The organism is Stenotrophomonas mexicanensis, assembly GCF_032911605.1.
Classification (GTDB): Bacteria; Pseudomonadota; Gammaproteobacteria; order Xanthomonadales; family Xanthomonadaceae; genus Stenotrophomonas; species Stenotrophomonas maltophilia_A.
In genome coordinates this window covers 1-52,191 of record NZ_JAWJTG010000025.1, presented here as the reverse complement: position 1 = coordinate 52,191, position 52,191 = coordinate 1, and the positions used below count along the sequence as shown (strand labels likewise).

62 protein-coding genes, 4 tRNA genes and 1 riboswitch (1 of these 67 only partly in view) are annotated in these 52,191 nt (G+C 66.3%); of the genes, 44 read left to right on the top strand and 22 right to left on the bottom strand.

All coding sequences use genetic code 11. The annotated features are described in order from the left end of the window. The 4 genes in view from R1L06_RS12365 to R1L06_RS12350 are tightly spaced (at most 10 nt apart) and all read left to right on the top strand, a layout consistent with a single transcriptional unit that may run on beyond the window. Window positions 1–1,289, top strand: partial view of an efflux transporter outer membrane subunit gene (locus R1L06_RS12365; RefSeq protein ID WP_317217838.1) — the 3' portion only. It extends 175 nt beyond the left edge of the window; only the last 1,289 of its 1,464 coding nucleotides appear in the window; its start codon lies beyond the left edge, outside the window; its stop codon occupies window positions 1,287–1,289. Then, the gene (locus R1L06_RS12360; RefSeq protein WP_317217837.1) at window positions 1,286–2,425 is read left to right on the top strand and encodes an ABC transporter permease; all 1,140 of its coding nucleotides are present in this window, start codon (window positions 1,286–1,288) and stop codon (window positions 2,423–2,425) included. The genes R1L06_RS12365 and R1L06_RS12360 overlap by 4 nt, the downstream gene beginning before the upstream one ends. A gap of 10 nt (window positions 2,426–2,435) precedes the next feature. Continuing rightward, the gene (locus tag R1L06_RS12355; protein ID WP_004152366.1) at window positions 2,436–3,164 is read left to right on the top strand and encodes an ABC transporter ATP-binding protein; all 729 of its coding nucleotides are present in this window, start codon (window positions 2,436–2,438) and stop codon (window positions 3,162–3,164) included. Beyond that, entirely contained in the window at window positions 3,161–4,075 is a 915-nt protein-coding gene (locus R1L06_RS12350; protein ID WP_317217836.1) for an HlyD family secretion protein, read from the top strand. Before R1L06_RS12355 ends, R1L06_RS12350 begins: the two co-directional genes overlap by 4 nt. A 2-nt stretch (window positions 4,076–4,077) precedes the next feature. Here R1L06_RS12350 and R1L06_RS12345 read toward each other — a convergent pair whose 3' ends face one another. Together R1L06_RS12345 and R1L06_RS12340 are read right to left on the bottom strand one after the other, a co-directional pair. Next, window positions 4,078–4,527 carry a hypothetical protein gene (locus tag R1L06_RS12345; RefSeq protein ID WP_317217835.1) on the bottom strand — a complete coding sequence of 150 codons (450 nt, stop codon included), beginning with the start codon at window positions 4,525–4,527 and terminating at the stop codon, window positions 4,078–4,080. Further along, window positions 4,520–4,921 carry a hypothetical protein gene (locus R1L06_RS12340; RefSeq protein ID WP_107433538.1) on the bottom strand — a complete coding sequence of 134 codons (402 nt, stop codon included), beginning with the start codon at window positions 4,919–4,921 and terminating at the stop codon, window positions 4,520–4,522. The genes R1L06_RS12345 and R1L06_RS12340 overlap by 8 nt, the downstream gene beginning before the upstream one ends. Window positions 4,922–5,051: 130 nt before the next feature. On the opposite strand from R1L06_RS12340, the gene R1L06_RS12335 reads away from it, so the two are divergent. The 3 genes from R1L06_RS12335 (at window position 5,052) to R1L06_RS12325 (ending at window position 5,485) form a co-directional block, all read left to right on the top strand. Then, window positions 5,052–5,127: transfer RNA gene (locus tag R1L06_RS12335), tRNA-Gly, on the top strand. Between the two features lie 142 nt (window positions 5,128–5,269). Continuing rightward, window positions 5,270–5,345: transfer RNA gene (locus R1L06_RS12330), tRNA-Gly, on the top strand. 66 nt (window positions 5,346–5,411) lie between these two features. Then, window positions 5,412–5,485: transfer RNA gene (locus R1L06_RS12325), tRNA-Cys, on the top strand. Between the two features lie 75 nt (window positions 5,486–5,560). On the opposite strand, the gene R1L06_RS12320 is transcribed toward R1L06_RS12325, so the two are convergent. Further along, window positions 5,561–5,965, bottom strand: a complete 405-nt coding sequence (locus R1L06_RS12320) for an NUDIX domain-containing protein (protein WP_317217834.1) — start codon at window positions 5,963–5,965, stop codon at window positions 5,561–5,563. Between the two features lie 107 nt (window positions 5,966–6,072). On the opposite strand from R1L06_RS12320, the gene R1L06_RS12315 reads away from it, so the two are divergent. After that, window positions 6,073–6,594, top strand: a complete 522-nt coding sequence (locus tag R1L06_RS12315) for a GNAT family N-acetyltransferase (RefSeq protein ID WP_285301527.1) — start codon at window positions 6,073–6,075, stop codon at window positions 6,592–6,594. A gap of 10 nt (window positions 6,595–6,604) precedes the next feature. On the opposite strand, the gene R1L06_RS12310 is transcribed toward R1L06_RS12315, so the two are convergent. Then, window positions 6,605–7,246: a flavin reductase family protein gene (locus R1L06_RS12310; RefSeq protein WP_317217833.1), complete on the bottom strand. Its 642-nt coding sequence runs from the start codon at window positions 7,244–7,246 to the stop codon at window positions 6,605–6,607. A gap of 105 nt (window positions 7,247–7,351) precedes the next feature. On the opposite strand from R1L06_RS12310, the gene R1L06_RS12305 reads away from it, so the two are divergent. After that, window positions 7,352–8,056, top strand: a complete 705-nt coding sequence (locus R1L06_RS12305) for an ArsR/SmtB family transcription factor (RefSeq protein ID WP_049420989.1) — start codon at window positions 7,352–7,354, stop codon at window positions 8,054–8,056. A 123-nt stretch (window positions 8,057–8,179) separates the two neighbouring features. Next, window positions 8,180–8,449: a hypothetical protein gene (locus tag R1L06_RS12300; protein ID WP_032128923.1), complete on the top strand. Its 270-nt coding sequence runs from the start codon at window positions 8,180–8,182 to the stop codon at window positions 8,447–8,449. Window positions 8,450–8,464: 15 nt separating this feature from the next. Here the strand turns inward: R1L06_RS12300 and R1L06_RS12295 are convergent, their stop codons facing one another. The 3 genes from R1L06_RS12295 to R1L06_RS12285 form a co-directional block, all read right to left on the bottom strand. Then, complete coding sequence (locus R1L06_RS12295; RefSeq protein ID WP_317217832.1) at window positions 8,465–9,229, bottom strand: thioesterase family protein; 765 nt, start codon at window positions 9,227–9,229, stop codon at window positions 8,465–8,467. A gap of 118 nt (window positions 9,230–9,347) precedes the next feature. After that, window positions 9,348–9,548, bottom strand: coding sequence for a hypothetical protein (locus R1L06_RS12290; RefSeq protein WP_032128925.1), 201 nt, complete (start codon window positions 9,546–9,548; stop codon window positions 9,348–9,350). A gap of 88 nt (window positions 9,549–9,636) precedes the next feature. Then, window positions 9,637–10,710, bottom strand: coding sequence for an alpha/beta hydrolase family protein (locus R1L06_RS12285; protein ID WP_317217831.1), 1,074 nt, complete (start codon window positions 10,708–10,710; stop codon window positions 9,637–9,639). Window positions 10,711–10,971: 261 nt separating this feature from the next. Here R1L06_RS12285 and R1L06_RS12280 point away from each other — a divergent pair, with 261 nt between their 5' ends. Together R1L06_RS12280 and R1L06_RS12275 are read left to right on the top strand one after the other, a co-directional pair. Next, window positions 10,972–11,484, top strand: coding sequence for a P-loop nucleotide/nucleoside kinase family protein (locus R1L06_RS12280; RefSeq protein WP_317217830.1), 513 nt, complete (start codon window positions 10,972–10,974; stop codon window positions 11,482–11,484). Between the two features lie 96 nt (window positions 11,485–11,580). Further along, entirely contained in the window at window positions 11,581–12,414 is an 834-nt protein-coding gene (locus R1L06_RS12275) for an AraC family transcriptional regulator (protein WP_032128928.1), read from the top strand. Window positions 12,415–12,417: 3 nt separating this feature from the next. Here the strand turns inward: R1L06_RS12275 and crcB are convergent, their stop codons facing one another. Together crcB and R1L06_RS12265 are read right to left on the bottom strand one after the other, a co-directional pair. Continuing rightward, window positions 12,418–12,810, bottom strand: coding sequence for a fluoride efflux transporter CrcB (gene crcB, locus R1L06_RS12270; RefSeq protein ID WP_317217829.1), 393 nt, complete (start codon window positions 12,808–12,810; stop codon window positions 12,418–12,420). Window positions 12,811–12,892: 82 nt separating this feature from the next. After that, window positions 12,893–12,956, bottom strand: a riboswitch (Fluoride riboswitch). Window positions 12,957–12,978: 22 nt separating this feature from the next. After that, on the bottom strand, window positions 12,979–13,380 hold the full coding sequence (locus tag R1L06_RS12265; RefSeq protein ID WP_010486043.1) for a transcriptional regulator: 402 nt from the start codon (window positions 13,378–13,380) through the stop codon (window positions 12,979–12,981). A 111-nt stretch (window positions 13,381–13,491) separates the two neighbouring features. Between R1L06_RS12265 and R1L06_RS12260 the strand changes: the two genes are divergently transcribed. Together R1L06_RS12260 and R1L06_RS12255 are read left to right on the top strand one after the other, a co-directional pair. Continuing rightward, window positions 13,492–13,701 carry a helix-turn-helix domain-containing protein gene (locus R1L06_RS12260; RefSeq protein ID WP_182267563.1) on the top strand — a complete coding sequence of 70 codons (210 nt, stop codon included), beginning with the start codon at window positions 13,492–13,494 and terminating at the stop codon, window positions 13,699–13,701. Between the two features lie 353 nt (window positions 13,702–14,054). Next, window positions 14,055–14,291 carry a hypothetical protein gene (locus R1L06_RS12255; protein WP_032128931.1) on the top strand — a complete coding sequence of 79 codons (237 nt, stop codon included), beginning with the start codon at window positions 14,055–14,057 and terminating at the stop codon, window positions 14,289–14,291. Window position 14,292: 1 nt separating this feature from the next. Here the strand turns inward: R1L06_RS12255 and R1L06_RS12250 are convergent, their stop codons facing one another. Together R1L06_RS12250 and R1L06_RS12245 are read right to left on the bottom strand one after the other, a co-directional pair. Beyond that, a complete protein-coding gene (locus R1L06_RS12250) occupies window positions 14,293–15,342 on the bottom strand; it encodes a 4Fe-4S dicluster domain-containing protein (RefSeq protein ID WP_121503772.1) in 1,050 nt (349 codons plus the stop codon). Beyond that, window positions 15,339–15,626 (bottom strand): hypothetical protein, encoded by a 288-nt coding sequence (locus R1L06_RS12245; protein ID WP_010486039.1) that lies wholly within the window; start codon window positions 15,624–15,626, stop codon window positions 15,339–15,341. Before R1L06_RS12245 ends, R1L06_RS12250 begins: the two co-directional genes overlap by 4 nt. A 179-nt stretch (window positions 15,627–15,805) precedes the next feature. On the opposite strand from R1L06_RS12245, the gene R1L06_RS12240 reads away from it, so the two are divergent. Continuing rightward, window positions 15,806–16,246, top strand: coding sequence for a group III truncated hemoglobin (locus R1L06_RS12240; RefSeq protein ID WP_049399954.1), 441 nt, complete (start codon window positions 15,806–15,808; stop codon window positions 16,244–16,246). Window positions 16,247–16,290: 44 nt separating this feature from the next. Continuing rightward, window positions 16,291–17,700: an oxygen-independent coproporphyrinogen III oxidase gene (hemN, locus tag R1L06_RS12235; protein ID WP_317217828.1), complete on the top strand. Its 1,410-nt coding sequence runs from the start codon at window positions 16,291–16,293 to the stop codon at window positions 17,698–17,700. Window positions 17,701–17,723: 23 nt separating this feature from the next. Here the strand turns inward: hemN and R1L06_RS12230 are convergent. Beyond that, a tRNA-Leu gene (locus R1L06_RS12230) sits at window positions 17,724–17,810 on the bottom strand. A gap of 131 nt (window positions 17,811–17,941) precedes the next feature. On the opposite strand from R1L06_RS12230, the gene R1L06_RS12225 reads away from it, so the two are divergent. From R1L06_RS12225 to R1L06_RS12210, 4 genes are all read left to right on the top strand, one after another. Continuing rightward, on the top strand, window positions 17,942–18,376 hold the full coding sequence (locus R1L06_RS12225) for a BLUF domain-containing protein (protein ID WP_032128935.1): 435 nt from the start codon (window positions 17,942–17,944) through the stop codon (window positions 18,374–18,376). A gap of 142 nt (window positions 18,377–18,518) precedes the next feature. Then, window positions 18,519–19,805 carry a nucleotide sugar dehydrogenase gene (locus tag R1L06_RS12220; protein WP_317217827.1) on the top strand — a complete coding sequence of 429 codons (1,287 nt, stop codon included), beginning with the start codon at window positions 18,519–18,521 and terminating at the stop codon, window positions 19,803–19,805. Window positions 19,806–19,860: 55 nt separating this feature from the next. Next, the gene (locus R1L06_RS12215) at window positions 19,861–21,483 is read left to right on the top strand and encodes an FMN-binding glutamate synthase family protein (RefSeq protein ID WP_317217826.1); all 1,623 of its coding nucleotides are present in this window, start codon (window positions 19,861–19,863) and stop codon (window positions 21,481–21,483) included. A gap of 159 nt (window positions 21,484–21,642) precedes the next feature. Then, window positions 21,643–22,104: a GNAT family N-acetyltransferase gene (locus R1L06_RS12210; RefSeq protein WP_317217825.1), complete on the top strand. Its 462-nt coding sequence runs from the start codon at window positions 21,643–21,645 to the stop codon at window positions 22,102–22,104. A gap of 108 nt (window positions 22,105–22,212) precedes the next feature. Here the strand turns inward: R1L06_RS12210 and R1L06_RS12205 are convergent, their stop codons facing one another. Together R1L06_RS12205 and R1L06_RS12200 are read right to left on the bottom strand one after the other, a co-directional pair. Further along, window positions 22,213–23,460 (bottom strand): TIGR03862 family flavoprotein, encoded by a 1,248-nt coding sequence (locus R1L06_RS12205; RefSeq protein ID WP_317217824.1) that lies wholly within the window; start codon window positions 23,458–23,460, stop codon window positions 22,213–22,215. Next, window positions 23,447–23,881 (bottom strand): FKBP-type peptidyl-prolyl cis-trans isomerase, encoded by a 435-nt coding sequence (locus R1L06_RS12200; RefSeq protein ID WP_049421508.1) that lies wholly within the window; start codon window positions 23,879–23,881, stop codon window positions 23,447–23,449. Before R1L06_RS12200 ends, R1L06_RS12205 begins: the two co-directional genes overlap by 14 nt. A gap of 70 nt (window positions 23,882–23,951) precedes the next feature. Here R1L06_RS12200 and R1L06_RS12195 point away from each other — a divergent pair, with 70 nt between their 5' ends. The 4 genes from R1L06_RS12195 to R1L06_RS12180 all read left to right on the top strand — a co-directional run bounded on the left by R1L06_RS12195 (window position 23,952) and on the right by R1L06_RS12180 (window position 27,153). After that, a complete protein-coding gene (locus R1L06_RS12195) occupies window positions 23,952–24,317 on the top strand; it encodes a DUF6164 family protein (RefSeq protein ID WP_032128940.1) in 366 nt (121 codons plus the stop codon). Between the two features lie 284 nt (window positions 24,318–24,601). After that, window positions 24,602–25,369, top strand: coding sequence for a sulfurtransferase (locus R1L06_RS12190; protein ID WP_049421507.1), 768 nt, complete (start codon window positions 24,602–24,604; stop codon window positions 25,367–25,369). A gap of 222 nt (window positions 25,370–25,591) precedes the next feature. Continuing rightward, on the top strand, window positions 25,592–26,587 hold the full coding sequence (locus R1L06_RS12185; protein WP_317217823.1) for an LLM class flavin-dependent oxidoreductase: 996 nt from the start codon (window positions 25,592–25,594) through the stop codon (window positions 26,585–26,587). A gap of 68 nt (window positions 26,588–26,655) precedes the next feature. Next, window positions 26,656–27,153, top strand: a complete 498-nt coding sequence (locus R1L06_RS12180) for a pyridoxamine 5'-phosphate oxidase family protein (protein WP_049400371.1) — start codon at window positions 26,656–26,658, stop codon at window positions 27,151–27,153. A 92-nt stretch (window positions 27,154–27,245) separates the two neighbouring features. Here the strand turns inward: R1L06_RS12180 and R1L06_RS12175 are convergent, their stop codons facing one another. Further along, window positions 27,246–27,905: an exopolysaccharide biosynthesis protein gene (locus tag R1L06_RS12175; protein ID WP_317217822.1), complete on the bottom strand. Its 660-nt coding sequence runs from the start codon at window positions 27,903–27,905 to the stop codon at window positions 27,246–27,248. Next, complete coding sequence (locus R1L06_RS12170; protein ID WP_049462710.1) at window positions 27,889–29,193, bottom strand: hemolysin family protein; 1,305 nt, start codon at window positions 29,191–29,193, stop codon at window positions 27,889–27,891. The genes R1L06_RS12175 and R1L06_RS12170 overlap by 17 nt, the downstream gene beginning before the upstream one ends. Before the next feature lie 292 nt (window positions 29,194–29,485). On the opposite strand from R1L06_RS12170, the gene R1L06_RS12165 reads away from it, so the two are divergent. After that, window positions 29,486–30,112: a DUF47 domain-containing protein gene (locus R1L06_RS12165; RefSeq protein ID WP_004152833.1), complete on the top strand. Its 627-nt coding sequence runs from the start codon at window positions 29,486–29,488 to the stop codon at window positions 30,110–30,112. 13 nt (window positions 30,113–30,125) lie between these two features. Next, window positions 30,126–31,247 carry an inorganic phosphate transporter gene (locus tag R1L06_RS12160; RefSeq protein ID WP_032128946.1) on the top strand — a complete coding sequence of 374 codons (1,122 nt, stop codon included), beginning with the start codon at window positions 30,126–30,128 and terminating at the stop codon, window positions 31,245–31,247. 372 nt (window positions 31,248–31,619) lie between these two features. On the opposite strand, the gene R1L06_RS12155 is transcribed toward R1L06_RS12160, so the two are convergent. The 3 genes from R1L06_RS12155 to parE form a co-directional block, all read right to left on the bottom strand. Beyond that, on the bottom strand, window positions 31,620–33,116 hold the full coding sequence (locus R1L06_RS12155) for a S10 family peptidase (RefSeq protein ID WP_317217821.1): 1,497 nt from the start codon (window positions 33,114–33,116) through the stop codon (window positions 31,620–31,622). Window positions 33,117–33,225: 109 nt separating this feature from the next. Then, the gene (locus tag R1L06_RS12150; protein ID WP_107432345.1) at window positions 33,226–33,804 is read right to left on the bottom strand and encodes a GNAT family N-acetyltransferase; all 579 of its coding nucleotides are present in this window, start codon (window positions 33,802–33,804) and stop codon (window positions 33,226–33,228) included. Between the two features lie 147 nt (window positions 33,805–33,951). After that, window positions 33,952–35,841 carry a DNA topoisomerase IV subunit B gene (gene parE, locus R1L06_RS12145; RefSeq protein ID WP_019338185.1) on the bottom strand — a complete coding sequence of 630 codons (1,890 nt, stop codon included), beginning with the start codon at window positions 35,839–35,841 and terminating at the stop codon, window positions 33,952–33,954. Window positions 35,842–36,013: 172 nt separating this feature from the next. On the opposite strand from parE, the gene R1L06_RS12140 reads away from it, so the two are divergent. The 10 genes from R1L06_RS12140 (at window position 36,014) to truD (ending at window position 43,906) form a co-directional block, all read left to right on the top strand. Then, window positions 36,014–36,247, top strand: a complete 234-nt coding sequence (locus tag R1L06_RS12140; protein WP_317217820.1) for a hypothetical protein — start codon at window positions 36,014–36,016, stop codon at window positions 36,245–36,247. A gap of 400 nt (window positions 36,248–36,647) precedes the next feature. After that, window positions 36,648–38,312: a CTP synthase gene (gene pyrG, locus R1L06_RS12135; RefSeq protein WP_317217819.1), complete on the top strand. Its 1,665-nt coding sequence runs from the start codon at window positions 36,648–36,650 to the stop codon at window positions 38,310–38,312. Between the two features lie 88 nt (window positions 38,313–38,400). Next, on the top strand, window positions 38,401–39,231 hold the full coding sequence (kdsA, locus tag R1L06_RS12130) for a 3-deoxy-8-phosphooctulonate synthase (RefSeq protein WP_014036736.1): 831 nt from the start codon (window positions 38,401–38,403) through the stop codon (window positions 39,229–39,231). After that, window positions 39,228–39,575, top strand: a complete 348-nt coding sequence (locus tag R1L06_RS12125) for a hypothetical protein (RefSeq protein ID WP_317217818.1) — start codon at window positions 39,228–39,230, stop codon at window positions 39,573–39,575. The genes kdsA and R1L06_RS12125 overlap by 4 nt, the downstream gene beginning before the upstream one ends. Continuing rightward, window positions 39,575–39,904: a hypothetical protein gene (locus R1L06_RS12120; protein WP_049400376.1), complete on the top strand. Its 330-nt coding sequence runs from the start codon at window positions 39,575–39,577 to the stop codon at window positions 39,902–39,904. Before R1L06_RS12125 ends, R1L06_RS12120 begins: the two co-directional genes overlap by 1 nt. A 96-nt stretch (window positions 39,905–40,000) precedes the next feature. Continuing rightward, window positions 40,001–41,293, top strand: coding sequence for a phosphopyruvate hydratase (gene eno, locus R1L06_RS12115; protein WP_014036739.1), 1,293 nt, complete (start codon window positions 40,001–40,003; stop codon window positions 41,291–41,293). Between the two features lie 4 nt (window positions 41,294–41,297). After that, the gene (ftsB, locus tag R1L06_RS12110) at window positions 41,298–41,651 is read left to right on the top strand and encodes a cell division protein FtsB (RefSeq protein ID WP_032130117.1); all 354 of its coding nucleotides are present in this window, start codon (window positions 41,298–41,300) and stop codon (window positions 41,649–41,651) included. Next, entirely contained in the window at window positions 41,648–42,346 is a 699-nt protein-coding gene (ispD, locus tag R1L06_RS12105) for a 2-C-methyl-D-erythritol 4-phosphate cytidylyltransferase (protein ID WP_049400377.1), read from the top strand. Before ftsB ends, ispD begins: the two co-directional genes overlap by 4 nt. Before the next feature lie 34 nt (window positions 42,347–42,380). Continuing rightward, window positions 42,381–42,878 carry a 2-C-methyl-D-erythritol 2,4-cyclodiphosphate synthase gene (gene ispF, locus R1L06_RS12100; RefSeq protein WP_005409005.1) on the top strand — a complete coding sequence of 166 codons (498 nt, stop codon included), beginning with the start codon at window positions 42,381–42,383 and terminating at the stop codon, window positions 42,876–42,878. Further along, entirely contained in the window at window positions 42,875–43,906 is a 1,032-nt protein-coding gene (gene truD / locus R1L06_RS12095; protein WP_317217817.1) for a tRNA pseudouridine(13) synthase TruD, read from the top strand. The genes ispF and truD overlap by 4 nt, the downstream gene beginning before the upstream one ends. Window positions 43,907–43,975: 69 nt before the next feature. Here truD and R1L06_RS12090 read toward each other — a convergent pair whose 3' ends face one another. After that, window positions 43,976–44,515: a Smr/MutS family protein gene (locus R1L06_RS12090; protein ID WP_032130120.1), complete on the bottom strand. Its 540-nt coding sequence runs from the start codon at window positions 44,513–44,515 to the stop codon at window positions 43,976–43,978. Between the two features lie 209 nt (window positions 44,516–44,724). Between R1L06_RS12090 and surE the strand changes: the two genes are divergently transcribed. The 5 genes from surE to R1L06_RS12065 all read left to right on the top strand — a co-directional run bounded on the left by surE (window position 44,725) and on the right by R1L06_RS12065 (window position 48,256). Next, window positions 44,725–45,504, top strand: coding sequence for a 5'/3'-nucleotidase SurE (surE, locus tag R1L06_RS12085; protein WP_032130121.1), 780 nt, complete (start codon window positions 44,725–44,727; stop codon window positions 45,502–45,504). Continuing rightward, window positions 45,501–46,178 (top strand): protein-L-isoaspartate(D-aspartate) O-methyltransferase, encoded by a 678-nt coding sequence (locus R1L06_RS12080; protein ID WP_317217816.1) that lies wholly within the window; start codon window positions 45,501–45,503, stop codon window positions 46,176–46,178. Before surE ends, R1L06_RS12080 begins: the two co-directional genes overlap by 4 nt. Window positions 46,179–46,196: 18 nt before the next feature. Beyond that, window positions 46,197–46,811: a YqaA family protein gene (locus R1L06_RS12075; protein ID WP_014036746.1), complete on the top strand. Its 615-nt coding sequence runs from the start codon at window positions 46,197–46,199 to the stop codon at window positions 46,809–46,811. Further along, window positions 46,808–47,593 (top strand): peptidoglycan DD-metalloendopeptidase family protein, encoded by a 786-nt coding sequence (locus R1L06_RS12070; protein ID WP_107432324.1) that lies wholly within the window; start codon window positions 46,808–46,810, stop codon window positions 47,591–47,593. The genes R1L06_RS12075 and R1L06_RS12070 overlap by 4 nt, the downstream gene beginning before the upstream one ends. Before the next feature lie 174 nt (window positions 47,594–47,767). Beyond that, window positions 47,768–48,256, top strand: a complete 489-nt coding sequence (locus tag R1L06_RS12065; protein ID WP_180844452.1) for a YqhG/Tai3 family protein — start codon at window positions 47,768–47,770, stop codon at window positions 48,254–48,256. A 26-nt stretch (window positions 48,257–48,282) separates the two neighbouring features. Here R1L06_RS12065 and R1L06_RS12060 read toward each other — a convergent pair whose 3' ends face one another. Continuing rightward, entirely contained in the window at window positions 48,283–48,657 is a 375-nt protein-coding gene (locus R1L06_RS12060) for an Mth938-like domain-containing protein (RefSeq protein ID WP_317217815.1), read from the bottom strand. 13 nt (window positions 48,658–48,670) lie between these two features. Further along, window positions 48,671–48,976, bottom strand: coding sequence for a ribosome assembly RNA-binding protein YhbY (yhbY, locus tag R1L06_RS12055; protein WP_004152868.1), 306 nt, complete (start codon window positions 48,974–48,976; stop codon window positions 48,671–48,673). 65 nt (window positions 48,977–49,041) lie between these two features. On the opposite strand from yhbY, the gene rlmE reads away from it, so the two are divergent. From rlmE to R1L06_RS12040, 3 genes are all read left to right on the top strand, one after another. Beyond that, window positions 49,042–49,674: a 23S rRNA (uridine(2552)-2'-O)-methyltransferase RlmE gene (gene rlmE / locus R1L06_RS12050; protein ID WP_005409014.1), complete on the top strand. Its 633-nt coding sequence runs from the start codon at window positions 49,042–49,044 to the stop codon at window positions 49,672–49,674. Between the two features lie 69 nt (window positions 49,675–49,743). Next, window positions 49,744–51,678, top strand: a complete 1,935-nt coding sequence (gene ftsH / locus R1L06_RS12045) for an ATP-dependent zinc metalloprotease FtsH (RefSeq protein ID WP_010485966.1) — start codon at window positions 49,744–49,746, stop codon at window positions 51,676–51,678. Between the two features lie 102 nt (window positions 51,679–51,780). Continuing rightward, a complete protein-coding gene (locus tag R1L06_RS12040) occupies window positions 51,781–51,966 on the top strand; it encodes a hypothetical protein (protein WP_121503759.1) in 186 nt (61 codons plus the stop codon). Window positions 51,967–52,191 lie beyond the last annotated feature (225 nt).

Genomic DNA, 52,191 nt, shown 5'->3' with positions numbered 1-52,191 from the left:
CCAGCACCTGGACCCAGGTGCCGCAGGGCCAGGGCGTGGCAGTGGATGCCAGACAGTGGTGGAAAGTGCTGTCCGACCCGGCACTGGATGGCCTGGTCGACCAGGCCATCGCCGGCAATCTGGACCTGCAGCAGGCTACGCTGCGCCTGCAGGCCGTTCGGATCGTCGCCGGCACTTCCGACTCGCGTTTCCTGCCGGAAATCTCGGCCAGCGCCAAGCAGGTGCAGGACGCCGCCGCCGTCGATACCTACTTCCATGCCGGCATCGAAGCGATCTGGGACCTGGGCCTGTTCGGTGCCGCCGAGAGCGCGCAGTTGAGCGCGCAGGCTTCGGCCGGCAATGCCGAGGCGCTGCGCAATGCCGCGCAGGTGGCGGTGATTGCCGACGTGGTGCGCAGCTATCTGGACCTGACCGTTGCACAGGCCCAGCAGGACCTGCTGGCCCGCCAGCAATCGGTGGATGACCGCGGCGAGCACCTGGCCCTGGTCCGCCAGCGCCTGCGCCTGGATGAGCCTGGCGAACTGGATCGCCTGCGTGCACGCCAGGCCGCCACCCACGCCGCCATCGCACAAGCCCGGGAAAACGCCGACAACGCCGCCCGTGCGCTGGCATTGTTGCTGGGCCGTGATGGCCCGGATCCGGCTTGGCGCGCCTATCGCTCGCCGCCGAAGCTGGGCACGTTCTCGCTGCAGCAGGTACCGGCCGATCTGCTGCGCCACCGCCCGCAAATTCTGCTGGCCGAATCTGAAGTGATGCAGGCCGCGGCGAGCAAGGGCTCCGCACGTGCCGCGATGTATCCGCGGGTCAGTCTTGGTGGCTCGATCCTGTACGCCTACAACCTCACCCAGAACGCCCGCTCCAACTCCGATTCCAGTCCGTCGATCGGCCCGTACGTCGATATCCCGCTGTGGGATTGGGGCCAGCGCCGCGCGCGCTTCAATGCCGATGAAAAGCAGCTGGATGCTGCACTGCTCGGTTACCGCAAGGCGGTACTGGAAGGCGTGAGCGAAGTGGAGGGCGCGCTGGGCAGCCTGGCGCGCCAGGACAGCAGCATTCAGTCGCTGCGTGCGGCCAATGATGCCGCCGGCCAGCAGGTCAAGCGCCAAGCGCGGCAGGTGCAGCTGGGCCTGTCCAGCGAGTTCGATGGACTGGATACGCAGCGTGCCGCGCTCGCCTCGCAGGCTGATCTGATCGGTGCGCAGGGCGCACGCGTGCTCGCGTTTGCTTCGCTGTACCGCGCGCTTGGCGGTGCACCGCTGCCGGCTGAGGGTGAGGGCGAACAGCAATGATCGCGCTGGCCCGCAAGACCCTGGCCTATGAGTGGCGCCGGTTTCTGCCGGTAGTGCTGGCGATGTGCTTTGCCGGCGTGCTGCTGATCGTGCAGGCGGCGCTGGTGCTGGGTATCTTCGGTACCGCCGCGATCTACGTGAAGGCATCGTCGGCTGATATCTGGGCCGGTTTCCCCGGCACCCAGAGCGTGAACTACGGCCATGCAATCAGTGCGGATGTGGAAAGCCACCTGCGCATGGATCCGGATGTCACCCGCGTCGAACCCTACGAATGGGTCGATGGCGAATGGCGTTCCAGCGCGCAGGGTACCGGCAACGTGTCGGTGTACCTGTCCGGCATCTCCACCCAAGGCGACGCGATGATGTTCGCGCGCATCCTGCCCGCCGACCTGCGCGCGCAGCTGCGCGAGCCGGGCGCGGTGATCGTCGACAGCGCCGATCTGGATACGCTGGGCGTGGACCTGCAGAACAACCGTGCCTGGATCAACGGCAAGGCAGTGCGTGTGGTTGCCGCACAGCCGGGCCTGCGTGGCCTCGGTGGCGTCAACGTGCTGGCCTCGCTGGATACCGCGCGTGCCATCGCCGGTACCGACCCGCATGAAGGCAGTACCTATTTCGTGGCGGGCCTGCGCTCGCCGGACCTGGCCAGCGGCGTACGTGATCGTCTGGCCGCGTCGATGGGGCAGGCCACGCCTGTCGAGTTCTGGACCGCACCGGAGTTCGCCAGCCGCTCGCAGCAGTACTGGCTGTTCGATACCGGTGCCGGCATCGCAGTGTTGTTCATGGCCGTCATCGTCTGCTTTGTTGGCGCGGTGATCACCAACCAGTCGTTTGCTTCGGTGGTGGCCGGTTCGGTGCGCGAGTACGCCACGCTCAATGCACTTGGTGCCGGGCGCTATGCGCTGGCGCGGGTGGTGTTCGAGCAGGCACTGTTGATCGGCGGCGTGGGCATGTTGTTGGCGGCGGCCTTCAGTACCGTGGTGTTGCTGATCGCGCAGACCCAGCGCGTACCGGTGCAGCTGACGCCGATGGTCATCATCGGCTGCGTGGCCCTGGTCGCGGTGATGGCCATGCTGTCGAGCATCATGGCGGTGCGCAGTGTCGTCCGCTCCGATCCTTCGTTGCTGCTGCGTTGAGGACCGGCTGATGACTTCTACACGCGCCGTCGCCCCGACCCTCCAGGCCGACGCATTGGAAAAAGGTTTCATGTCCGGCGATGTACAGGTGCCGGTGCTGCGCGGCCTGTCGCTGGACATCTATCCCGGAGAGCTGACCCTGGTGTCCGGTCCGTCCGGTTGCGGCAAGAGCACGCTGCTGTCGTTGCTGTCTGGGTTGTCTGCGCCCGATGGCGGCCGCGTGCACGCACTCGGGCAGGATGTGGGCCACATGACGCGCAGTGAAGTGGAGCGCTTCCGCCTGCACCATGTCGGCTTCGTGTTCCAGGGCTTCAATCTGTTCCCGGCACTGACCGCACTGGAACAGGTGCAGCTGCCGCTGGGCTATCGCGGCATGAGCAATCGCGAAAGTGAACCGCTGGCGCGCAAGGCATTGGATGAGGTCGGCCTCAGCCACCGCAGCCACATGCGACCGGCGCAGTTGTCCGGTGGCGAGAAGCAGCGTGTGGCCGTCGCGCGCGCCTTCGCCAAGTCGCCGACGCTGATCTTCGCCGACGAACCGACCAGTGCGCTGGATGCCGAGAATGGCCAGCGCGTGATCGACATCCTGCATCGCTACGCACGTGCGCATGGCGCCACCGTGCTGTGCGTGAGCCACGATCCGCGCCTGATCCGGCATGCCGATCGGGTGATCGCCATGGAAGACGGCATGGTCCGTGATGACCGCCGCCAGAACGAAACTGTAGAGTCCGCCCCATGACCAAGACGTCGCACCTGCTTCCCCTCAGCCTGGCCCTGTCCGTGGCATTGCTGCTCGGCGCCTGTTCCAAAGAGGCGCCCGCCCAAGCATCCGCCGGTAAGGCCAGCACTGCTGCCGCCGACAAGGTTGCGGTCGCGCGCGGCATCATCGACGTCGAGGGCGGTTTGATCGCGCTGGCACCGCCGGTGGATGGCTCGATCACTGCCGCGCCGGTGAAGGAGGGCGCCACGGTGAAGAAGGGACAGCTGCTGCTGTCGCTGGATGGCGCCCTGCTGCAGCAGGAGGTGGCGATGGCCACTGCCGATCTCGCCTTGGCCAATGACCGTCTGAAGGGCAGCCAGGCGCAGCTGCGCGAACTGGAGCGCAATGCGACTCGCCTGTCCACCGGCGCCAGCGAAGGCGTGTTGTCCAACCAGCAGGCCGATGCAGCCAAGCAGCAACTGGCCGGTGTGCGCGCCGATGTCGACGTGGCCGGTGCGCAGGTCGACATGGCCCAGCACAAGCTGGAACACGCCAGACTGAAACTGCAGCAGATGTCGCTGAGCGCGCCGGAAGCCGGCACCGTGGTCGGCCAGGTGCCGGGCCTCGGCGCATTCGTGCAGGCTGGCAAGCCTGCGATCTCGCTGCTGCCGGCCCGCCCGCTGCAGGTGCGTGCAGAACTGAGCTCCGCCTATGCCGATGCCGTGCAGGTGGGCATGAAGGCCACCGTCGTGCCGGACAGCGATGGCGCCGAGAACACCGGCTCACTGCCACCCGCGCGCGTGGTGCGCATCAGTCCGGTGTTCGCGCAGGCACGCTTGCCCGAAGACGCGGGGCGTGGCGTGGCCAAGGTGGTGGAGTGTGTGCTGGAGTTCGACGGCGAGGCCAAGGCGCGCTTCGGCCAGCATGTGCGGGTGGAGTTCCGGAAGTAGGCCTAGCGCTTCAGTGGGGCCGCCTCCGCACGTCCTCGGCGCCTGAGCGCCCGCCATGCACTCACCGCTGACACCACGCACAGCGCCAGCAGCAGTCCCACGTCCAGCAGCAGCAACCAGAGCAGGTGCATGCCGTGCACCGGTGGCTGATGCATGGCCGACAGCATCCACGGTACCGACCACGCCAGCAGCAGAACGAAGGCAATCAACAGGCGCAGCCACAGTCGCTTCAGTTTCCATGGCCGCACGATCAAGGCGGCCACGACCAGTTCAACCGTGCCCAGCAACGCGAACACGATGACAGTGCTGGTCGGGTAGGGCAGCTCGGCGCCTTCCAGGCGGTGCAGCAACCAGTAGTCCGGGGTGAAGCCGGCATTGACCAGCGCAGCGATCAACGCCAGCCAGGTCAGCGCGACTAGCAGCCAGAACAGGCGGATGTAACGTCTAGGCATCGGCGGTGTCCATGGTAGCGGGCAGGCGGCTGCGTGATGCATAGCACACCGATGTGGCGATCGCGGCCAGCGCCAGCAGGCCAGGCCCGACAGTGAAGTACAGCAGGCGCAGCGGGTGGTTGTGCATCAGCGTCCAGGTCGCGAACGTCAGCGGAACCGCCAGCACCAACAGCTTGGCGAACAGCGGCCGCAGCACCGCAATCAGTGGCTGGGCGCCGAGGAACATATGGAACAGATGGAACTGGGCGATGCCAAGGCCGATGTCGCGATGCGAGGTGAAGCCGAAATTGTCGCGATACCAGTTCATTCCCAGCGGAATCAGTGCCCAGTACAGCAGCGCTACTACCAGATGCAGCAGCAGGGCGATCAACAGGGGCTTGCCGCGAAGGAACATGGGCGCACGGGGTTGGGCGGGGCAGCGTACCCCAGTGCGGACGCCCATGACCGCATCGTGTGAAGACTGTTGACGGCGTGAAGGAATTTGGACACAATAGCGCTCCTTCGACGCAGGTCGAACGGAATCTGCGGGAATAGCTCAGTTGGTAGAGCGCAACCTTGCCAAGGTTGAGGTCGCGAGTTCGAGTCTCGTTTCCCGCTCCAGATTCTACAGGGCCCCGGTAGGGGCCTTGTTTTTCTCCCGCCACGGCAAGGCGGGGCACGTTGGGCCACAAGGCTTTACGCGCAGTCAGAAAAGTGAAATCGCTGGTGTGTGTTCCGGATTTCCGGTACCATGGCGGCTTACGCGGGAATAGCTCAGTTGGTAGAGCGCAACCTTGCCAAGGTTGAGGTCGCGAGTTCGAGTCTCGTTTCCCGCTCCATGCTCCGACAGGCCCCATCATGGGGTTTTGTCTTGTCAGGGCTCCGTTCCTGGCGCGAAGTACGTTGGCCTCATGGCAGAGTGGCTATGCACCGGATTGCAAATCCGTTTACAGCGGTTCGATTCCGCTTGAGGCCTCCAATTGAAAAGCCCTGACCTCGGTCAGGGCTTTTTTTTGTTTGCCTGGATACCGGCACGCGCCCGGATCGATACCCGCTACAGCCGGGCCAGCGCCTGCACCGTGGCCTGGGTCAGCGGCTGGGGCAGAGCATTCAGCGCGAACCAGCCCAGCCCGATCTGAACCCCCGGCTCCTGGATGGAGGCCTCGGCACCCGCAGCTGCCCGAGCCTCGAAGATCGGCGCGACCCAGTGCTGCGCAAGCGCAGGCTCGAAATGATCGGCCACGCACAGCAGGCGCAGCAGCGTCACTTCCAACGCCGTCTCCTCGCGAGTTTCGCGGACCACGGCAGCCTCCACCGTTTCCATCCAGTCGACTTTGCCCCCGGGCAGGCCCCAGTGCCCGCGCTCCGGATCGCGTCCGCGCTGGATCAGCAGGATGCGGCCGTCGGCATCACGGACGACGACGCCGCATCCAACGCGGGGAATCTGCAGTTCAGTCATGGCGGAGAGTGAAGAAGGAGCTGTCTTCATTCTCGCATGCACGCCGTATCAGGCGAACCCGCGCTAGGCTGGGCACTTGTGCATCAGCAACCTCACAGGTGTGTCGCATGCTTCTCCGGCAACTCGGCGCTGACGACGCCGATATTCTCTGGCAAGCACGGTTGCAGGCCCTTCGCGAGTCGCCTGCGGCGTTCCTGTCCACGCTGGCCGAGGCGCAGAATGACTCGGCGGACGTGATGCGCGCCCAGCTTGGCGATCCTGGTACGCGCTACTTCGGCACGTTCGTTGACGGCATGCTGGTGGGTTTCCTGCGTTACGTACGCCCGGTGCGGATGGCGCGACGGCATACGGCGGAAGTGCACAGTGTCCATGTGGGTGCTGGCCATCGAGGCCAGGGTATCGCCCGTCAGCTTCTTCTTGCCGCGTTCGCGGCTGCGCGCGCGGAAGGCATCGAATCGCTCACTCTCACGGTGCTGGCGGACAACGCCGCCGCGCGCGCGCTGTATGAATCGCTGGGTTTCACCGAATCCGGCGTCGAGCCACGCGCGGTGAAGCGCGACGGCCGCTATGTGGACATGGTGTCGTACTGGATTTCAGTGACCAGCCACCCACCATCGCCGGCACCTTGAATCACCCGCTCTACGCCGGATCGTGGACCGGCGTCTGCGCGCGGAAGTTGCGCCCGACTGGTTCACCCACGCTCAGGTAGTGGCGGAACAGATAGATCAACGGTTTCCAGTGGGCGACATCGATGTGCTGGGTGCCAGCCACGGTGATCGCTTCGTGCGCATGCACGCAACGGATCCGTCCTTCGACGATCACGAAGCCCTGACCGTCATCCTCGCCGGGCGGGTGCATCGCCATCACGCTGACTTCCACCTGCAGCGGGCACTCGGCAATCGCCTCTGGTGCGACGTGCGTCGAGGCGACCGCACTGAAGCCTCCCAGCGCGTACTTGTCGCGGACGTGCACGTAGCCCATCGCCTGTTTGGCAGTGGGCACCGGATCGCAGCCTGTCGCGCGCGCGATGGCCTCGACCTGTGCGGCCTGCGCGGAGGATGGGAAGTTCAGTACGCACTCGTTGCGCAGCTGCAGGTTGCGATAGCCCTGACCCTGCACGCCGAGGCCCAGCACCACCCGGTTGCCCAGGGCCCAGAACGAAGACAACGGACTGATGTTGCTGCTGCCGTCGTCGTTCAGCGTGGTCATCAGCAACACAGGCGTGCCCGGGTACAGGACCGAAGGGGTGATGCGGCGGCGGGGAATCGGAGCGGTTTTCACGGCAGGCCTTGCACTATCGGGGTGGCCACTGTGCCGTGGCAGCGGGTGCCGACGCTTCGGCCTGCATCGAACTGTCGGCCTGCAACGGCGTGCCACAATGCGGGCATGGTCCACACCTCCGGTTCCCTTGTCAGCGTCGGTGCCCTGGTTGGCGACCAGGCGCGCGCATCCATGCTGCTGCAGTTGATGGATGGGCGTGCGTATACCGCGACGGAGCTGGCACGCGTGGCTGGGGTAACACCGCAGACGGCGAGCACGCATCTGCGCAGGCTGGTCGAGGGCGACCTGCTGGTCGCTGTCGCGCAGGGGCGCCATCGCTATCACCGGCTGGCCTCGCACGAAGTCGCCGACATGCTGGAGGGCATCCTGCGCGTTGCGGACCGCACGCCGTCCTGCACCGCTGAGGCATCACGCAGCATGCCGGCGTTGCGCCAGGCGCGTTCCTGCTACCGGCATCTGGCCGGTGTGCATGCGGTGGCGATCACCGACCGCTTGTTGCAGGCAGGGCACCTGGTCCCGCACCAGGCGCATTGGCGGGTGAGTGTGGAGGGCGCAGCGTTCCTGCAGGAGCTCGGCCAGCCGCTGGCTGAGCTGCTGCGGCTTCCCGTGACGGTCAAGCCTGCGCGCTACTGCCGAGGATGCCTGGACTGCACCGAGCGGCGCCCGCATCTGGCCGGGCTGGTCGGCGAGGCGATGCTGGACAGCTTCGTGAAGAACGATTGGCTTCGGCGGGTTGAGGGTCGACGCGAACTGCGCCTGACGCAGCCGGGGCGCGAAGCGCTGTGGACGCGGTTCGGCCTGGCGACATAAGGGCCCCTCCAGTCTCATTCGCCCACGACATGGCAAGGCGCTATGGTCGAGTTCCAAGTCTTAGGGAGCTGCAATGGCGAGCAAGGACATGAACGATCGCGGCACGCTGGCGGTATGCCGGCAATGAGCAAATCTTCTGTGGAAGTACGTTGGCTGACGTTCCGCCTGATGAACGGCCAGTCGATCGGACCGGATCGGCTGAAGGATGGATGGGTGATTGCTTCGGAGACCCGCCACTGTGGCGTGCGGCGTGAAGCCATCGAAGGCGCGGGCGTGGTCTACGCGCTGTATGCACCGGCCAACCTCGCCTCACCGCGGCGCGCGGAGATGCGCATGCGCGAATTCCTGATGAGCTCCGGCTACACCTTCACCATGGGTACGCTGGGCGGCTGACGCCGCCCTTTGGGGTCACGGGCGTACGGTCAGTGCCTGGCCGAGCATGCCGATCGGACCGCGCGCATCGTGCAGCACGGTGCTGGTCAAGCCGAGACCCTGGTGGCCAAACGACACCGACGTGTCGAAGCCCAGCCACTCGCCTTCGGGCATGCCGAACAGGTGCGCGGTCAGATCGAGGTTGGGGAAGGCGACCTCCTTCGGATCGGCGCGCACGGCCATGCCATTGGACAGATCGAACAGGGTGGCGGCACGGGCCAGCGGACTGACCGGCTCGCCGTCCAGCAGCGCGTGCTTCGCGTGCGCCCAGTAGGTGGCACGGCCGGGCCCCTGATCATGTCGGCGGATCTCCACACTCTTGATGAAACCGCCTGGCCAGACCGTACCCGGGTCCCACGCGGGCATTGATTCCGGCGGCGCAATGCCGGTGATCGGCGTGCCGGCGATGGCCTGCGTATCGTTCGGGCGCATCAGCCATGCACGCACGCGCAGCGCCGGGCGATCGTCATGGCGCAGTGTGGCTTCGACCAGTTCGATGGTGCGACCACCGCGCAGCACCTGTACGTCGGCCTCCATCGCTTCGATCGGAATGGTGCCGAGGATGTCGTAGGACAGGCGCGCGATCAGAAAACCGTGCCCACGCGCTGCGGCGTCACGTTCCAGGTGGTGCGCCAGCAGCCCGATCGCAGGTGCGATGTGTTGTTCGCGGATGTTCCAGGCGCCGCCCGTGTGTTCGGTCGGCAGGTAGCGGGTGTCGCTCAGTCGTTCGAAGAAGGCCATCGTATGCGTTGTGTCAGCAGGGAGGGGAGGCGGCAGATGCTGCGCGGGTCCCTGCATCGTAAGCGTTTGGCAGCGTGGCCGGCTGAGCCGGCTCCCGCAGGAGCCGGCCGGATGCCGGTCAGGAGGACTGGCAATCCATTTCGCGGCACATCTTGTACTGGGCCAGGCATTCTGCGGGTGTCTTGGCCAGTGGGCCTGAAGTTGCGCGCAGACAATATTCGTACTGCTGGCTGCAGAATTCACAGGGGCCTGCGGCGAAGGCCAGCCCGGTCACGGCCATGCCAAGGAACATCACGGTCTTCAAGGTCGTCTTGATCATCACGTCAGTCCTTTGTGTGCCCGTCAATGGGCCCGGCCACCATAGCAGTCCTTATGGCGCGCCCCTGATGCGCTGCGACACGTTGAGCTCAACGCTGGATTGCCTTCAAGGCGTCGACAACCTGTGCTTCAGAGAAGCCACAATGCCCTTCGCCCACCGGCGGCAGCACGCGCGGCAATGGTCGCGCGCCGGCCTGTGCGGCCATCTGCGGATACACCGCCTGCATGTGCGGCACGATGGTGGGATCGTTGTTGTTGAACTGGACCACCAGCGGTCGCTTCAACGCGCCGCTCAGTGCCAGCTTCGCGCGGACATCGGCCTGTGCCGCAGGCACGGGAGCGATGCGCTGCACGCCGGCATTGAACGCGGCGTCGTCACCGAATCCGCTGTACACCACACCAAGGTTGCCGGCCGGCATGCCGCCGCTGCGCGTGGCCAGTTCATGCAGGACCAGCGTGTGCAGGCTGATTGTCCCGGCTAGTGCATCCGGAGCGACCTGCAGTCGCTTGGCGAGCACGTCGGCATGCTGGGGATTCCGTTGCAGCGCGTCGGCGATGCCCTGATAGAGCACTCCCTGCGGCAGCACGGCCGCTTCATGCGAAGCCAGTCCGGTGGCCGGCAGGCCTGCAGCGTTGGGGAAAAAGTAATCGAAGGCGACCAGCGTGGTCAGCAGAGCTGCGGCGATCTGTTCGCCACTGAGATTGGCACCGCACAGCGAGACGCCGCCGGTGTAGTGCTGCGGGAAGCGTTCGAGGGTGCTGATGGTGACAGCGCCTCCCATTGAGAATCCGAGCATCCAGGTATGGCGAACACGCGTGAGTTCAATCAGGGCATGTTGGCGCAGGCCTTCCATGTCGGTGATCGCATCGGCCACCGCCCAGCCCTGGCTCGCATAGGCACTCTGCGCAACCGCGTAGCCCGCGGCAAGCAGTGGCGCGGTGCTGTCATTGGCCGTCATCGGCGTAGTACGCGGCGCGCCCACCGGTTCATAGCCATGGGCCAGCATCACCAGCTCCCCATTCCAGTTCGCCGGCACATCCAGCCGCCAGGGTGCGCCCTGCAGCTCGCCGCTGAGGGTACGCGGCGCTGGCGGCGGTGCAGCCAGCGATGTCATCCAAGGCATCAGGCAGAGGGCAAGCGCGTATCCAGGCAAGGGTCGCATCGTGGTCATTCCATGCGGGAATGGCGCCGAGCATAGATCCCCGCAAAACCTTGCGCGCGCTGCACTGCCGCAGGGGATTGCCCGCCGGCCAGGCTGCGCTCTACGCTGGCGGCATGGTCCTGCACAGCACCGCGTCGATTATCCGCATTCCCCACGGGAAGGCGGGATAGCGCGCGGTCGCCACGGCCATGCAACCCGCCCGGGAAGGCGGGTTGCATGCGGCGCTCTCCCGGGTACTGGAATCCATCAAGGAGAACGCAGATGCATCATCTTTCATCGACCGACAATGCGCCGATCCTGCACCTGGTGTGCGGCAAGATCGGTGCCGGCAAATCCACCCTGTCGCAGCAGCTGGCGGCGCAGCCACGTCACGTGCTGATCAGCGAGGACGCCTGGCTGGCCGCGCTGTATCCCGACCAGATCCATTCCGTTGCCGATTACCTGCAGCGCGCGGCCGCGCTGCGCGGAGCGCTGACGCGGCATGTATGCGCGATCCTGCGGGCCGGCGTTTCGGTCGTGCTCGACGTTCCGTTCAACACGCCGGCCGCCCGTGCATGGGGCCGCGAACTGTTCGAGTCGGCCGGTGTTGCCCACCAGCTGCATTTTCTCGATGTTGCCGACGCCATCTGCAAGGCGCGGCTGCATGCCCGCAACGCGCGCGGTGAGCACCCGTTCCAGCCCAGCGACGAAGCCTTCGAGCAGATCACCCGTCACTTCGTGGCACCTGCGCAGGAGGAGGGCTTCGTGGTGATCCGTCATTCACAGGAGGCTTGAGGGCGCGGAGAGGGCGGCGTTCAGTCGACCATTTCGGTGGTGATTCCGATACGATCTGTCGCATTGAGCTCGCCTCGCTTGACCCGGAGTCCCGTCATGGTCGACCGTCTCGCCATACTGCTTGAACGTTTTGCGGTGACCGCTTCGGTATTCCATGCCGGTGCGCTGTGCGGCATCAACACGCTGGAGGGCGAAGACGAGGCGGGCCAGCTGCACCTGGTGCGGCGCGGGCCGGTGCAGGTCAGCCACGGGCAGCAGACCGTGCAGGTCGAAGTGCCGAGCCTGCTGCTGTATCCGCGGCCGATGCCGCATCGATTCAGCACCGACCCGCAGCAGGGCGCCGACATGGCCTGCGCCAACCTGCATTTCGAGGGTGGCCGGCTCAATCCGATCAGCGCCGCGCTGCCTGATTTCATCTGCCTGCCGCTGGCCGATCTGTATGGCGGCAACGCGGCGCTGGAACTGCTGTTCGAAGAAGCGTTCGAGCAGCGTTGCGGGCGGGCGGCGATGGTCAACCGGCTGTTCGAGGTGGTGATGATCCAGGTGCTGCGCCAGCTGATGGAAGGCGGCGAGATGCGTGGCGGCCTGTTCGCCGGGCTGGGTCATCCGCGGCTGCGGTTGGCGCTGGTGGCGATGCATGAAGCGCCGGCGCAGGCGTGGACGCTGGAAGACCTGGCCGAAGTGGCCGGCATGTCACGCAGCGTGTTCGCCGCCAGCTTCCGCGAGGCGATGGGCACCACGCCGGGCCAGTACCTGCAGGGCTGGCGGGTGGGGTTGGCGCAGCAGGCACTGCGCCAGGGGCGGCCGCTGAAGCGGATTGCCGATGATGTGGGCTATGGCAGCGAAGCGGCGCTGTCGCGCGCGTTCAAGGCGCACACCGGGCAGTCGCCGCGGGAATGGCGGGGGCAGGCCCGTGCCAGTGCGGCCTGAGCGTCAGCCGAGCACCAGCCGGGCCAGCTTCATCCCACCGAACAGGCCGGCCAGGCCCAGTGCCACCGAGCCGCCGGCATACAGAGCCGCCAGCCCATGCTGGCCACGCTGCAGCAGCAGGCCGATCTCCAGCGCATAGGTGGAAAACGTGGTGTAGCCGCCGAGGATGCCGGTGGCCAGCAGCAGGCGCAGCTGCGGCGAGGCGCCATTGCGCATCGCGAAGACCTCGACCACCACGCCCATCAGCAGGGCGCCGCTGACGTTGATCAGGAAGGTCGACCAGGGCCAGGGACTGCCGACGGCCACCCGCGCGCCGATCAGGTTGCAGGCATGGCGCAGGCAGGCACCGATGCCGCCTCCGACGAAGACCAGGAAATAATCGTTCAGTGTTTGCATGGCGTGCCTCGAATGCGGGTTCGCAGGGTCAATGGCGAACGCCGAGGGCAGGCACGACCTGCCGTCGACGAACACCGGGTTCGTCCTGGCAGGAGCCATCAGCCTTCTCAGGCGGTTATCGGGGGAGCCCCATCCCCATCGCGGTCCATGCTACCAGCGGCGGTGCATTCACGTCATCGAGGTCGTCAGCACGCGGGCGACCTTGCTGCGGCTGAAGCCATCCATCAGCAGTTCGAACGCGAGCAGATCCAACGCTGCATGGCGGCGATGGTCGATCTCCAGCCCGTTCTCGGCCACCAGGTGACTGACCAGCTCGTAGGCGTCCTGCCAGACATCCAGATGGGCCTGGCTGGGGATGTAGGCACTGCCAGGCTCACCGACGCCGAGCCCGCTGACCCCGTACAGCAGCTCGCGTGCGTCCAGCTTGGCCGCATCGGCGATGCGGAACAGCTGTTCGGCTTTCACGTGCGAGGCGCTCACGTGGTCGTTGAGCCAGTTGCTGATGGTTGCTGTCGTTGATTTGGCGGCGCGTGCCAGATCGGCCGGGCGTGGGTGCCCGGCCTTCTTCATGGCTGCCGCGAGTCGTTGGCCGAGAGTATTCATCTATGCAAGCCAGCTTAACGCGTGGATTGCGAAGAAGCCTTGTCGCAAGAATCAGTCTGGTTAACAGAAGGACCGACCGTGACCGAATTCTGGAACAAGCGGCAGGTGCGCACCCGGCTGGGATTCCAGACCGATGCCGAACTGGCCCGCTTCTTTGGCATCAGCCGTTCCGCAGTTTCGCAATGGCCGAAAGATTTCCCGATTCCGGCCCTGCGGCAGTACATCCTGCATCAGCGCTATCCGAACCTGTTCCCCACGACAGAAGCGTCGGCGGGCGAATCCATCTGACTTGCGCCGCCTTTTGTCGCATTTAGCACGCTAAGCGCAATTTGCTAAGTATGCTTAGCGAAATAGGCAAGATCGATCGATCTGAGGATCACAATCGGCGCCATCTACTGGAGTCATCGGTCCATGGTTCCCGCGGCCTGTCGGCTTCACCCCATCCGGGGGCCCCGGGGTCCCGTATGTAGTTTCGTGAACGATTAATAATTTCAATCGCTAAAGTCGCCGCATGTAATTGACCTGTCGTGAAATCTATGACTAATTGGAGTCAACCAAGCGTGAAGCCTGGGAGTCTTTCAGTAGCACGCAAGTGAGTCGGTAGACCGTCAACAATGCAGAACAAGTCCAACGGAGGTCGTATGGAATACGGCATGCATGGCTTGGCTGAACGGGTACGCCGCGAACTGGAAGCCAGTTACCACAAACACGGATGCGGTCCGGCGTTCTGGGATACCTACCAGCAGGTGCTGGACCGTCTGGTCCCGCAGGGGACCGAGCGTACCGAAGTCACCAACGAAATGGCGCTGATCATCGAACAGCTGGGCATCGTCCGGCGTGCGCAGCTTGTGCCGCCGCACGCCAGCGGGTCGCGTTGATTCAGAGCAGGCGCCAGGCGCCGCAGGCAAGCAGCGCCAGCAACAAGGACAGCAGCGCCAACGTCCGGGGTCGCCACAGGCGCTTCGGTTGTCCGGCCATTGCCTGGGGACTGCAGTAGCGCACCAGCGCCGGCCCGAAACCGGCCCGGTGCTGCTGTTGTGCGCAGGCCTCCAGGCAGGCACCGCAGGCCAGGCAATCGGCTTGCGGTCCCTGGCGGATGTCCAGTTGCATCGGGCAGGCAATGACGCAGGCCGCGCAATCGGTGCAATCACCCAGACGGTCGGCGCTGAAGGTCGGCATCGGTCCAGCCAGCAGCGGATGCGCGGCGCGGAATACGTAGTCCTGCGCAGTGGTCGGGTCGAGCAGGCCGCGGCCACGGCCCAGCACCCCGCCAAGCCCGGATGGACGTGGCCCGCGCGGCTCACCGCGACGGGCGTCGTACAGCATGCGCGGCGTATGCGGATCGGTCAGCAGTGGCTGCATGCGTGCGAACGGGCACAGCGAACGGCAGACCTGCTCGCGCAGGAAACCGGCGTTTCCCCAGGTGGCAGCGGCATAGAACAGTACCCAGAACGTTTCCCAGCCGCTCCAGCCAGCGTTTGGCGCGGCGGCCAGCAAGCCGGTGATCGGGCTGAACAGGCCGACGAAGGTAATGCCGGTCCACACTGACAGCAGTCCCCAGGCCAGCTGGGTGACCGGGCGTACAGCAGGTGCCGGCAGCATGCGGGCCGCGCTGCGGGCGATCCAGTCGAAGGCGCGCCGCCACAGCGTCTGCGGGCAGGCATGGCCGCACCAGATGCGTCCGGCGAGGTGGGTAAGCAGCGCCAGGCCGACGGCCAGTACCGCCAGCAGGCCGATCAGTACGCCGACGTCGCCGGGCCACAGGGTCCAGCCGAACAGGTCGAATCGCCGCGCGTTGATGTCCAGCAGCAGCGCCTGGCGGCCCTCCCAGCGCAGCCACGGCAGTGCGTAGAACAGCGCCAGCAGGGCGGCGCTGAGCGTGCCGCGCCAGTGCCAGGGACGGGGAGTCCGGGTACATGACGTGCTCATCCCAGCGGCAGCTCGTCGTCGTCATCGCTCGGCATGGGCCGCTGCAGGTACCAGGTGACCGCGCTGGACAGTGCCGTCACCGACCAGAACATGAAGAATCCCGCCGTGTAACCCAGTTCGCGGCTGATTGCGGTGCCCGGGAAACTGATGGCCTGCAGGCGCAATGGATCGACGAAGGCGAAGAACACCACGCTGGCCACGCCGGCGGCGATGAAGCTGGGCCAGAGGATGGCGCCCCACTGCTGGATCAGCCGCTGGCGGCGGTTGGGAGAAGGTCTGTTCATGCTGTCCCGGATCGAAAAGTGGGCGGCGCGTATACTTCGCTAGGGTCGGCGCCGCATCCGCAGGGCATGCTTCCTGCAAGCGTGCCAGCCTAGGCGCAGCGGACTGCGCCGACATTGATCTGGATCAACGGTGGTGATGGCCGGCTGCGGCACACTGCCGGCACGCTTTGGGTACCCCGATGAACGCAACACCGCCGCCTGTCCTCCCCGTCGCCTCGCCCGAGTTGTGCACCGAGCAGGAAGTGACCCGCCTGGTTCACGACTTCTATGCGCGCGTGCGCGAGGAAGAACGGCTGGGGCCGGTGTTCGGCGCGCACGTCCACGATTGGCCCGAGCACCTGGCGCAGCTGGTCGACTTCTGGTCGGCGATGCTGCGCGGCACCCGCCGGTTCAAGGGCTCGCCGATGTCCAAGCACATGGCCATCGAGCTGGACAAGGACCTGTTCGACCGCTGGCTGGTGCTGTTCCGGATCACCACCGCCGAATGCAACAACCCGCCGATGCAGGAGCTGGCCAACGACGTGGCCGCGCGCATCGGTGACACCTTCTGGAAGCGCTACCAGATGCTGCGTTGGCCGCAGGTCGGCCTGCCGGTGCTGGGGATCCCCGGCAAGGATTGATCTGGGTCAAGGCGGCGCGGGCCGCCCGGCGCGATGCTGGCGGCATGGACACGTTCTCTCCCGCCGCCGGTGGCCTGGCCTGGACCTTCGACCCCGATCTTCTGCGCCGGCACGACCGGCCGGGCCCGCGCTACACCTCGTACCCGACCGCGCCGCATTTCCATGATGGCTTCGACGCGCCGGCGCTGCGCCAGGCGATCGCCGACAGCAACCAGCTGGCCCGTGCGCTGTCGCTGTACGTGCATGTGCCGTTCTGTTCCAGCCCCTGCTTCTACTGCGGCTGCAACCGGGTGATCACCCGTGATCGCGGTCGTGGCCACAGCTACGTCTCACGCGTGCTGGCCGAGGCCGACCTGCTGGCGCCGCAGTTCGATGACGGCCGTGAGGTGATCCAGCTGCACCTGGGTGGTGGTACGCCGAACTTCCTCGATGCCGAAGCGATGACCACGCTGGTGGAAGGGTTGCGCCGGCGCTTCGATTTCAGTGATTCGCCGCAGCGCGATTTCTCGATCGAACTCGATCCGCGCTTCATCGACACCCGCGACGTCGCCATGCTGGCGCGGCTGGGGTTCAACCGGGCCAGCCTGGGCGTGCAGGATTTCGATCCGCAGGTGCAGGAATCGATCAACCGCGTGCAGGGCGTGCAGCAGACGCTGGACATCCTGCGCGCCTGCCGCGACAGCGGCATGCGTTCGGTCAACGTCGATCTGATCTATGGGTTGCCGGGACAGAGCCTGGAAGGCTTCGGTCGCACCCTCGAGCTGGTGCTGGCGCTGCGCCCGGACCGCCTGGCGGTCTACGGCTACGCGCATCTGCCGCATCTGTTCCGCGCGCAGAAGCAGGTCGACGAAAGCCGCTTGCCGTCACCGGAAGACAAGCTGGCGCTGCTGGGCCTGGCGGTGGAGAAGCTCTCCGCGGCGGGCTACCAGTACATCGGCATGGATCACTTTGCGTTGCCGGAAGAGGATCTGTCGCGCGCACAACGCGCCGGCCAGCTGCATCGCAACTTCATGGGCTATACCACCCACGCCGATACCGATCTGCTCGGCCTGGGCGTGAGTGCGATCAGCCACATCGGTGCCACCTACAGCCAGAATCCGCGCGACCTGCCGTCGTGGGAGGACGCGGTGGACCAGGGCCAGCTGCCGGTCTGGCGCGGCGTGGCGTTGAGTGCCGACGACCAGTTGCGCGCGGAACTGATCCAGCAGCTGATGTGCCAGGGCGAGGTGGATGGCGTGCTGCTGGGGCAGCGTCACGGCGTGGATTTCGAGCAGTACTTCGCCGAGGACCTGCGTTCGGTACAGCGGCTGCAGGAAGACGGCCTGGCCGAATACCGCGATGGCGTGGTGCGTGCCAGTGAACCCGGGCGACCGCTGCTGCGGTTGCTGGCGATGTGCTTTGACCCGTATCTGCGTGCCGCGCACGAGCAACCACGTTATTCGCGGGCGATCTGAAAGCGGGACGTGCTGCGTGCGTGTGGTGCCCGGAGCCGGAATCGAACCGGCATGGGGTTGCCCCCGGCGGATTTTAAGTCCGATGCGTCTACCAGTTTCGCCATCCGGGCCTGCAGCGCGGCGCCGATTGTAGCCCACCTGCGGTTCCGCAACCGGATTGCATCATGGCCGCGGCGTGCTTAACTGTCGATCGCATTCATGTCATAGTCCCTGCCATCGTTCCCAGGGGGGGAGCCACCTGATGTCGCTGCACGCGATTGCCTATGCCAGTGAGGCCCGCGCCGATCTGCAGACAACCGATCTTGACCGCCTGCTGGCCGACGCCACGGCATTCAATCGTGTGGCCGGTGTCACCGGTGTGCTGATGTTCGACGGAGCGCGCTTCCTGCAGTATCTCGAGGGCCCGGAGGACGGCATCGATTCGGTGTTCCAGCGCATCCTCAATGCGCGCAGCCACGGGCAGCTGAAAGTGTTGTGCCGTGCCCCCGTGGTGCAGCGCGCATTTCCGCGCTGGTCGATGGGCACGCGGCGGATCGAACCGGAGCTGCTGGCACAGATCGTCGACGCCGCGTGGCCCGGCTTCCTGCTTGGCAGCGGTGGATTCGAGCGCCTGCTGCAGGCCTGGACCGGCGCAGACGGCGAACTGGAACCGGCCGCGGTGGCGTTGGGGTCCTGAGCCCGCCTTGGCGGCAGGGCGCCGGGGCCGGTAGGCTGTAGCCTTTCTGGCGCAGGTTTTCCGGAGTGGTGCAGCAGATGAGTGTGTTGGCCGAGGCCATGGCAGCGTATGTGCGATCGCATCCGTTGCGCGGGATGTGCCGATGAGTGCGCCGGTAGCGGCGGCCAGCGCACCCCGGTTTGCGGTGATCGGCCTGGGCTACGTCGGCCTGCCGTTGGCGGTGGCGTTTGGCCGGCAGTGGCCGACGTTGGGTTTCGATATCGATGCCGGTCGCATCGCCGAGCTGCGCAACGGCCAGGACCACACGCTGGAAATGGAATCCGACGAGCTTGCCAGTGCGCAGCTGCTGCAGTACGGCAGCGATCCCGCACTGCTCGATGCCTGCAACGTCTACATCGTCACCGTGCCGACCCCGATCGATGCTTACGAGCAGCCCGACCTGGAGCCCCTGCGTTCGGCGACACGGCTGATTGCCAGTCATCTTCGCGCCGGCGACCTGGTGATCTACGAGTCCACGGTCTACCCCGGTACCACCGAGGAAGTGTGCGTGCCGCTGCTGGAGCAGGGTTCGGGCCTGCGCTTCAACGAAGACTTCTATTGCGGCTACAGCCCGGAACGGGTCAGCCCCGGCGACCGCCAGCGGCGCCTGGCCGACATCCGCAAGATCACTTCCGGCTCGACACCGGAAGTTGCTGCGGTGATTGATGGTCTGTACCAGCGCATCATCGCCGCCGGTACCTTCCCGGCACCGTCGATGCGGGTGGCCGAAGCGGCCAAGGTGGTCGAGAACATCCAGCGCGACGTCAATATTGCGCTGGTCAACGAGCTGGCCCTGATCTTCGACAGGCTGGGCATCGATACCCAGGACGTACTGGACGCCGCCGGCAGCAAGTGGAATTTCCTGCCGTTCCGGCCGGGGCTGGTCGGCGGCCACTGCATCGGCGTGGACCCGTACTATCTGCTGCACAAGTCCGAGAGCGTGGGCTATCACCCGGACCTGATCCACACCGCACGACAGGTCAACAACCGCGTCGGCGAGCACGTGGCGGCGCGGGTGCTGGCGATGCTGGCCGAGCGTGGCCGTGCGCCGGCGGACGCACGCATCCTGGTACTGGGCGTGACCTTCAAGGAGGATTGCCCGGACCTGCGCAACAGCCGCGCGCTGGAACTGGCGCAACGCCTGCGTGATGCCGGTGCGCAGGTGGAGGTCAGCGACCCCTGGGTCGGCCCGGCGGCGCTGACCGGCGAGGGCCTGGATTGGCTGGCCGATCCCGGGGCGGGGTGCTATGACGCGGTGGTGCTGGCAGTGGCCCACGCCCGTTTCAAGGCGATGGATGAATCCGCAATCCGGGCGCTGCTGGTGCCGGGAGGCCTGGTCTACGACGTGAAATCGGCCTGGCCGCGCAACGTGGTTGACGATCGCTTGTAAGCCTTGGCAGCGGGCGGCGCGGTAGACTCGGGGGCAGTTGCAACCGAGGAAAGCCATGCACCGGTATATCGTCTACCTGCTCGCCATCCTGATGTTCCCGATATGCCTGTGGCTGGCCACGATCTGGCCGGCCTGGTATTGGGGCGTCGGCCTGACTGCCGCGATGGTGGCGCTGGGGACCTGGGACCTGCTGCAGAAGCGCAGCACGCTGCGCCGCAACTATCCGGTGATGGCGCACTTCCGCTACGGGCTGGAATCGATCGGCCCGGAGATCCGCCAGTACTTCGTGCAGAGCGACCTGGAAGACGTGCCGTTCTCGCGCCAGCAGCGTGCACTGATCTACCAGCGCGCCAAGAACGAGATGGACACGGTGCCGTTCGGCACCCTGCGCAGCACCTATGCGGTGGATTACGAGTGGATCAACCATTCGCTGGCACCGACCGCCATCGCCAAGCATGACTTCCGTGTGTTGATCGGCCCGAACTGTGCCAAGCCTTATTCGGCCAGCGTGTTCAACATCTCGGCGATGAGCTTCGGTTCGCTGTCGGCCAATGCCATCCGCGCGCTGAACGAAGGCGCACGCCGCGGTGGCTTCTATCACGACACCGGCGAAGGTTCGATCTCGCCCTACCACCGCGAGATGGGCGGCGACCTGGTGTGGGAGATCGGCTCGGGCTACTTCGGTTGCCGTGACGAGAAGGGCGGTTTCAGCGAGGAACGCTTCGTTGCCAATGCCACCCATGATCAGGTCAAGATGATCGAGATCAAGCTGTCGCAGGGCGCCAAGCCCGGCCACGGTGGCGTGCTGCCGGCGCCAAAGGTGACCGCCGAGATCTCGTTGACGCGTGGCGTGCCGATGGGTGTGGACTGCGTGTCACCCTCGCGTCACTCGGCGTTCTCGACGCCGGTCGAGCTGCTGCAGTTCGTTGCACGCCTGCGCGAGCTGTCCGGTGGCAAGCCGGTCGGTTTCAAGCTGGCCATCGGCCACCCGTGGGAGTGGTTCGGCATTGCCAAGGCGATGCAGGAAACCGGGCTGCTGCCGGACTTCATCGTGGTCGACGGCGCCGAGGGTGGCACGGGTGCGGCACCGGCGGAGTTCGTCGACCATGTCGGCGTGCCGATGCACGAAGCGCTGCTGTTGGTGCACAACACCCTGGTCGGCCTGGATCTGCGCGATCGCATCCGCATCGGTGCGGCCGGCAAGATCACCAGCGCGTTCGACATCGCGCGGACCATCGCGCTGGGGGCTGACTGGTGCAATGCCGGCCGAGGCTTCATGTTCGCGCTGGGCTGCATCCAATCACTGAGCTGCCATACCGACAAGTGCCCGACCGGCATCGCGACCCAGGACCCTGCACGCTGGAAGCATCTGGATGCACCGGACAAGGCCACCCGTGTGTACAGCTACCACGAGCACACGCTGCACGCCCTGAAGGAGCTGCTGTGTGCGGCGGGCCTGAACGATCCGGCCGAGCTGGGGCCGGAGCACATCCTGCGCCGCGTCTCACCGGTGGAAATTCGTTCGCTGGCCTCGCTGTACCGCTACCTGGAACCAGGCGAACTGCTGCACAAGGTGCCCGACCATGCGGTGTTCCATGCGTTCTGGGCCGATGCACGCAGCGACTCGTTCCAGCCGCCGCCGAAGATCCAGGCGCTGCGCGCCAGCAAGTCGCGATAACGATTCTGTAGCGTCGAGCCATGCTCGATTGCCTTTCGATCAGGCGTCGAGATTAACGATTCTGTAGAGTCGAGTCTTGCTCGACTGCCTTTCAATCAGACATCGCGATGTTGGAACGAAGAACAGCCGAGCATGGGCTTGGCTCTACAAGGAGATGTCATGCAGTTCAGGACCGGCACCATGGACGACGTGGCCACGTTGTGGGCGCTGCGTACGCGCTGCGTGCGCGAAACCTGCAGCAGCCACTACCCGCCGGAGGTCATCGCGCCCTGGTCTGCCTCGCCGCCACCGTCGCAGTATGCGCGGTTGCTGGGGGAGGGCGGGTGCGTGGTAGCCGAGGACGCGCGGGGTGTCCTGCTCGGGTTCGGCGTGTTTGATACCGATGCCAACGAGGTTGATGCGTTGTTCGTCGATCCGGATCGCGGCGGCAAGGGCATCGGCCAGGCGCTGATGCAGCGCCTGCTGGCGATGGCCGATCGTGATCGTGAGGTAGTGCTGTCGGCCTCGCTCAACGCCGTGCCGTTCTATCAACGGCAGGGCTTTGTCAGCGTGCGCGAAGAGACTTACCCGCATCCCAGCGGCGTGGCGCTGGCCTCGGTGAGCATGCGCCGGCCGTGGTGATGTAGCGTCGAGTTTGCTCGATGTTTTTTGTAGAGTCGAGCCATGCTCGACTGCTCTATCGCCTGAATCAAAAGCAGTCGAGCATGGCTCGACTCTACAACGCAGGTGTCAACGCGCCGCCAGCCACCCGATCACGCCTTCCGCAGCACGCAGGCCACTGGCGTAGCACGCGGTCAGCAGGTAGCCACCTGTCGGCGCCTCCCAGTCCAGCATCTCGCCGGCACAGAACACGCCGGGCACTGCCCGCAGCATCAGGCCATCATCCAGCGCATCCAGGCGCACGCCACCGGCGGTGCTGATCACCTCGGCCATCGGCCGGGGGCGCAGCAGGCGCAGGGGCAGGCGCTTGAGCGTAGCTGCCACGGCAGGCAGGTCGTTGCCCGCTTCCTTGCCCAGCATCTCGAACACCAGTGCGGCTTTCACTGCATCCAGGCCGGCCTGGCGGCGCAGGTGCTCGCCGAAGCTGCGACCCTTGCGCGGGCGTGACAGGTCGGCCAGCAGGCGTGCTTCATCGCGGCCCGGCACCAGGTCCAGCCACAGCATCGCGTGGCCATCGCGGTTGATGGTCTCGCGCAGGTCTGCGGCCAACGCGTAGATCAGGCTGCCTTCGATGCCGTACTCGCTGGCCACGCATTCGCCCTGCAGCGACTGCGGCTGTCCGGCCAGGTCGACCCAGTGCGCGATCACCGGCTTCAACGGTGCGCCGGCATTGCGCTCGGCGAAGAACGGCGTCCAGTCCACGTCGAAACCGCAGTTGGCCGACTGCAGCGGTGCGATGTCCACGCCACGTGCCTGCAGTGGCGAGACCCAGGCGCCGTCGCTGCCCAGCTGCGGCCAGCTGCCGCCGCCCATGGCCAGCACGGTAGCATCGGCATGCACTTCAACGGCGCCGTCTTCGGTTTCAAATCGCAGGGCGCCGTCGTCGCTCCATCCCATCCAGCGGTGGTTGGCGTGCAGGCGCACACCCTGTTCTTTCAGGCGGCGCACCCAGCCGCGCAGCAGTGGGGCTGCCTTGCGGTCGACCGGGAACACGCGGCCGGAGCTGCCCACATAGGTCTCCACGCCAAAGCCGGCAGCCCAGTCGCGCAGCGCCTGCGCGTCGAAGCCGTCCAGCCAGCGTCCCACGGCAGAGGCCTGCTCGCGGTAGCGGCTGTCGAACAGCGGCCGCGGATCGGAATGGGTGAGGTTGAGCCCACCCTTGCCGGCGATCAGGAACTTGCGGCCGGGCGAACCCTTGGCCTCGTACAGGTCCACGTCCATCCCAGCGGCGCGCAGGCGCTCGGCGGCAAACAGGCCGGCCGGGCCGCCGCCGATGACGGCGACCCGTGGAGGCGTTGCGGTATTACGGTTTGACATCGAGCAGCTCAACATCGAACACCAGCGACGAGCCGGCCGGGATCGGGCCAACCCGGCGGTCGCCGTAGCCGTAGTCCGGCGGGATCATCAGCGTGCGCTTGCCGCCGACCTTCATGCCGGCCACGCCCTCATCCCAGCCGCGGATGACCTGGCCGGCGCCGAGCGCAAAGGTGAACGGTTCGCCACGGCTGACCGAGCTGTCGAAGGTCTTGCCGTGCTTGGTTTCGGTGCGGTTGTCGTAGATCCAGCCGGTGTAGTGCACGGTGACCTTGTTGCCGGCAACGGCTTCGGCGCCGGTACCCGGGACGGTATCGATGCGCTCGAAGGTGGTCAGGGTGCCACCCGGCGGCGGGCCGGACGGTTCGGTCGAGCAGCCAACGGCGGCGAGGGACAGCAGCAGGGGAAGCAGCAGGCGGCGCATCGGGCGACTCCGGAAGGGCGCAGGGCGAGGGCGGCAAGGGTAGCGCATCGGCGCCGGGTATCATGGGGGCATGGCAAAACTCCTGCTCAATCTGCGCAATGTCGGCGACGACGAATACGCCGATGTCTGCACGCTGCTCGACCAGCACGGCATCGCCTGGTATCGCACCGAACCCAGCCCCTGGGGCATTTCCAACGGCGGCCTGTGGCTGCGCGAGGACGCCGATCATCCGCGTGCGAAGGCGCTGATGGCCGAGTACCAGGCCGAACGCGGGCCGCGCATCCGTGCCGAGCGCGAGCAGGCGTTGCGGGAGGGGACGGCGGAGACCTTCGGCAGCCTGTTCCGGCGCCGGCCGGTATATGTGGTGCTGGTGCTGCTGGCGATGGCCGGTGCGGCGGCGCTGGTGCTGCTGCCGTTCGTGCTGTTGCGGGGGTAGGGGGCTTCTGGCCGGGTTGCACCCGGCACCCGCCGATGCCAGCGCAACAGCAACAGCAACAGCAGGCAATCCGTGGTGGGCAGGGCGGTGTGGGCAGGCGGGACACGCCGTAAACCCGTCCATGGGGGCTCGATGGCGCCATCCTTGGCGCCAACGGTCCCGCCTGCCCACACCGCCCCGCCTCTGACAGATTCCGGGTATCTGCAGGGTCGGATTCCTCTGCTGCGCAGAGTGCTCTGACCCCTGAATCTGATCCTGGGGCGGTCTGGCGCTAAAATGGCGGGATGATCGCCAATACCGCTGCCTACCATTTCGCCGTCATCGACGCCCCCCAGGCCCTGTGCGACCAGTTGCTGGCGCGTGCCGAGGCGGCGCAGCTGCGCGGCACGATCCTGGTGGCGGGCGAGGGGCTGAACCTGTTCCTGGCGGGTGCGCCGGAGGCGGTCGAAAGTTTCTATGCGGCGCTGCATGCCGATGCGCGCTTTGCCGATATGCGGGTCAAGACCAGCCTGAGCGAGCATCAGCCGTTCGCGCGGCTGAAGGCCAAGGTGAAGGACGAGATCATCAGCTTCCGCCGTGATGACGGCCAGCCGCTGGAGTATCCGCGTGCACCGGCGGTCGATCCGGCTACCGTGCAGCGCTGGTTGCGGCAGGGGCATGATGACGCCGGCAAGCCGGTGGTCATGCTCGATACGCGCAATCTGCAGGAAGTGGAGTACGGCACCTTCAAGGATGCGCTGGTGCTGCCCATCCACAAGTTCACCGACCTGCCCGAGGCATTGGCGCCGCACCGCGAAGCGCTGAAGGACAGCACCGTGGTCAGTTTCTGCACCGGCGGCATCCGCTGCGAGAAGGCCGCGCTGTGGATGGTCAACGACGGCATGGACAACGTGCTGCAGCTCGATGGCGGTATCCTCGGCTACTTCGAGGAGGTGGGCGGCGAAGGTTACGAAGGCCGCTGCTTCGTGTTCGACGAGCGCGTGGCGCTGGATGCCGAGCTGAAGCCGATGGTCGACCAGCCGCTGCCGGAGCCGCGCCCCAGCGCGTTCTGACGCTTCCTTGGTAGAGCCGGCGGCTGGTCGGCTGCGAAGCGATCTACCTGTATGCCGGCCAGCGGCCGGCACTACCAATCGCGCTTGGCGCGGATCAGGGCACCCCGGATCGGTCCGGCGGGCCCTGAACCCGTCCCACGGGAATCAGCATCCCGCCACCGTCACTGGCCGCCGCGCCCGGCCGACCCCATGCATGGGGGATCCTGTGACGGAAAACTGCTGATGATCCCGTTGTCGATCCTTGACCTGGCCCCGGTCTGCGAGGGTAGTGACACCACCGCTGCCTTCGCCAACATGCTGGAACTGGCCCAGTACGCCGATGCGCTGGGCTACCGCCGCTACTGGCTGGCCGAACACCACAACATGCCTGGCATCGCCAGCGCGGCCACCGCCGTGCTGATCGGTCACGTGGCAGGTGGCACAAAGCGCATCCGCGTCGGTGCCGGCGGCATCATGCTGCCCAACCACGCGCCGCTGCAGGTGGCTGAGCAGTTCGGCACGCTGGCCTCGCTGTATCCGGATCGTATCGACCTCGGCCTGGGCCGTGCCCCGGGCACCGACCAGCCAACCGCGCGTGCATTGCGCCGCTACTTCGACAGCGCCGACCAGTTCCCGCAGGACGTGCGCGAGCTGCTGCATTACTTCGAACCGGTACAGCCCGGGCAGGCGGTGCAGGCGGTTCCGGGTGGTGGCCTGCGGGTGCCGACCTGGATCCTCGGTTCCAGCCTGTTCGGTGCGCGCATGGCCGCGTCGATGGGCCTGCCATACGCGTTCGCCTCGCACTTCGCACCGGACGTGATGGACGAAGCGCTGGCGGTGTACCGCCGCGAGTTCCGCCCATCGGCCACGCTGAAGCAGCCACATGCGATGTTGGCGTTGAACGTTGTCGCCAGCGACAGCGAGGCCGAATCTCGGCGCCTGTTCACCAGCCAGCAGCAGAGTTTCGTGAACCTGCGTCGAGGTCGGCCAGGCAAGATTCCGGCACCCATCGACGACATCGAGTCCTTCTGGGAGCCGCATGAAAAGCTGGGCGTGGAGCGGGCACTGGCCTGCACCGTGCTGGGGGATCCGCAGCAGGTGGCGGAAGGCATCGCCGCGTTTGTCGAGCGCCACAAGCCGGACGAACTGATGCTCACCGCCAACCTGTATGACCACCGTGCGCGCCTGCGCTCGTTCGAACTGGCGATGCAGGCCTGGCACGCCCGCCACGCGGGCTGAACAATTGCGTCACGGCCCATTGCGGCCGAACCGCGTCTGATGGGGGCTCATATCGAAGGAGCCCCCACATGGCCGACACCCGCGCCGAACACATTGCCCAACTGGCAGAACTGATCAAGGACGTGGAGGTGGCGATGTTTACCACCACCGGCGTCGACGGCCGCCTCTACAGCCGGCCGCTGGCCACCCAGCAGGTCACCTTCGACGGTGATCTGTGGTTCGTCATCACTGCCGACAGCCCGAAGGTGGCCGAGATTGCGCTCGACCCGCGCGTCAACGTGGCCTATGCCTCGCCATCGAAGAACACCTATGTGTCGGTGGCCGGGCGCGCGCGCGTGGTTGATGATCGCGCGAAGATCGAGGAACTGTGGTCGCCAGCGATGAAGCTGTTCTTCCCGGGCGGCAAGGACGACCCGAACCTGCGCCTGATCCAGGTGCGCGCCGACTCGGCCGAGTACTGGGATGGACCGGGCACGCTGCTGGGCACAGCGCTGAGTTTCGTGTTGTCGGCAGTGCAGGACGAACCGGCGGCGTTGGCCGACAACGGATTCATCGACCTTCGGTGATGGCCGATGTCCAGTATTGGTAGTGCCGGGCGCTGGCCGGCAAACCTGGAAACGTGGCAGCCGGCCAGCGCCCGGCTCTACCGGATTCCGGCTCAGAACCAGCGCTGGAACAGCTCCACCGTATAGCCCACCAGCTGCCCCGAACTGAAACCGAAGAAGGCGATCGCCGCCAGCGCCGCGATCCAGTTGAACAGCATCAGCGCGCCATCGCGTTCAAGCAGCGCCAGCGAGAACAGCAGCAGCTGGAAGCCGAACAGGAAGTTGGTGAAGGGAATCGGTAACGACAGCAGCAGGCCCAGCAACACCAGCAGCAGGCCGCTGAAGGAATGCGCCGGCAGCGGTGTCAGCAGCTGCGGCAGGCGCGGTTTCAGCATCTTGTCCAATCGCCGCAGCGGGCGGTCGATGCGGTCCAGGAAACGGTGCATGGTGCCGCGCTTGGGCCCGCGGCGGGCGATGAAGCCGGGCAGCCACGGCCGGCGCAGGCAGAACAGCATCTGCAGGCCGATCAGGATCACCAGCGGGCCGCTGACCGCGCCGCCCATGCCCGGGATCGGGATGAACGACGGCAGGATCGCCACGAACAGGAACACGCCGAACGCGCTCTGCTGCAGGTTGCACAGGATCTGGCCGAGCGGCATGTGCTCGGCCGGGTCGCCAGAGGCGAACATCTCCAGCAGGGTGCGGATGCCCTCGTTACGGTAGGCCGGGCGCTCAACGCCCGGACCCTGGCCGGCCTCAGGCGGTGAGCTCATCGGCCTGCTCGTCGGACAGCGTGCGCAGCAGCAGCTTGTCCACCCGCGCACCATCCAGGTCGACCACCTCGAAGCGCCAGCCGGCCCAGTCAAAGTACTCGCCCGCGTGCGGGATGCGGCCGAAGTAGTGGATGCACATGCCGGCCAGCGTGTAGTAATCGCCATCCTCGGCATCGGGCAGATCGTTGCTGCCGATCAGCTCGCGCAGGTCCTCGATCGGCAGCGAGCCGTCCACCAGCAGCGAACCGTCTTCGCGGGTCACCACCAGCGCATCTTCGTCGGCGTTCTCCACCGCCTGCAGGCGGCCGACCACCGCGCCCATCAGGTCGCTGATGGTCACCAGACCCTGGATTTCGCCGTACTCGTCCACCACCAGCGCCATCGACTGCTGTTCCTCGCGGAAGATCTCCAGCAGCTTCATCGCGTGGGTGGATTCAGACACGTACAGCGGCTCGCGCAGGGTCTGGAACAGCGCGTTGTCACCGCGCGCCATGCGTGTGGCCAACGATTTCAGTTCCAGCACGCCGACCACGTCCATGTCGTTGTCGCGCAGCACCGGGTAGCGCGAGAACTCGTGCTCGGCCATGATTTCCAGGTTGCGCTCCAGCCCAGCCTGGGTATCCAGCCAGGCGATGCGGTTGCGCGGGGTCATCAGGCTGTCGGCGGTGCGGTCGCCCAGGCGCATGACGCGGTTCATCATGTCGCGCTCGTGGGCGTCGATCACACCGGCCTCGTGGCTCTCGGCCACCAGCATGCGGATCTCTTCTTCAGTCACCGAGGCGACTTCATCCTTGCCCAGGCCGAACAGGCGCAGTACCAGCTGGGTGGTCTTGGACAGCAGCCAGACGAAGGGCAGGGCCAGCTTGGCCAGCCAGCTCATCGGCATCGCCACCAGGCCGGCAATGGCCTCCGAGCGGGTCAGTGCCAGGCGCTTGGGCACCAGTTCGCCGAAGATCAGCGTGATGAAGGTGATCAGGCTGACCGCCAGCGTGGTACCGACGTTGCCGGCGTAGGCAAAGCCCGGCATCAGGCCCTGGATCCAGCCGGCGAAGGCTTCACCCAGTGCTTCACCACCGAGGTAGCCGGTCAGCACGCCGATCACGGTGATGCCGATCTGCACAGTGGACAGGAAGCTCTCCGGCTTCTCCGACAGCTCCAGCGCCTTGGCGGCACGCTTGGAGGTGGCGGCCATCTGCTTCAGGCGGCTCTTGCGCGAGGTCATGACCGACATCTCGGACATGGCGAAGAAGCCGTTCAGCAGAACAAGCGCGAAGACAATCAGGATCATTTCAAACACGGGCGTCGTCCCCGGTTGGTGGCAGGGAGGGCGGGTGCTTGCGATGGCGGCTGGCGCTCAGGAACAGGGTCCGGCGCGGCGCAGGGGGGTAAGGGTCGTCGTCCATAAGGTGCGCCCGAAGGCGCGCTGGCATCTTAGCAAAGGGGCGTGGCAGGGTGGCAACCGCCTGTTCAGGTTGGGGCTTCCAGAGCCCCGGAAGGGGGCAGGGATACCCGAGATGGTCATCTAGCCGTCATAATTCCGTCTGGTGCCGTCCTTCCCGCGACGGCTGACAGGTTTCTCAATGTTCTCTCTGCAGACCATTTTCGGTTCCGGCAAACAGTTCTACACCCTGCTCGATGAGGCTGCCGTCGCGGCTTCCGACGCCGCCAAGGCGCTGCATTCCATGCTGCGCGAGGCCGACCGCCAGCCCGCGCTGGACGCCTTCAAGCTGGCCCGCCTGCGCGAGCGCGCGGCCTCGGACAAGATCAGCCAGGCACTGGTGGACAGCTTCATGACCCCGATCGAGCGCGAAGACATCGAAGCGCTGGGCTCGGCGCTGTACAAGATTCCGAAGCAGATCGAGAAGTTCGCCGATCGCTATTCGCTGGCCACGACCCACCTGGAGCACATCGACTTCGCGCCGCGCGCGGCGATGCTGGAACAGGCTGCCGGCGTGGTGGTGGAGATGGTGGCCGACCTGCGCCACATGAACCTGGACCGGATGACCGCTCTCAACGAGAAGCTGCGTTCGCTGGAGAACGAGGCCGACCGCCTGATGCTCGAGCTGTACCGCGACATCTACTCGGGCCGCCTGGACAACCTGCAGATGTTCCTGCTGAAGGAATTCTTCGAGATCCTGGAAAAGGCCATCGACCGCTGCCGCGAGGCCGGCGTGGTGGCGTACCAGATCGTGTTGAAGAACAGCTGACGGACGCCGCCGCATGTTGACCCTTGTCCTGGTGGTGATCCTGGCCGCGCTCGTCTTCGAGTTCATCAACGGCTTCCACGACACCGCCAACTCCATTGCCACCGTGGTGGCGACCAAGGTGCTCTCGCCCGGCTGGGCGGTGATGCTGGCCGCCTTCATGAACCTCATCGGTGCACTGACCGGTACCGCGGTGGCGCTGACCATCGCTTCGGGCCTGCTCAACACCAACGTGGTCGATGTCACCCCGCAGGTGATCCTGTGCGCCCTGCTGGGCGGCATCATCTGGAACCTGATCACCTGGTGGAAGGGCCTGCCGTCCTCGTCCTCGCACGCCCTGATCGGTGGCCTCTGCGGCGCCGGCCTGGCCGCTGCCCACAACAACTGGGACGCGCTGATCTGGTCCGAGCGCCTGGGCAGCTGGGCGCAGAACAAGGGCCTGCTGTGGAAGGTGTTCGTGCCGATGATCACCTCGCCGATCGCCGGCTTCCTGCTCGGCATCGTGGTGATGGTGCTGCTGTGGGGCCTGATCGCCGGGCTGGCCAAGATCGGTGGTGCCATCGGTCGTCTGGCCCGCCCGCGCATCGTCAACGCCTTCTTCGGCAAGGCGCAGATCGCCTCGGCGGCCTACATGGGCTTCGCCCACGGCCACAACGACGCGCAGAAGACCATGGGCATCATCGCCATGACCCTGATCGGTGCCGAGGCCACCGGTGCGCTGGATGACCTGCCGTCGTGGCTGGCCTTCATGCACCCGGACGCCAGCGCCGGTGACGGCATCGCGATGTGGATCGTGCTGACCTGTGCGGTGGTGATGGCGGCCGGTACCGCCTCGGGCGGCTGGAAGATCATCAAGACCCTGGGTCACAAGATGGTCAAGCTGCACCCGATCCACGGCTTCGCCGCGGAGACCAGCTCGGCCACCATTCTGACCCTGGCCGCCCACTTCGGCATGCCGGTCTCGACCACGCACAGCATCTCCACCGCGATCATGGGCGTCGGCTTCGCCAAGAACCCGCGCTCGCTGAAGTTCGGCGTGATCGAACGCATCGTCTGGGCCTGGATTCTGACCATCCCGGCTGCCGGCGGCTGCGCGTACCTGATCCTGAAGCTGTTCGAACTGTTCGGCTGGACCTGATCGCCGCGCCAAGGTGCACACGAAAAAGCCCGCCGGATACCGGCGGGTTTTTTTCATGGGCAGAGAATTCTTCCGGACACATCGTGTCGACCAAGGTCGACACCTACCAGAGCAGAAACAGGGATCCGCCCTCGTGCCGACCAACGGTCGGCACCCACCAACAGCGCACGGAAACTGTCGAAGGCGGGGTGGGATGGGCAGGCGGGGGCGCAGAGCGCCATGGATGGCGCTCTACGAGGCACGCAGGAGCAGTTTTTGCCGTCCCCCGCCTGCCCATCCCACCCCGCCAACCCACGGAATGCCAGCTCTTGCTGTTGCAGTGGCAGTTGATCCCCAGCGGGTGCCGGGCCGCAGGCCCGGCCACCACCACCCTCAGTTACGCTGGAACAACGCCTGCACATCCCTGCGGAACGCCGCCTGGCTGTCCGCCCGGCTGTAGAACATGTGCCCGCCCGGATAACTGCGCACCTGCACCCGGTCCGGATTGCTGCCCATCGCCGGCATCTGGTCCACCGTCAGGATCGACCCCATGAACGGGCACGACAGATCATTCCAGCCATGCACGATCAGCACCTGCAGATGCGGATCGATCGCCACCGCCTGCCGCAGCTGGGTCACCGCGCCCTGGCGCAGCTCGCCGTTGCGGTCCCACAGCCGGTTCACGTCGTAGTTCAGCGCCTGGTAGCGTGCATCCACCTTCCAGCCGACCACGCGCGTCACGAAGTCGACCATCGCAGTGGTGGTCGGCGCAATGATGCTGTCCAGCAGCGGATCGTTGGCGCGCTGTTCCGGATCATTCGGGAACGGATCGAACGCGGTCACGTTGGAGTCGTAGCGGCTGCCCAGCGTGCCCTTGTCGCGGAACACCTCACGCAGATAGGCCTGCGTCTCCAGTCGGCCACCGGCGCGGCGCACGAACTGCGCATCCAGCCCGGTCAGCTCGGTCACCCGGCGCAGCATCGCCTCGGTCGCCTGCGGATCGCTGCGGCCCTTCATCAGCGCAGTGGCGTAGTCGCCGCGGGTGTATTCCACCACGTCGCGCATCGCCGCATCGGTCAGTTTGCCCTGGCGCTCCAAGTGCGCTGCAGCGATCGACGGCAGCGTCTGCATCCACGCCATCGGCGAGACATCGGCGTTGTCTTCCAGGGTCGGGCTCAGGTACGGCGACACCAGCACCAGGCCGTTCATCGCCACGCCCAGGCGGGTCTGCAGGAAGTGGGTGATGCGCGGGCCGCGGTAGCCGCCGTAGCTCTCGCCGGTCAGGTACTTGCGTGCACCCATGCGCTGGTTGCGCAGCAGCCAGTCGTAGATCGAGCGCGACAGGTATTCGATGTCGGCGCTGGGGTTGTACAGCTGCTTCTTCGCTTCGTCATCGTCGATGCGTGCACGGCTGAAGCCAGTGCCGACAGGGTCGATGAACACCAGGTCGGTGAAGTCCAGCCAGGTGCCGGGGTTGTCGTGCAGGGTGGCCGGCGCCGATGCGCTGTCACCCTCCGAACCAAAGGTGACCACCTTGGGCCCGATCGCGCCCATGTTGAGATAGACCGACGATGCACCCGGGCCGCCGTTGAGCGCGAAGGTCACCGGCCGGTCCTTGCCCGGCATCGTATAGGCGGTGAACACCACATCGGCGATCACCTTGCCCTTGGCATCGCGCACCGGCAGGGTGCCGACGGTGGCGGTGTAGTCCAGGGTGCGGTCGGCCAGGCGCATGCTCTGGCGGGCTGACGCATCGGCGGGCAGCGCGGGCGCTTCGATCTTGTCGTCTTTCGGATCGGGCTTGGCCTCGGCGTCGGGCGCGGCCAGCACGCTGGCTGGGGCGATGAGCAGGCCGACGCAGAGCGCGGCAGTGTGCAGCAGGGACTTCATGGCACCGGATCGGCAGCGGAAGGGGGTTCCGATGCTAGGCCGGTGGAGGGCATGTCGTATGTGTCCAAAGGCATGGCTGCGCGTCGAGGCCGCCAGTGGCCAGATTGGGTCAAGCGGGCAGGGTGGTGCGTAGTTCGTCGTCGGCCAGCAGGCCGTATACCGCCGAATCGGACAGTTCGCCCTGGATGCGCCAGCGCTGCCGCAGCACGCCCTCCAGGTGGAAGCCCAGCCGTTCAAGCACGTGTGCCGAGGGCCGGTTGCGCGGGTCGACTTCGGCTTCCACGCGATGCAGGCGCAGGGTCTGGAACAGGTAGTCCAGCAGGTGCTGCAGCGCTTCGTGCATGTAGCCCTGGCCTTGCCTGTCGGGGGCCAGAAGGTAGCCGATCTCGGCACGAGCGGCATCGCGATCCAGGGCGAACACCACGCAGATGCCCAGCAACGGGCCGTCCAGCGTTTCGCGCACGGCCAGCTTGAGCTGGGTGCCGGTGGCCTGTGCCGCCAGGTCATCGTCGATCTGCGCGCGCGCTTCGGCCGGTCGTGTCCACGCCGGGTGGTTCCAGAACCGCATCACGTCCGGATCGGACTGGATCGCGAACAGGGCGGCCGCATCGTCGCGGCGGATCGGGCTCAGGACCAGGCGCGCGCTGTGCAGCGGCAGGCCCGGGAACAGCAGCGAGTGGCTGGCCAATACGATGGTCCACACAGATGGACGCGCATTATGGCGCCGCCGGGTTTGCCGATGGGGGCGTGATGCCAAGGGCACATGAACCGGCATTACCGGGCGATGGGGCCAGAGCCGTTTCCCTGCAGGAAACGGATCCGGCCCCGCGTCGGGTCAGACTTCCAGCGAAGCCAGGTCGCCCTTGCTCTCCAGCCAGCCCTTGCGGTCGGAGGCGCGCTTCTTGGCCAGCAGCATGTCCATCAGCGAACGGGTCTGCTCGCCGTCGTCCACGGTCAGCTGCACCAGGCGGCGGGTGTCGGGGTGGATGGTCGATTCACGCAGCTGTGGCGGATTCATCTCGCCCAGGCCCTTGAAGCGGGTGACGTTGATCGCGCCCTTGATCTTCTCGCGTTCGATCTTGTCCAGCATCGAGCGCTTCTCTTCTTCGTCCAGGGCATAGAACACCTGCTTGCCCACATCGATGCGGAACAGCGGTGGCATCGCCACGAACACGTGGCCGGCATCGACCAGCGCCGGGAAGTGCTTGAGGAACAGCGCGGTGAGCAGGGTGGCGATGTGCAGGCCGTCCGAGTCCGCGTCGGCCAGGATGATGACCTTGCCGTAGCGCAGGCCAGCAATGTCGTCCTTGCCGGGGTCGCAGCCGATGGCCACGGCCAGGTTGTGCACTTCTTCCGACGCCAGCACGCTGTTGGAGGACACTTCCCAGGTGTTGAGGATCTTGCCGCGCAGCGGCAGGATCGCCTGGAAGTCCTTGTCACGCGCCTGCTTGGCGCTGCCGCCTGCCGAGTCACCCTCCACCAGGAACAGCTCGGTGCGCGACAGGTCCTGGCTGATGCAGTCGGCCAGCTTGCCGGGCAGGGCCGGGCCCTGGGTGACTTTCTTGCGGACGACCAGCTTTTCGGTCTTCAGGCGCGCGCTGGCGCGCTCGATGGCGATCTGCGCGATCTTCTCGCCCAGCTCCACGTTCTGGTTCAGCAGCAGGCTGAACGCATCGTGGGCGGCGCCTTCGATGAAGCCGGCGGCCTGGCGCGAGGACAGGCGTTCCTTGGTCTGGCCGCTGAACTGCGGGTCGGTCATCTTCAGCGACAGCACGAACGACACGCGGTCCCACACGTCTTCCGGGGCCAGCTTGACGCCACGCGGCAGCAGGTTGCGGAAGTCGCAGAACTCGCGCAGCGCCTCGGTCAGGCCGGTGCGCAGGCCGTTGACGTGGGTGCCGTGCTGGGCAGTGGGGATCAGGTTGACGTAGCTTTCCTGCACCAGCTCGCCTTCCGGCAGCCAGGCCACGGCCCAGTCCACGATCTCGGTGTCTTTCTTCAGGTTGCCGACGAACAGTTCGGCCGGCAGCATCTCGCGATCGCCCAGCTCCAGCTTCAGGTAATCGCGCAGGCCGTCTTCGTAGTACCAGGTATCAACTTCGCCGGTGGCTTCGTCGGTCAGCTTCACGGTCAGGCCGGGGCACAGCACGGCCTTGGCGCGCAGCAGGTGCTTGAGCGCGCGCACCGCGAACTTGGGCGTGTCGAAGTACTTCGGGTCCGGCCAGAAGCGCACGCGGGTACCGGTGTTCTTCTTGCCGACGCTGCCGACCACTTCCAGCGGGGTGGCGCGGTCGCCGTTGCGGAAGGTGATGCGGTGTTCGGCGCCTTCGCGCTTGATGTGCACTTCCACCAGGGTCGACAGCGCATTGACCACGCTGACGCCGACGCCGTGCAGGCCGCCGGAGAAGGTGTAGTTGTTGTTGCTGAACTTGCCGCCGGCATGCAGGCGGGTGAGGATCAGCTCGACGCCCGGGATCTTCTCTTCCGGGTGGATGTCCACCGGCATGCCGCGGCCGTCATCGCTGACCTCCACGCTGCCGTCCTTGTACAGGGTGATCTCGATCGAGCGGGCGTGGCCGGCAAGGGCCTCGTCCACCGAGTTGTCGATCACTTCCTGCGCCAGGTGGTTCGGGCGCGCGGTGTCGGTATACATGCCGGGACGGCGCTTGACCGGGTCAAGGCCGGACAGGACTTCAATATCGGCGGCGTTATAACGGGCGTTCATCTGTCTTCGAAAGCTTGGAGCGACGGGCAAGTGTGGGGTCTGGCACGGGATTTTGCACGCCTGCGGTTCAGTCTCGGCGACGCAGAGGGGGTAAAATGGCAGCTGCTGGAATCTGAACACCGGCGACCCCCGTTGGGTCGAAACATCCAAGCCATACCGCGAGGAGGACCTCATGAAGAAGTTGCTGACCATTGCGATCCTGGCCGCTGCCGCCCTTGCAGTGCCGCTGGTGGTGGCGCAGAACGCCGGCCAGCCGGCCCCGCAGCAGGGTGACCAGGCCGACAAGGCGCAGGCCGAGGCCGATGCCAAGGCCAAGCGTCGGGCCCAGGCCAATGCCGAAATGAAGGCGCAGGGCCAGCCGGCCCCGCAGCAGGAAGAGGAAGAGGAAGCGCGCAAGAAGCGCTGATCCCGCCCCCTGCCAGGCGCCCTTGCGACAAGGGTTGCGCTCCGGAACGCCCCGCTTTGCGGGGCGTTTCTTTTTAGTGGCGTGCCATCTGCCTCTTGGGTTGGCGGCCATCAATCTGTAAACTATGGCTTTCCGGGAGTAAGTGCGTGTCCACCATTTGCGAATGGGCTGGAGCGGCCAAGCGTGGCTTCCAGCATGGCGGGTCGCAGGTGACGGTCGATTTGACCGGCACGGTCGCCCCGACCTCGCACGGTGGTCCCCGTCCGGCGCCTGCCGTCGCACGGATCCGCACCTCCCTCGCTGCCACAGCGAACCGGAAAACCCCCTCTGAGCACCATGCCTGCCCTCCGGGCGCGCGTGGTGCTGCCGTTTTCCATTTCCAGACAGGATGCTTGCAGCCATGACTCCCTTGATTTTCGTAACCGGCGGCGTGGTGTCCTCGCTCGGCAAAGGCATTGCCGCCGCGTCGCTGGCCGCCATTCTCGAAGCCCGTGGCCTGAAGGTCACGATGATGAAGCTCGACCCGTACATCAACGTCGACCCCGGCACCATGAGCCCGTTCCAGCACGGTGAGGTCTACGTCACCGACGACGGCGCCGAGACCGACCTCGACCTGGGCCACTACGAGCGCTTCGTGCGCACCCGCCTGAGCCGCAAGAACTCGGTCACCACCGGTCGTATCTACGAGAACGTAATCCGCAAGGAACGCCGCGGCGACTACCTGGGCGCGACCGTGCAGGTCATTCCGCACATCACCGACGAGATCCGCCGCTGCATCGACGAAGCCACCGAAGGCTACGACGTGGCGCTGGTGGAGATCGGCGGTACCGTCGGCGACATCGAGTCGCTGCCGTTCCTGGAAGCGATCCGCCAGGTGCGCACCGAGCGTGGCCCGGAGAAGGCGCTGTTCATGCACCTCACCCTGGTGCCGTACATCGGCGCCGCCGGTGAGCTGAAGACCAAGCCGACCCAGCACTCGGTGAAGGAACTGCGCTCGATCGGCATCCAGCCGGACGTGCTGCTGTGCCGTTCGGAACAGGCCGTGCCGGATTCGGAGCGCCGCAAGATCGCCCAGTTCACCAACGTTTCCGAGCGCGCGGTGATCAGCGTGCCGGACGTGGACGTCCTGTACCGCATTCCGTCGGGCCTGCATGCGCAGGGCCTGGACGAGATCGTCGTCAACCAGCTGAAGCTGGCCGACAAGGTCGGTCCGGTTGATCTGTCGGTGTGGGAAGACGCGGTCGATGCGACCCTGCATCCGCTGGACGAAGTGACCATCGCCGTGGTCGGCAAGTACGTCGATCACCAGGATGCCTACAAGTCGGTCGGCGAAGCGCTCAAGCACGGCGGCCTGCGCCAGCGCACCAAGGTCAACCTGAAGTGGCTGGAAGCACAGGACCTGGAAGGCACCGACATGGCTGCACTGGCCGATGTCGACGGCATCCTGGTGCCGGGCGGCTTCGGTGACCGTGGTTTCGAAGGCAAGGTACTGACCTCGAAGTTCGCCCGCGAGCAGCACGTGCCGTACTTCGGCATCTGCTACGGCATGCAGGCGGCCGTCGTCGATTACGCTCGCAACGTGGTCGGCCTGGAAGGTGCCAACAGCACCGAGAACGACCGCCAGTCGCCGAACCCGGTGATCGGCCTGATCACCGAATGGCGCACGGCAACCGGCGACGTCGAAAAGCGTGATGACAAGAGCGACCTCGGTGGCACCATGCGCCTGGGCCTGCAGGAACAGCGCCTGAAGCCGGGCACGCTGGCCCGTGAGCTGTACGGCAAGGACGTGGTTGCCGAGCGCCACCGCCACCGCTACGAGTTCAACAATCGCTACCGCACCCAGCTGGAAGATGCGGGCCTGGTGATCGCCGGCAAGTCGATGGACGACACCCTGGTGGAAGTGGTGGAGCTGCCGCGCGATGCGCACCCGTGGTTCCTGGCCTGCCAGGCGCACCCGGAATTCCTGTCCACGCCGCGTGACGGCCACCCGCTGTTCATCGGTTTCATCCGTGCCGCACGCGAGCGCAAGGCTGGCGGCAAGCTGCTGCAGGAAGCCCGCGCCTGACTTGTGATGGGGGCCGCCGGCCCCCATCTTGCACGCTTCAACCCCCAGCGCACCGGCCCGGCCGGTGCCGCGGACAACACGGAAACGCATGAAACTGTGTGGATTCGAGGTCGGGCTGGACCAGCCCCTGTTCCTGATCGCTGGCCCCTGCGTGATCGAGTCGATGCAGCTGCAGCTCGATACCGCCGGCAAGTTGAAGGAAGTCACCGACAAGCTCGGCGTCAACTTCATCTTCAAGTCCAGCTTCGACAAGGCCAACCGCACTTCGGGCACCGCATTCCGCGGCCCGGGCATGGAAGAGGGCCTGAAGGTCCTGGCCGAGGTCAAGAAGCAGATCGGCGTGCCGGTGCTGACCGATGTCCACGAATACACTCCGATGGACGAAGTGGCCTCGGTGGTGGACGTGCTGCAGACCCCGGCGTTCCTGGTCCGCCAGACCGACTTCATTCGCAAGGTGTGCTCGGCCGGTAAGCCGGTCAACATCAAGAAGGGCCAGTTCCTGGCACCGTGGGACATGAAGCCGGTCGTGGAGAAGGCCAAGGCCACCGGCAACGAGCAGATCATGGTCTGCGAACGTGGTGCCAGCTTCGGCTACAACAACCTGGTCAGCGACATGCGTTCGCTGGCGGTGATGCGCGATACCGGTTGCCCGGTGGTGTTTGACGCCACCCATTCGGTGCAGCTGCCGGGTGGGCAGGGCACCAGTTCCGGTGGCCAGCGTGAGCACGTGCCGGTGCTGGCCCGTGCCGCCGTCGCGGTGGGCATCTCCGGCCTGTTCGCCGAGACCCATCCGGACCCGTCCAAGGCGCTGTCCGATGGCCCCAATGCGTGGCCGCTGGACCAGATGGAAGCGCTGCTCGAGACCCTGATGGAGCTCGACGCGGTGACCAAGAAGCACGGCTTCTCGCGCTTCGCGTGAGTCGTGACCCGTGGGTGGCGCTGGAAGCCCAGCGTCACCGCCGGCACTGGAAACAGTGGCCGTGGGGCCTGATCGCACTGGGCCTGGCCGTGCTGTTCACCGTGGGCATGTTCGGGCTGGTACTGATCGGCGCTGCGTCGGTGCGGCCCCCCGGTGATGGCAGCAGTGCGCTCGATCTGCGGGCGTACTTCATTGCGCTGCTGGTGGCGGAGCTGCTCGGTGCGGTGGGATGCATCGCTGCCGCTGTGCTGGCCTGGCGGCTGAATCGCGGCAAGGTCACGGCTGGCCTGGCGATCATCCTGCTCTCGCTGTGGCTGGGCGCCCTGTTCTACGGATTGCATTGATGAATACGACCACATCGGCGCGTGGCTGGCCCTGGGGCCTGATCGCCCTGGGGCTGTCCGTGTTGACCTGGATCGCCCTGGTGGTGGGCGTGCTGGCCTTCACGTCCGGTTTCCGGCCGCCGGGGGATGGAAACAACGGCGTGCAGGCCACGCAGTGGTGGCTGCTGGGCGCGCTGGTCACGATGGTGCTGTCCTTCCTGGGCAGCCCGGTGGCGATGGTGCTGGCCTGGCGACGGCGGCGTGGCCCCATCCTGGCAGCGATTGCCGGTGCATTGCTGGTGATGCTGGTGTCGATGATCCTGATCGTGATCGGGTCCAGTTGGGGCTGAGGCCGCCCACGCCATTTGGCAAGTGGCAGGCAGCCGGGGATAATCACGCGGCATTCGTTTTGTCGCCCCCTCTCCATACAGGTAACCGGCCCGACCATGAGTACGATCCGCAGCATCCACGCCCGTGAAATCCTCGACAGCCGTGGCAACCCCACGCTGGAAGCCGAAGTCATCCTGGAGGACGGTTCGTTCGGTCGTGCCGCGGTTCCCTCCGGCGCCTCGACCGGCACCAAGGAAGCGGTCGAGCTGCGTGACGGCGACAAGACCCGTTACCTGGGCAAGGGCGTGCGCAAGGCTGTCGACAACGTCAACACCACCATCGCCAATGCGCTGAAGGGCTTCGAAGCCACCGACCAGGCCGGCCTCGACCGTCGCCTGATCGACCTCGACGGCACCGAGAACAAAGGCCGCCTCGGCGCCAACGCGCTGCTGGGTGTTTCGATGGCCGCCGCGCACGCCGCCGCTGCATCGAACAAGCAGGCGCTGTGGCAGTACCTTGCCGCCAAGACCGGCGTGACCCCGTCGCTGCCGGTGCCGATGATGAACATCATCAACGGCGGCGCGCACGCCGACAACAACGTCGACTTCCAGGAGTTCATGGTGCTGCCGGTCGGCTTCACCTCGTTCTCCGAAGCGCTGCGCGCGGGCACCGAAATCTTCCATTCGCTGAAGTCGGTGCTGAAGGGCCACGGCCTGAGCACGGCGGTCGGCGACGAAGGCGGCTTCGCACCGGACTTCCGTAGCAACGTCGAAGCACTCGACACCATCCTCGAAGCGATCGGCAAGGCTGGCTATACCGCCGGTGAAGACGTGCTGCTGGGCCTGGACGTCGCCTCCAGCGAATTCTTCGAAAACGGCAAGTACAACCTGGTCGGCGAGAACAAGCGCCTGACCTCCGAGCAGTTCGTCGACTTCCTCGCCGACTGGGCCGCGCAGTACCCGATCATCACGATTGAAGATGGCCTGGCCGAGAACGACTGGGCCGGCTGGAAGCTGCTGACCGACCGCATCGGCAAGAAGGTGCAGCTGGTTGGCGACGACCTGTTCGTGACCAACCCGAAGATCTTCCAGGAAGGCATCGACTCGGGCACCGCCAACGCGATCCTGATCAAGGTCAACCAGATCGGCACCCTGAGCGAAACCCTGGAAGCGATCGCGATGGCCGACCGCGCCGGTTATGCCGCTGTGGTCTCGCACCGTTCGGGCGAAACCGAAGACACCACCATCGCCGACATCGCAGTCGCTACCACCGCCACCCAGATCAAGACCGGTTCGCTGTGCCGCAGCGATCGCGTGGCCAAGTACAACCAGCTGCTGCGCATCGAGGAAGCCCTCGGCGCCGGCGCGCGTTACGCCGGTCGTGACGCGTTCGTTTCGCTGAAGCGCTGAGCCGATGCGCGACTGGCGCTGGATGCTGCTGGTGCTGGCCCTGCTGCTGGGCTGGCTGCAGTACCGCTTCTGGTTCGGTCCGGGCAATTCGGGTGAAGTGATGATGCTCGAAGCCCAGGTCGCCAACCAGGAGCGGGACAATGAGGGTCTGCAGCAGCGCAACGACGCGCTCGCTGCCGAAGTGAAGGACCTCAAGGAAGGCCAGTCCGCCATCGAGGAACGCGCGCGCAGCGAGCTGGGCATGATCAAGCCTGGCGAGAAGTTCTACCGTGTGGTCGAGGATGCGCCGGTCCACCCGGCGCAGCCTGCTGCCGGCGTCACTGCCCAGGCGGGCGAACACCCGGCAGACGTGCCATGAGCGCGGCGATCTGGGTCGTTGTTCCTGCGGCCGGCCGTGGCACCCGCTTCGGTGCACCGCTGCCCAAGCAGTACCTGCAGGCGGGCGGGCAGATCCTGCTCGCCCACACGCTGGACGCGCTGCTGGCGCACCCCGCCGTGGCCGGAGCGATGGTGGTGATCGGCCAGGACGATGCCGACTGGCCGGGCTGGAATGAGTGGTCGGGCAAGCCGGTGCTGACCTGCATCGGCGGCGCGACCCGTGCCGCCTCGGTGCTGGCCGGGTTGCAGGCGCTGCCGGACACCGTGCGTGCCGATGAATTCGTGCTGGTTCACGATGCTGCACGGCCGAACCTGTCGCTGGCCGATCTCGGTCGTCTGCTTGAAGTCGGTCGTGCCGACCCGGTCGGGGCGATCCTGGCTGCGCCGGTGCGCGACACCCTCAAGCGCGCTGGCGACGACGGCGGCATCGATGGCACCGAGCCACGCGAGCGCCTGTGGCGCGCACTGACGCCGCAGCTGTTCCGCCGCCACCAGCTCAGCCGCGCGCTGTCCGACGCAGCGGCCGCCGGTGTTGACGTCACCGACGAGGCCATGGCCATGGAACGCCAGGGTCAGCGCCCGCTGCTGGTGGAAGGCAGCGAGGACAACTTCAAGGTCACCACCCCGGCCGATCTGGACCGGTTCGAATTCGTACTTTCCCGCCGCGCCGGCTGACCGTCCGCGCGGCCCTGTTGCAAGGGTTGCATCCATGAGCACCGCACCGTTCCCGCCCGTCCGCATCGGCCAGGGCTACGACGTCCATGCCTTCGGTGAAGGCGATCACATCATGCTCGGCGGCGTGAACGTGCCGCACAGCTGCGGCGTGCTCGCGCACAGCGATGGCGACGTGATCCTGCACGCCCTGTGCGATGCGATGCTCGGCGCGCTGGCGCTGGGCGATATCGGCCAGCATTTTCCGCCGAGCGACGACCGCTGGAAGGGCGCCGACAGCAGTGATTTCGTTCGCCATTGCGACAGCCTGCTGCGCGAGCGTGGCTGGCGCGTCGGCAACACCGACATCACCGTGATCTGCGAGCGGCCGAAGGTCGGTCCGCATGCGCTGGCGATGCGTGAGCGCATCGGTGGGTTGCTGCAGTTGCCGCTGGATGCGGTCAGCGTCAAGGCCACAACGTCTGAGAAGCTGGGCTTCACCGGCCGTGGCGAAGGCATCGCCGCACAGGCGGTGGTACTGCTGGTGGCGGCATGATGCCGCTGCCGTTGGCGTTTGGTGCACCGTTGCTGACGGCGCGCATCCGCACCACGCCGGACGATTTCCAGGTTGACGAACTGCCGGCCTTCGAGGCGACCGGTGAAGGCGAGCACCTGCTGCTGCATATCCGCAAGCGTGGAGCCAACACCGTGCATGTGGCCAAGCTGCTGGCCAAGTGGGCGGGCCTGCCGGAAATGGCGGTGAGCTATGCCGGGATGAAAGACCGCCACGCGGTCACCACCCAGCGTTTCAGCGTGCACCTGCCCAAGCGCATCGCGCCGGACCTGGCCGAGCTGGCCAGTGACGAGATCGAAGTGCTCGAAGCCACCTGGCACAACCGCAAGCTGCAGCGCGGTGCACTGGCCGGCAACCGCTTCAAGCTGGTACTGCGCGAGGTGCAGGGTGATGCCACGGCGATCAGCGAGCGTCTGCAGCAGATTGCCGAGCGCGGCCTGCCGAACTGGTTCGGCGAACAGCGCTTTGGCCGTGACGGCGGCAATGTGCCGGCGGCACTGGCGATGTTCGGTGGCCGCCGCATGCGCAAGGACCAGCGTTCACTTCTGCTCTCTGCAGCCCGCTCGGCGCTGTTCAACCGCGTGCTGGCCGCGCGCGTGGAGCAGGGCAACTGGGATCAGCCGCTCGATGGCGAAGTGTGGATGCTCGATGGCAGCCGCAGCGTGTTCGGACCCGAGCCGTACACCGACGTGCTGGCCGAGCGACTGGCGCGTTTCGACATCCATCCCAGCGCGCCGCTGTGGGGCGAAGGCGAGCTGCGCAGCGCCGACGCGGCACGTGAGCTGGAGCTGGCCGCGCTGGACGACGACGAGTCGAAGGCGCTGCGGGCCGGCCTGGAAGACGCGCGCCTGAAGCAGGAGCGCCGCGCGCTGCGCCTGCGCCCGGCGCTGCTGCAGCACCAGTGGCTGGCCGACGACGTGCTGGAACTATCGTTCGCGCTGCCGCCGGGCTGCTACGCCACCGCCGTGCTGCACGAACTTGGCCCGGTCGAAGACGCCTCGCAGGCCTGACAGAAAAAGGGGACGGAGGGAATTAAGTCGTTTGTGCCACAAACGACTTAATTCCCTCCGTCCCCTTTTTCATCTGCGCGCCAGCAGCACCAGCACCGCGCCGGTGCCGCCTTGTCCGGTCGGCGCCGAATGGAACGCCAGTACGTCGTTGCGCAGCCGCAGCAGGCGATCGACCAGATTCTTCAGCACCGGTGCACCGCCATCGGACTGCAGGCCCTTGCCGTGGATGATGCGCACGCAGCCATAGTCGTGTGCATGCGCTTCCAGCAGGAACTGGCGCAGCAGTGCCTCCGCCTGCGACGCAGTGGCGCCGTGCAGGTCCAGCTCGTCCTGCACCGAGTACTGGCCACGCTTGAGGCGCTGGAACAAGCGTGGTGGCAGGTTGTCGCGGCGATAGCTGGCCACGTCGCCGGCTTCCAGCGGCGTGCTGTCGCGCAGCAGCCGGGCGAATTCGCCGGCGGCTTCGGCCTCGTCACGTTCGGCCATGCGCGCGCGCGGCTTCGGCCGGGGCGCGGCAGGCGCCGGCTCGGCATCCTTGCGCAGCGGCGTCACTTCGCCGATGGCCGCACGGAACAATGCGGCCGGATCTTCGTCTTCAGGGTGCGACATGCGCACAGGGTAAACCGCCGGCGCAGCTCTGCCTATGACGGTTCGATGTCGGTCATGACCGCCGACAGGGTAGGACCGGCGGCTCGCATGCGGCACAATAGACGATGCCCTTGCAGGGTCGACGGCTTCCGCAGGGGAGTACGGCGGTCCCGCCCACACTGCACGGTGACGGAATCGAATTCTTGGAAAATCAAGCGGTTAAATCGAAGATGCGAATCCTGGTCAGTAACGACGATGGCGTCGACGCCGCAGGCATCCGGATGCTTGCTTCGGTGCTGCGCGAGGCCGGACACGAAGTCACGGTGGTCGCGCCCGACCGTGATCGCTCCGGCGCCAGCAATTCGCTGACCCTGGACCTGCCGATCCGCCTCAAGCGCATCGACCATTACACCGTCTCGGTGGCCGGCACTCCGACCGACTGCGTGCACCTGGCGCTGACCGGGCTGCTCGAGTTCGAACCGGACATTGTCGTGTCCGGCATCAACAATGCCGCCAACCTCGGCGATGACGTGATCTACTCCGGCACCGTCTCGGCGGCGATGGAAGGTCGCTTCCTCGGGCTGCCGGCGGTGGCGGTCTCGCTGGTTACCCGCAACCACGATCCGAAACATTTCGAGACCGCCGCGCGCGCTGCGGTGGAGATCGTTGCCAGGCTCAAGGCCGATCCGTTGCCGGCTGACACCATCCTCAACGTCAACGTGCCGGACCTGCCGTGGGGCGAGGTCAAGGGCTTCGAGGTCACCCGCCTCGGCAACCGCCATCGCGCCGAAGGCTGCATCGCGCAGAAAGACCCGCGCGGCAACGAGGTGTACTGGATCGGCCCGGCCGGCCGTGAGCAGGATTCCGGCCCCGGTACCGACTTCCACGCGGTGCGCACCGGGCATATCTCGATCACCCCGATCCAGGTGGACCTGACCCGCTACCAGGCACTGGAGAAAGTGGCCAGCTGGGTCGGCGGCCTCAGTGCCGCGCTGGACCAGCCGGCATGAGTCCACGCCTGCGCCTGCAACCGGAAGCCGTCGGTATCGGCATGACCTCGCAGCGTGTGCGTGACCGCCTGGTCGACCGCCTGCGCGAAGCCGGCATCGTCGACGAGCCGACCTTGAATGCGATCCGGGTGGTGCCGCGCCATCTGTTCATCGACGAGGCACTGGCCTCGCGCGCGTATGAAGACACTGCGCTGCCGATCGGCCACGGCCAGACCATCTCGCAGCCCTGGGTGGTCGCGCGGATGACCGAAGCGGTCCTCCAGATCGCACCGAAACGGGTGCTGGAAGTCGGCACCGGTTCCGGTTACCAGGCCGCCATCCTCGGTGCGCTGGGCCTGGAGGTCTACACCGTGGAGCGCATCGGTGATCTGCTGCGGCAGGCCCGCAAGCGCTTCCGTGCGCTGGGCATGAACATCCGCACCAAGCATGACGACGGTCGCGTCGGCTGGGCCGAGCACGGTCCGTTCGATGCCATCGTGGTCACTGCGGCGGCGCCGGCACTGGTCGACGCCCTGATCGAGCAACTGGCCGAGGGCGGCCGCCTGGTGGCGCCGGTCGGTGGCCCCGGGGCGCAGTCGCTGGTACAGCTGGACCGCAAGGCCGACGGCAGCATCGAACAACACGTGCTGGCGCCGGTCACGTTCGTGCCGCTGCTGTCTGGCATGCTCGACTAATCCACGGAGCAGGGTTGCATGAAGATTTTCGGGCCGCTGTACGAGCGGGCGATGAAGTGGGCGGCGCACGAACGCGCGCCGACCTACCTGACGGTGTTGAGCTTCTTCGAGGCGATCATCTTCCCGGTGATGCCGGAGGTGATGCTGGCGCCGATGTGCGTGGCCCAGCCCAAGCGCGGTTGGTGGTTCGCCACCCTGAGCCTGGCCGGCTCGATGGTCGGCGCACTGGTTGGCTACGCGCTGGGTCATTACGCCTTCGAGGCGATCAAGCCGCTGTTCGAGGCGCTGGGCATGCTGCCGGCCATCGAGCAGGGCATCACCACCGTGCAGGCGAAGATGGCCGAGTCGCCGTGGGCAGTGTTCACCTTCCTGGTGCTGGGCGGATTCATGCCCATCCCGATGAAGGTCTTCACGTGGGCATCGGGTATCGTCGGTGTACCGATGCCGCAGTACCTGTTGAGCATGCTGATCGGTCGTGGCAAGCGCGTGTTCGTGCTGGCTGCGGTCATCCGTATCGGTGGTGCGCGTGCTGAAGCGGCACTGCGTCGCTGGATTGAACCGCTGGGCTGGATCGCCACCGCGCTGGTGGTGGTGCTGATCGCCTGGCTTGTATGGAGGTCGAAGTTCGCATGAGTCCTGATCGTCTGAGCAAGGGAGTGCGCATCGGCGCGCTGGCGTTGCTGGTTTCCACCCTGGCCGCCTGCGGCACCGCCACCGTGGTTCGTCCTGGTGGTGGCAGCACCGGTGGCGGTGTGACCACGCCGAAGACCTCGGTACCCAAGCCGGGGCAGACCGTGGTGGTGCGCAAGGGCGACACCATCTATGCGCTGGCCCGCATCCATGACATCACCCCGGGCGACCTGATTGCCTGGAACAGCCTGGACAACCCCTCGACGATCTATCCGGGGCAGGTGATCCGGCTGTATCCGGCCGGTGCCAGCGGCGGCCGCGCGCCCACCACGGTGGTCACCCCGCCGCGTTCCGGTGGCAGCAGTGGCGGCAGCACCACGCCGGCCCCGGCGCCGGTCGGTCCGGTGAAGAGCAACATCGCCTGGCGCTGGCCGGCTGATGGCGCCATCGTTGGCCGCTACGTGGCTGGTGATGCGACCAAGCAGGGCGTTGACATCGCCGGCACCAGCGGCCAGGCGGTCAAGGCCACCGCCAATGGCGTGGTGGTGTATTCCGGCGCCGGTCTGGTCGGCTACGGCGAGCTGATCATCATCAAGCACAGCGACCAGTGGCTGTCGGCCTATGGCCACAACCGCAAGCGCCTGGTGAATGAAGGCCAGAGCGTGAAGGCCGGTGAGCAGATCGCCGAAATGGGCCGTACCGGTGCGAACCGCGACATGGTCCACTTCGAGATTCGCTACAACGGCAAGCCGGTCGACCCGCAGCAGTACCTGCCGGCACGCTGATCGTCAGATGCGATAGCGCCGGGCCATGCCCGGCGTTCCTGGCCTGTAGAGTCGAGCCATGCTCGACCCGGGTACCGCAGAGTGGTCATTTGCGATCTTGTGTGTCGCAGGCTCACCTTCACGGCGGACGGGATACCCGGCATTCTTGAGCGGTCCCAGTCGATCCGGTGCCCCATGCTCCGTCTTGCTTCCACTCTCGCGTTGCTCATCGTCGCGCCGCTGGCCTCCGCAGCCAGCGATCCGCGCGACGTGGTCACCCGTCTTTACGCGGCCGTCCAGGCGCCGGCTTCGGACGAAGCGACCATTCCGCCGTTGCTGGGCGATGCGCTGCGCTCAGCCATCGATGCGCAGCGCGCTTACGAGCGGACCTGTGCGGCGTTGGCCGCGCATGACGAAAAGCCGCACATGCTGGACCAGAGCCCGTATCTCATGGCGCCGGATCGGCCGGAAACGGTAAAGGTGGGGCTGCCCGCGACGAGCGGCGATGGCAGTTGGGTGTCCGTCGAAATGGCGATAGGCGACTATCGCTGGACCGACCGTGTCCTGCTGCAAAGGCAGGGCCAGGACTGGAAGGTCATGGACATCCGCTGGGGCCAGGGCGGCAACCTGATCGGGCGGCTGAAGCAGTTCTCGGCCTTCCGCTGCACCGCTTCTGGCGGCTAGCGCCGGGGCGCGCCCGACGCCTCGACTCAGCCTTCCAGAATGAAAGCGGCCGCGACCTTGCGGCCTTCGCCCGCCAGGATGTTGAAGGTGCGCGCGGCGGCCGGATTGTTCATCACTTCCAGGCCGATGCCGCGTGACAGGCAGGCAGCCATCACCACTGCCGGCGGGAATACCTGGCGGTCACCCGTGCCGAGCACGATCAGCGCCGGGTTCAGCGCCAGGATCGGCTCCAGGTCAGCCAGCTGCAGCGCGGTGGCGCTCGCTACCGGCCATTGCGTGACCAGCTGCTCCGGGGTCAGGAAGAAACTGCTGCCCAGCACCTGGTCATTCACCTTGGCCGAGCGGCCATCGGCGGCGCGCAGGCTGTAGGCGTAATCGGGCGGTTCGTGGTTCAGCTGCATGGCAGTAAGGCGATCAGCCGCGCGGCAGCACGATCTGGCGCTGTTCCTTGCTCGGGCGGTACAGCACGGCGACGTGGCCGATGCGCTGTACCAACGCGCTCTCGGTGGCTTCGACGATCTCGCCGATCATCACGTCACGGGCGTCGCGGTCTTCGGCAGCGACCTTCACCTTGACCAGCTCGTGGCGCTCCAGCACTTCGTTCAGCTCAGCGATGAAGGCCGGGGTCACGCCCTTGCCGCCGGTCTGCAGCAGGGCCTTCAGGTCGTGGGCTTGGCCGCGCAGGAAACGGGTCTGGGAAGCGGTCAGGGCGATGGACATGCAGGAAAACACGGTTGAATGGGGCGATCAGGGTATCATGAGGACCCCATCAGCCCCTATTTTCAATGGCTACCCGCAGCAAAAGCAGCCAGCGCTGGCTCAAGGAACACTTCTCCGACCCCTTCGTGAAGAAGGCCCAGGCCGAAGGCATGCGCTCGCGCGCGGCCTACAAGCTCGAAGAGCTGCTGGAACGTGACCGGTTGCTGAAGCCGCACATGGTGGTGGTCGACCTCGGCGCGGCCCCCGGCGGCTGGTCTCAGCAGGTTCGGAGACAGATCGGCGACACCGGCCGCGTGCTGGCACTGGATATCCTGGACATGCCGCCGCTGGCCGGCGTGGAGTTCCTTCATGGTGACTTCAGGGAAGAAGCCGTTCTATCGCAGTTTGAAGCCATGCTCGGGGATCAGCCGGTAGACCTTGTGCTGTCGGACATGGCCCCCAATAAGAGTGGTGTAGGCGCGGTCGACCAGCCGCGGATGATGCACCTGGCGGAGCTGGCCCTGGATTTTGCCGACAACCACCTGAAGACCGGTGGGGCATTCCTGATCAAGCTGTTCCAGGGCGAGGGCTTTGACGACTACGTGCGCGACATGCGCCGCCGGTACGACAAGGTCTCCATCCGCAAGCCGGAAGCCTCGCGCAAGCGCTCTCCCGAGGTGTATGCCTTGGGTCAGGGAAAACGCGCCCACATGAAGTAAGCTCGCAACGTACGCAAGTTCGACCCCAACGCAACGCCAGCACTGAGAGGAACACCGGAGCCAATGAGGATGAACGACTTGACCAAGAACCTCCTGCTATGGGTGGTCGTCGCCGTCGTGCTGATGGTGGTCTTCCAGAGCTTCTCGCCGAAGTCCTCCGGGGCCGGCGCGCAGGGCGCGTCGTACTCGCAGTTCCTGGACCAGGTGGACAGCGGCAACGTGCAGAAGGTCGCCTTTGGCGGCGACATGCGCGGCGGCACCAGCCAGCTGACCTACACCACCCGCGGTGGGCAGTCGTCCACCATCACCGCACCGTTCGATCGTGACCTGATCAACGTGCTGCGTACCAAGAACGTGGAGATCGTGCAGGAGGAGCCGTCCAGCGGCATTTCCCTCGGCGCGATCCTGATGAATTTCCTGCCGGTCATCCTGATCATCGGCTTCTGGTTGTTCATCATGCGCCAGATGCAGGGCGGTGGCGGCGGTGCCAAGGGCGCGATGTCCTTCGGCAAGTCGCGCGCCAAGCTGCAGGGCGAAGACCAGATCAAGGTCACCTTCGCCGACGTCGCTGGCTGTGACGAGGCCAAGGAAGAAGTGGGCGAGCTGGTCGACTTCCTGCGCGACCCCTCCAAGTTCACCAAGCTGGGCGGCAAGATTCCGCGCGGCGTGCTGATGGTCGGCCCGCCGGGTACCGGCAAGACGCTGCTGGCCAAGGCCATCGCCGGCGAAGCCAAGGTGCCGTTCTTCTCGATCTCCGGTTCGGACTTCGTGGAAATGTTCGTCGGCGTCGGCGCCAGCCGCGTGCGCGACATGTTCGAGCAGGCCAAGAAGCACGCCCCCTGCATCATCTTCATCGACGAAATCGACGCCGTCGGTCGTCACCGTGGCGCCGGCCTGGGCGGCGGTCATGACGAGCGCGAGCAGACCCTGAACCAGCTGCTGGTCGAGATGGACGGTTTTGAAGGTGGCGAAGGCGTGATCGTGATCGCTGCGACCAACCGTCCGGACGTGCTGGATCCGGCGCTGCTGCGCCCGGGCCGTTTCGATCGCCAGGTCGTGGTCGGCCTGCCGGACGTGAAGGGTCGCGAGCACATCCTGAAGGTGCATATGCGTAAGCTGCCGCTGGCCGACGACGTCGAGCCGATGGTGATCGCGCGTGGTACCCCGGGCTTCTCCGGCGCCGACCTGGCCAACCTCTGCAACGAGGCTGCCCTGTTCGCCGCGCGTGGCAACGAGAAGGAGGTCCGCATGGACCACTTCGACCGTGCCCGCGACAAGATCCTGATGGGTGCCGAGCGCCGCTCGATGGCCATGAGCGAGGAGGAGAAGACCCTCACCGCCTACCACGAAGCCGGCCACGCCATCGTCGGCCGTCTGGTGCCCGAGCATGACCCGGTCTACAAGGTCACCATCATTCCGCGCGGCCGTGCGCTGGGTGTGACCATGTACCTGCCGGAAGGCGACAAGTACTCGATGAACCGCGTGGCGATCAAGTCGCAGCTGTGCTCGCTGTACGGTGGCCGCGTGGCCGAAGAGCTGATCTTCGGTGCCGACAAGGTCACCACCGGCGCCTCCAACGACATCGAGCGCGCCACCAAGATGGCCCGCAACATGGTCACCAAGTGGGGCCTGTCCGACCAGCTCGGCCCGATCGCCTATGGCGAAGAGGACGACGAGGTGTTCCTGGGCCGTTCGGTCACCCAGCACAAGAGCGTGTCCAACGACACCGCGCGCCGCATCGACGAGGAAGTGCGCAACATCCTCGACGAGGCTTACGCACGCACCACCGAGCTGATGACGGCCAACCTGGACAAGCTGCACGCGATGTCCCAGCTGCTGCTGCAGTACGAGACCATCGACGCGCCGCAGATCGACGCCATCATGGAAGGCCGCGATCCGCCGCCGCCGGCCGGTTGGAACAAGTCGAACAAGGACGGCGGCAACGACAAGGGCGGCGACGCCCGTCCGCTGCCGCCGATCGCAGGACCGGCCGAATCGCACTGACGGCCCGCTGCACGTGACACCAGACGAGGCCGGGGCAACCCGGCTTCGTCGTTTCCGGGCCACTGGCCCATCCCGAAGAACTGATCTGACGCTGGAGCCCGCATGTCCGCCCCGAAGCCCGAACCGATTTCCCACACCGCCGAAATGGTCATCGCCACCGTGGTCGGCGTGGGTGTGGGCCTGGGGGCCGACAATCTGCTGCTGGGCTGCGTGGTGGGTATCGGTGTCGGCATCGTGCTGAGCATCGTCAGGACCCTGTACGTGGACCGCAAGCGCCGCCGCCGTTAAGAGTGTCGGCAGGGCTGCGCCCTGCACCCGCGGTAGTGCCGGCCGCTGGCCGGCAACCTCAGCAGCAACAGCAACAGCGGGCTTTCCGTAGGATGGCGGGGCGGTGTCGGAGTGCGGGGACGCTGCAAGTACGTCCCCGTAAGCTTGGCAGCCGCTTGCTCGCGTGCGCATTCCTGCGCACACGGCAAGACCGGGGTTGGGCGTCCTGCCCAACCCGCCCGAGGC

Coding starts and splice junctions, on each gene's coding strand:
- R1L06_RS12360 (WP_317217837.1), top strand. CDS start 1,286: ATGATCGCGCTGGCCCGCAAGACCCTGGCCTATGAGTGGCGCCGGTTT.
- R1L06_RS12355 (WP_004152366.1), top strand. CDS start 2,436: ATGACTTCTACACGCGCCGTCGCCCCGACCCTCCAGGCCGACGCATTG.
- R1L06_RS12350 (WP_317217836.1), top strand. CDS start 3,161: ATGACCAAGACGTCGCACCTGCTTCCCCTCAGCCTGGCCCTGTCCGTG.
- R1L06_RS12345 (WP_317217835.1), bottom strand. CDS start 4,527: ATGCCTAGACGTTACATCCGCCTGTTCTGGCTGCTAGTCGCGCTGACC.
- R1L06_RS12340 (WP_107433538.1), bottom strand. CDS start 4,921: ATGTTCCTTCGCGGCAAGCCCCTGTTGATCGCCCTGCTGCTGCATCTG.
- R1L06_RS12320 (WP_317217834.1), bottom strand. CDS start 5,965: ATGACTGAACTGCAGATTCCCCGCGTTGGATGCGGCGTCGTCGTCCGT.
- R1L06_RS12315 (WP_285301527.1), top strand. CDS start 6,073: ATGCTTCTCCGGCAACTCGGCGCTGACGACGCCGATATTCTCTGGCAA.
- R1L06_RS12305 (WP_049420989.1), top strand. CDS start 7,352: ATGGTCCACACCTCCGGTTCCCTTGTCAGCGTCGGTGCCCTGGTTGGC.
- R1L06_RS12300 (WP_032128923.1), top strand. CDS start 8,180: ATGAGCAAATCTTCTGTGGAAGTACGTTGGCTGACGTTCCGCCTGATG.
- R1L06_RS12295 (WP_317217832.1), bottom strand. CDS start 9,229: ATGGCCTTCTTCGAACGACTGAGCGACACCCGCTACCTGCCGACCGAA.
- R1L06_RS12290 (WP_032128925.1), bottom strand. CDS start 9,548: ATGATCAAGACGACCTTGAAGACCGTGATGTTCCTTGGCATGGCCGTG.
- R1L06_RS12285 (WP_317217831.1), bottom strand. CDS start 10,710: ATGCGACCCTTGCCTGGATACGCGCTTGCCCTCTGCCTGATGCCTTGG.
- R1L06_RS12280 (WP_317217830.1), top strand. CDS start 10,972: ATGCATCATCTTTCATCGACCGACAATGCGCCGATCCTGCACCTGGTG.
- R1L06_RS12275 (WP_032128928.1), top strand. CDS start 11,581: ATGGTCGACCGTCTCGCCATACTGCTTGAACGTTTTGCGGTGACCGCT.
- crcB (WP_317217829.1), bottom strand. CDS start 12,810: ATGCAAACACTGAACGATTATTTCCTGGTCTTCGTCGGAGGCGGCATC.
- R1L06_RS12265 (WP_010486043.1), bottom strand. CDS start 13,380: ATGAAGAAGGCCGGGCACCCACGCCCGGCCGATCTGGCACGCGCCGCC.
- R1L06_RS12255 (WP_032128931.1), top strand. CDS start 14,055: ATGGAATACGGCATGCATGGCTTGGCTGAACGGGTACGCCGCGAACTG.
- R1L06_RS12250 (WP_121503772.1), bottom strand. CDS start 15,342: ATGAGCACGTCATGTACCCGGACTCCCCGTCCCTGGCACTGGCGCGGC.
- R1L06_RS12245 (WP_010486039.1), bottom strand. CDS start 15,626: ATGAACAGACCTTCTCCCAACCGCCGCCAGCGGCTGATCCAGCAGTGG.
- R1L06_RS12240 (WP_049399954.1), top strand. CDS start 15,806: ATGAACGCAACACCGCCGCCTGTCCTCCCCGTCGCCTCGCCCGAGTTG.
- hemN (WP_317217828.1), top strand. CDS start 16,291: ATGGACACGTTCTCTCCCGCCGCCGGTGGCCTGGCCTGGACCTTCGAC.
- R1L06_RS12225 (WP_032128935.1), top strand. CDS start 17,942: ATGTCGCTGCACGCGATTGCCTATGCCAGTGAGGCCCGCGCCGATCTG.
- R1L06_RS12220 (WP_317217827.1), top strand. CDS start 18,519: ATGAGTGCGCCGGTAGCGGCGGCCAGCGCACCCCGGTTTGCGGTGATC.
- R1L06_RS12215 (WP_317217826.1), top strand. CDS start 19,861: ATGCACCGGTATATCGTCTACCTGCTCGCCATCCTGATGTTCCCGATA.
- R1L06_RS12210 (WP_317217825.1), top strand. CDS start 21,643: ATGCAGTTCAGGACCGGCACCATGGACGACGTGGCCACGTTGTGGGCG.
- R1L06_RS12205 (WP_317217824.1), bottom strand. CDS start 23,460: ATGTCAAACCGTAATACCGCAACGCCTCCACGGGTCGCCGTCATCGGC.
- R1L06_RS12200 (WP_049421508.1), bottom strand. CDS start 23,881: ATGCGCCGCCTGCTGCTTCCCCTGCTGCTGTCCCTCGCCGCCGTTGGC.
- R1L06_RS12195 (WP_032128940.1), top strand. CDS start 23,952: ATGGCAAAACTCCTGCTCAATCTGCGCAATGTCGGCGACGACGAATAC.
- R1L06_RS12190 (WP_049421507.1), top strand. CDS start 24,602: ATGATCGCCAATACCGCTGCCTACCATTTCGCCGTCATCGACGCCCCC.
- R1L06_RS12185 (WP_317217823.1), top strand. CDS start 25,592: ATGATCCCGTTGTCGATCCTTGACCTGGCCCCGGTCTGCGAGGGTAGT.
- R1L06_RS12180 (WP_049400371.1), top strand. CDS start 26,656: ATGGCCGACACCCGCGCCGAACACATTGCCCAACTGGCAGAACTGATC.
- R1L06_RS12175 (WP_317217822.1), bottom strand. CDS start 27,905: ATGAGCTCACCGCCTGAGGCCGGCCAGGGTCCGGGCGTTGAGCGCCCG.
- R1L06_RS12170 (WP_049462710.1), bottom strand. CDS start 29,193: ATGATCCTGATTGTCTTCGCGCTTGTTCTGCTGAACGGCTTCTTCGCC.
- R1L06_RS12165 (WP_004152833.1), top strand. CDS start 29,486: ATGTTCTCTCTGCAGACCATTTTCGGTTCCGGCAAACAGTTCTACACC.
- R1L06_RS12160 (WP_032128946.1), top strand. CDS start 30,126: ATGTTGACCCTTGTCCTGGTGGTGATCCTGGCCGCGCTCGTCTTCGAG.
- R1L06_RS12155 (WP_317217821.1), bottom strand. CDS start 33,116: ATGAAGTCCCTGCTGCACACTGCCGCGCTCTGCGTCGGCCTGCTCATC.
- parE (WP_019338185.1), bottom strand. CDS start 35,841: ATGAACGCCCGTTATAACGCCGCCGATATTGAAGTCCTGTCCGGCCTT.
- R1L06_RS12140 (WP_317217820.1), top strand. CDS start 36,014: ATGAAGAAGTTGCTGACCATTGCGATCCTGGCCGCTGCCGCCCTTGCA.
- pyrG (WP_317217819.1), top strand. CDS start 36,648: ATGACTCCCTTGATTTTCGTAACCGGCGGCGTGGTGTCCTCGCTCGGC.
- kdsA (WP_014036736.1), top strand. CDS start 38,401: ATGAAACTGTGTGGATTCGAGGTCGGGCTGGACCAGCCCCTGTTCCTG.
- R1L06_RS12120 (WP_049400376.1), top strand. CDS start 39,575: ATGAATACGACCACATCGGCGCGTGGCTGGCCCTGGGGCCTGATCGCC.
- eno (WP_014036739.1), top strand. CDS start 40,001: ATGAGTACGATCCGCAGCATCCACGCCCGTGAAATCCTCGACAGCCGT.
- ftsB (WP_032130117.1), top strand. CDS start 41,298: ATGCGCGACTGGCGCTGGATGCTGCTGGTGCTGGCCCTGCTGCTGGGC.
- ispD (WP_049400377.1), top strand. CDS start 41,648: ATGAGCGCGGCGATCTGGGTCGTTGTTCCTGCGGCCGGCCGTGGCACC.
- ispF (WP_005409005.1), top strand. CDS start 42,381: ATGAGCACCGCACCGTTCCCGCCCGTCCGCATCGGCCAGGGCTACGAC.
- truD (WP_317217817.1), top strand. CDS start 42,875: ATGATGCCGCTGCCGTTGGCGTTTGGTGCACCGTTGCTGACGGCGCGC.
- R1L06_RS12090 (WP_032130120.1), bottom strand. CDS start 44,515: ATGTCGCACCCTGAAGACGAAGATCCGGCCGCATTGTTCCGTGCGGCC.
- surE (WP_032130121.1), top strand. CDS start 44,725: ATGCGAATCCTGGTCAGTAACGACGATGGCGTCGACGCCGCAGGCATC.
- R1L06_RS12080 (WP_317217816.1), top strand. CDS start 45,501: ATGAGTCCACGCCTGCGCCTGCAACCGGAAGCCGTCGGTATCGGCATG.
- R1L06_RS12075 (WP_014036746.1), top strand. CDS start 46,197: ATGAAGATTTTCGGGCCGCTGTACGAGCGGGCGATGAAGTGGGCGGCG.
- R1L06_RS12070 (WP_107432324.1), top strand. CDS start 46,808: ATGAGTCCTGATCGTCTGAGCAAGGGAGTGCGCATCGGCGCGCTGGCG.
- R1L06_RS12065 (WP_180844452.1), top strand. CDS start 47,768: ATGCTCCGTCTTGCTTCCACTCTCGCGTTGCTCATCGTCGCGCCGCTG.
- R1L06_RS12060 (WP_317217815.1), bottom strand. CDS start 48,657: ATGCAGCTGAACCACGAACCGCCCGATTACGCCTACAGCCTGCGCGCC.
- yhbY (WP_004152868.1), bottom strand. CDS start 48,976: ATGTCCATCGCCCTGACCGCTTCCCAGACCCGTTTCCTGCGCGGCCAA.
- rlmE (WP_005409014.1), top strand. CDS start 49,042: ATGGCTACCCGCAGCAAAAGCAGCCAGCGCTGGCTCAAGGAACACTTC.
- ftsH (WP_010485966.1), top strand. CDS start 49,744: ATGAACGACTTGACCAAGAACCTCCTGCTATGGGTGGTCGTCGCCGTC.
- R1L06_RS12040 (WP_121503759.1), top strand. CDS start 51,781: ATGTCCGCCCCGAAGCCCGAACCGATTTCCCACACCGCCGAAATGGTC.